37 protein-coding genes (1 of these 37 running past the window's edge) are annotated in these 57,671 nt (G+C 60.6%); 18 read left to right on the forward strand and 19 right to left on the reverse strand.

The window, feature by feature from the left end; genetic code table 11:
* Nucleotides 1-263: 263 nt before the first annotated feature.
* The gene (locus BOP96_RS20170) at nucleotides 264-4,856 is read right to left on the reverse strand and encodes a hypothetical protein (protein ID WP_073453820.1); all 4,593 of its coding nucleotides are present in this window, start codon (nucleotides 4,854-4,856) and stop codon (nucleotides 264-266) included.
* Between the two features lie 181 nt (nucleotides 4,857-5,037).
* Between BOP96_RS20170 and BOP96_RS20175 the strand changes: the two genes are divergently transcribed.
* Together BOP96_RS20175 and BOP96_RS20180 are read left to right on the forward strand one after the other, a co-directional pair.
* Complete coding sequence (locus BOP96_RS20175) at nucleotides 5,038-8,127, forward strand: transglycosylase domain-containing protein (RefSeq protein WP_073453822.1); 3,090 nt, start codon at nucleotides 5,038-5,040, stop codon at nucleotides 8,125-8,127.
* 192 nt (nucleotides 8,128-8,319) lie between these two features.
* Nucleotides 8,320-13,500 (forward strand): dermonecrotic toxin domain-containing protein, encoded by a 5,181-nt coding sequence (locus BOP96_RS20180; RefSeq protein WP_073453823.1) that lies wholly within the window; start codon nucleotides 8,320-8,322, stop codon nucleotides 13,498-13,500.
* Nucleotides 13,501-13,514: 14 nt separating this feature from the next.
* Here the strand turns inward: BOP96_RS20180 and BOP96_RS20185 are convergent, their stop codons facing one another.
* The 5 genes from BOP96_RS20185 to BOP96_RS20205 form a co-directional block, all read right to left on the reverse strand.
* On the reverse strand, nucleotides 13,515-14,000 hold the full coding sequence (locus BOP96_RS20185) for a CS1 type fimbrial major subunit (protein WP_014717097.1): 486 nt from the start codon (nucleotides 13,998-14,000) through the stop codon (nucleotides 13,515-13,517).
* Nucleotides 13,997-14,749: a hypothetical protein gene (locus tag BOP96_RS20190; RefSeq protein ID WP_014717096.1), complete on the reverse strand. Its 753-nt coding sequence runs from the start codon at nucleotides 14,747-14,749 to the stop codon at nucleotides 13,997-13,999. Before BOP96_RS20190 ends, BOP96_RS20185 begins: the two co-directional genes overlap by 4 nt.
* 69 nt (nucleotides 14,750-14,818) lie before the next feature.
* A complete protein-coding gene (locus tag BOP96_RS20195; RefSeq protein ID WP_231125700.1) occupies nucleotides 14,819-16,024 on the reverse strand; it encodes a hypothetical protein in 1,206 nt (401 codons plus the stop codon).
* 60 nt (nucleotides 16,025-16,084) lie between these two features.
* Nucleotides 16,085-18,607, reverse strand: a complete 2,523-nt coding sequence (locus BOP96_RS20200) for a CS1-pili formation C-terminal domain-containing protein (protein WP_058410469.1) — start codon at nucleotides 18,605-18,607, stop codon at nucleotides 16,085-16,087.
* A gap of 122 nt (nucleotides 18,608-18,729) precedes the next feature.
* On the reverse strand, nucleotides 18,730-19,227 hold the full coding sequence (locus tag BOP96_RS20205; RefSeq protein ID WP_172832672.1) for a CS1 type fimbrial major subunit: 498 nt from the start codon (nucleotides 19,225-19,227) through the stop codon (nucleotides 18,730-18,732).
* A gap of 491 nt (nucleotides 19,228-19,718) precedes the next feature.
* Between BOP96_RS20205 and BOP96_RS20210 the strand changes: the two genes are divergently transcribed.
* Together BOP96_RS20210 and BOP96_RS20215 are read left to right on the forward strand one after the other, a co-directional pair.
* A complete protein-coding gene (locus tag BOP96_RS20210) occupies nucleotides 19,719-20,228 on the forward strand; it encodes a PadR family transcriptional regulator (RefSeq protein WP_014717092.1) in 510 nt (169 codons plus the stop codon).
* Entirely contained in the window at nucleotides 20,225-20,992 is a 768-nt protein-coding gene (locus BOP96_RS20215) for a siderophore-interacting protein (RefSeq protein WP_073453825.1), read from the forward strand. Before BOP96_RS20210 ends, BOP96_RS20215 begins: the two co-directional genes overlap by 4 nt.
* A 106-nt stretch (nucleotides 20,993-21,098) precedes the next feature.
* Here the strand turns inward: BOP96_RS20215 and BOP96_RS20220 are convergent, their stop codons facing one another.
* Together BOP96_RS20220 and BOP96_RS20225 are read right to left on the reverse strand one after the other, a co-directional pair.
* Nucleotides 21,099-21,725, reverse strand: a complete 627-nt coding sequence (locus BOP96_RS20220; protein ID WP_014717090.1) for a Pr6Pr family membrane protein — start codon at nucleotides 21,723-21,725, stop codon at nucleotides 21,099-21,101.
* 4 nt (nucleotides 21,726-21,729) lie between these two features.
* Nucleotides 21,730-21,963, reverse strand: a complete 234-nt coding sequence (locus BOP96_RS20225; protein ID WP_003188882.1) for a VF530 family DNA-binding protein — start codon at nucleotides 21,961-21,963, stop codon at nucleotides 21,730-21,732.
* Between the two features lie 170 nt (nucleotides 21,964-22,133).
* On the opposite strand from BOP96_RS20225, the gene BOP96_RS20230 reads away from it, so the two are divergent.
* From BOP96_RS20230 to BOP96_RS20245, 4 genes are all read left to right on the forward strand, one after another.
* Nucleotides 22,134-24,152 carry a TonB-dependent receptor gene (locus BOP96_RS20230; RefSeq protein ID WP_073453826.1) on the forward strand — a complete coding sequence of 673 codons (2,019 nt, stop codon included), beginning with the start codon at nucleotides 22,134-22,136 and terminating at the stop codon, nucleotides 24,150-24,152.
* Nucleotides 24,153-24,633: 481 nt separating this feature from the next.
* Nucleotides 24,634-27,051: a glucose/quinate/shikimate family membrane-bound PQQ-dependent dehydrogenase gene (locus BOP96_RS20235; RefSeq protein ID WP_014717088.1), complete on the forward strand. Its 2,418-nt coding sequence runs from the start codon at nucleotides 24,634-24,636 to the stop codon at nucleotides 27,049-27,051.
* A 167-nt stretch (nucleotides 27,052-27,218) separates the two neighbouring features.
* Nucleotides 27,219-28,064 carry a 2OG-Fe(II) oxygenase gene (locus BOP96_RS20240; protein WP_019817672.1) on the forward strand — a complete coding sequence of 282 codons (846 nt, stop codon included), beginning with the start codon at nucleotides 27,219-27,221 and terminating at the stop codon, nucleotides 28,062-28,064.
* Between the two features lie 34 nt (nucleotides 28,065-28,098).
* A complete protein-coding gene (locus BOP96_RS20245; protein WP_069868287.1) occupies nucleotides 28,099-29,508 on the forward strand; it encodes a pyridoxal phosphate-dependent decarboxylase family protein in 1,410 nt (469 codons plus the stop codon).
* Between the two features lie 125 nt (nucleotides 29,509-29,633).
* On the opposite strand, the gene BOP96_RS20250 is transcribed toward BOP96_RS20245, so the two are convergent.
* Nucleotides 29,634-31,970, reverse strand: a complete 2,337-nt coding sequence (locus BOP96_RS20250) for a putative bifunctional diguanylate cyclase/phosphodiesterase (RefSeq protein WP_038449037.1) — start codon at nucleotides 31,968-31,970, stop codon at nucleotides 29,634-29,636.
* A 350-nt stretch (nucleotides 31,971-32,320) separates the two neighbouring features.
* Here BOP96_RS20250 and BOP96_RS20255 point away from each other — a divergent pair, with 350 nt between their 5' ends.
* The 6 genes from BOP96_RS20255 (at nucleotide 32,321) to cmoB (ending at nucleotide 41,362) form a co-directional block, all read left to right on the forward strand.
* Nucleotides 32,321-35,863 carry a YncE family protein gene (locus tag BOP96_RS20255; protein ID WP_073453828.1) on the forward strand — a complete coding sequence of 1,181 codons (3,543 nt, stop codon included), beginning with the start codon at nucleotides 32,321-32,323 and terminating at the stop codon, nucleotides 35,861-35,863.
* 173 nt (nucleotides 35,864-36,036) lie between these two features.
* Entirely contained in the window at nucleotides 36,037-38,457 is a 2,421-nt protein-coding gene (lon, locus tag BOP96_RS20260; protein ID WP_020301203.1) for an endopeptidase La, read from the forward strand.
* 124 nt (nucleotides 38,458-38,581) lie between these two features.
* Nucleotides 38,582-38,971, forward strand: a complete 390-nt coding sequence (locus BOP96_RS20265) for a protease inhibitor I42 family protein (protein WP_014717082.1) — start codon at nucleotides 38,582-38,584, stop codon at nucleotides 38,969-38,971.
* Between the two features lies 1 nt (nucleotide 38,972).
* Nucleotides 38,973-39,629 carry a lysoplasmalogenase gene (locus tag BOP96_RS20270; RefSeq protein WP_073453830.1) on the forward strand — a complete coding sequence of 219 codons (657 nt, stop codon included), beginning with the start codon at nucleotides 38,973-38,975 and terminating at the stop codon, nucleotides 39,627-39,629.
* 36 nt (nucleotides 39,630-39,665) lie between these two features.
* A complete protein-coding gene (gene cmoA / locus BOP96_RS20275; protein WP_014717080.1) occupies nucleotides 39,666-40,409 on the forward strand; it encodes a carboxy-S-adenosyl-L-methionine synthase CmoA in 744 nt (247 codons plus the stop codon).
* Nucleotides 40,406-41,362, forward strand: coding sequence for a tRNA 5-methoxyuridine(34)/uridine 5-oxyacetic acid(34) synthase CmoB (gene cmoB, locus BOP96_RS20280; RefSeq protein WP_020301206.1), 957 nt, complete (start codon nucleotides 40,406-40,408; stop codon nucleotides 41,360-41,362). The genes cmoA and cmoB overlap by 4 nt, the downstream gene beginning before the upstream one ends.
* Before the next feature lie 140 nt (nucleotides 41,363-41,502).
* On the opposite strand, the gene tadA is transcribed toward cmoB, so the two are convergent.
* The 10 genes from tadA to lptF form a co-directional block, all read right to left on the reverse strand.
* On the reverse strand, nucleotides 41,503-42,000 hold the full coding sequence (gene tadA / locus BOP96_RS20285; protein WP_019817664.1) for a tRNA adenosine(34) deaminase TadA: 498 nt from the start codon (nucleotides 41,998-42,000) through the stop codon (nucleotides 41,503-41,505).
* On the reverse strand, nucleotides 42,000-43,382 hold the full coding sequence (locus BOP96_RS20290) for a multicopper oxidase family protein (protein WP_032872908.1): 1,383 nt from the start codon (nucleotides 43,380-43,382) through the stop codon (nucleotides 42,000-42,002). The genes tadA and BOP96_RS20290 overlap by 1 nt, the downstream gene beginning before the upstream one ends.
* 225 nt (nucleotides 43,383-43,607) lie before the next feature.
* Nucleotides 43,608-44,351 carry a pyridoxine 5'-phosphate synthase gene (gene pdxJ / locus BOP96_RS20295; protein ID WP_014717076.1) on the reverse strand — a complete coding sequence of 248 codons (744 nt, stop codon included), beginning with the start codon at nucleotides 44,349-44,351 and terminating at the stop codon, nucleotides 43,608-43,610.
* 51 nt (nucleotides 44,352-44,402) lie between these two features.
* Complete coding sequence (recO, locus tag BOP96_RS20300) at nucleotides 44,403-45,089, reverse strand: DNA repair protein RecO (protein WP_019817662.1); 687 nt, start codon at nucleotides 45,087-45,089, stop codon at nucleotides 44,403-44,405.
* A 154-nt stretch (nucleotides 45,090-45,243) separates the two neighbouring features.
* Nucleotides 45,244-46,146 carry a GTPase Era gene (gene era / locus BOP96_RS20305; protein ID WP_005785147.1) on the reverse strand — a complete coding sequence of 301 codons (903 nt, stop codon included), beginning with the start codon at nucleotides 46,144-46,146 and terminating at the stop codon, nucleotides 45,244-45,246.
* The gene (gene rnc, locus BOP96_RS20310) at nucleotides 46,139-46,828 is read right to left on the reverse strand and encodes a ribonuclease III (protein ID WP_003188856.1); all 690 of its coding nucleotides are present in this window, start codon (nucleotides 46,826-46,828) and stop codon (nucleotides 46,139-46,141) included. Before rnc ends, era begins: the two co-directional genes overlap by 8 nt.
* A gap of 144 nt (nucleotides 46,829-46,972) precedes the next feature.
* Nucleotides 46,973-47,827 carry a signal peptidase I gene (gene lepB / locus BOP96_RS20315; protein ID WP_003188855.1) on the reverse strand — a complete coding sequence of 285 codons (855 nt, stop codon included), beginning with the start codon at nucleotides 47,825-47,827 and terminating at the stop codon, nucleotides 46,973-46,975.
* 5 nt (nucleotides 47,828-47,832) lie between these two features.
* Entirely contained in the window at nucleotides 47,833-49,632 is a 1,800-nt protein-coding gene (lepA, locus tag BOP96_RS20320; RefSeq protein ID WP_003188853.1) for a translation elongation factor 4, read from the reverse strand.
* A 222-nt stretch (nucleotides 49,633-49,854) separates the two neighbouring features.
* Nucleotides 49,855-50,934, reverse strand: a complete 1,080-nt coding sequence (gene lptG, locus BOP96_RS20325) for an LPS export ABC transporter permease LptG (RefSeq protein ID WP_003188851.1) — start codon at nucleotides 50,932-50,934, stop codon at nucleotides 49,855-49,857.
* Nucleotides 50,927-52,045 (reverse strand): LPS export ABC transporter permease LptF, encoded by a 1,119-nt coding sequence (lptF, locus tag BOP96_RS20330; RefSeq protein ID WP_003188848.1) that lies wholly within the window; start codon nucleotides 52,043-52,045, stop codon nucleotides 50,927-50,929. The genes lptG and lptF overlap by 8 nt, the downstream gene beginning before the upstream one ends.
* Before the next feature lie 284 nt (nucleotides 52,046-52,329).
* Between lptF and BOP96_RS20335 the strand changes: the two genes are divergently transcribed.
* The 4 genes from BOP96_RS20335 to BOP96_RS20350 all read left to right on the forward strand — a co-directional run.
* Complete coding sequence (locus BOP96_RS20335) at nucleotides 52,330-53,820, forward strand: leucyl aminopeptidase (protein WP_014717073.1); 1,491 nt, start codon at nucleotides 52,330-52,332, stop codon at nucleotides 53,818-53,820.
* Nucleotides 53,821-53,894: 74 nt separating this feature from the next.
* Complete coding sequence (locus tag BOP96_RS20340) at nucleotides 53,895-54,323, forward strand: DNA polymerase III subunit chi (RefSeq protein WP_014717072.1); 429 nt, start codon at nucleotides 53,895-53,897, stop codon at nucleotides 54,321-54,323.
* Between the two features lie 7 nt (nucleotides 54,324-54,330).
* Nucleotides 54,331-54,705: a hypothetical protein gene (locus BOP96_RS20345; protein ID WP_003188844.1), complete on the forward strand. Its 375-nt coding sequence runs from the start codon at nucleotides 54,331-54,333 to the stop codon at nucleotides 54,703-54,705.
* Between the two features lie 210 nt (nucleotides 54,706-54,915).
* On the forward strand, nucleotides 54,916-57,671 hold the 5' portion of the coding sequence (locus BOP96_RS20350; protein WP_005785134.1) for a valine--tRNA ligase. Its footprint extends 91 nt past the window's final position; only the first 2,756 of its 2,847 coding nucleotides appear in the window; it begins with the start codon at nucleotides 54,916-54,918; its stop codon lies off the right edge, out of view.

Below are 57,671 nucleotides of genomic sequence, written 5' to 3' on the forward strand. Positions count from 1 at the left end.
GGCGCGCTCTTCAACGCTGAGTTCGGTATAAGACATAGGGGCAGCACCGTACCGGAAAGGTCAGGTGTTGCACTCAGTTTTTGCCGCCGCCCTCTATAAACACACAAATTTGGCGATATGCCCCGTAAAAAAGTCCTTGGGCGGGGGAAGTACCAGGCCTCTAAACCGGCCTTCCCAGGGTAAAACGGCGCAGAGTATTGCATAACCTGTTACCGGTTGGGCTCGCTCATCCGCCGCAGGCGCGAGCGAGCCCACCTTGGCAGTCAGTCAACACTGAAGAACAAACGCCGCGCCAACAGCCTGGAAATGCTCGCCCGTTCGATCTCCAGGGTCTGCTGTACACGGCCGGTCTGGCCGGTGCGAATCCGCGCGAACGCCTGGGCTTCGGCCTGGGCCTGGGCCTGGCGCCCGAGGCGTTCCTGTTCAGGGCTCTTGAGGTGGGCAGCGGTGTAGTGGTCGTCCGGCCCCTGGCGGTTTTCATAGTGAAAATGCGCGTAACACAGGGGCAGCCCAGTGTCCGTATCCAGCACGACATACACTTGGATAAAATCCCGGGCTTTGTCCTTGATGGGCACGCGCGCGTCTTGGCGAACGATGCGAACTTCATTGAGCCCGTGCAGAAAGTCCACGTCTTCGGCGCGACTCAACTTCAGCTTGCTCGCGCGCACCCGCGCCTCCACACCCGCTGCGTCCAACCGCAGCGCGGCGGCACGCAACTGGGTGGCACGCACTCTCGCCGTGTTTTGCTGGGTAGGCTTCAGCCGTGACGGGTTCAAGGTCAGCAGTTTCTTGTCGATATCCGCAGCGACCATTCGCCGGCTGTTGGCCTGAGCCGCCAGTAAGGCTTGCAGAGATGAAGGCTCGCATTGGCTGGCCATGGCCTGCACCTTTAGGATGGCGATATCGACATCTTCCAACAATCGCTGGCCCTTGTTCAGCAGCGCGCCCAATTGTGGGTTGGCCGTGCGCCGGGGCGCAGGCTCAACCGGCTCCCATATGCCGTCTTCAGCCTCGGTGAAGGTGGCAAGCACACTGCCTGTGTCATCCACCAGCTCTGCCGTGCCCGCTGGCGTCTTGATGCGTGCTACATAAACATCCCGGTTACGGGTGCGGATGATCTTTTTGACCCGCGTCCCTGCTGCGCTGGGCGGCCTGGGTTGTCTGGGTTGTCTGCCGCCAGGCAACGGTGCCAGCAGATCAGCCAGTTGCCCATTGGCTTGCTGGTGCAGGTCGGCCAACAGCGCCTGCAGTTTTTCCAGGTTGGGCAAGTCAAAGGTGTCCGGTGCCATGGCTCGCCAGAACTGAATATGGTCGTCGGTCACCGCGTAGACATGACTGAGGCTTTTAAGCAGTTCGATACGCTCCTCAACAGTGGTGGTCAGGTTCTCCAATTCGGCCAGGGAGCGGCTGGCCCAACGGGCACGATTGATCACCCGGTTCAAGCTGTCGAAAAACTCTACTTCCAGGGGCGGCCCTTCAATGTCGATGGTGATGCCCCACAGCGTGGTGACCTGCAACGCCTGCAAATCCAGAATGGAGGGGCGCGAAGGCAGCTGTGCGTCCAGCGCCCGGGCTTTGTCACGGCCCAGGCGCGGTACGCTGTTCAACTGCTCCATATAGGCGCTTTCCAACTTGCGATTGCTGATAGCTGCGTCCTCGGCCGCCACCTGTTCGCGCATGTTTTTTTTCAGGTTGGCATGGGCCTGACGGTTAAGGTCGGAGCCGGCTTCGTCATCGGTTTCGTCTTGCAGCAGATCCAACAAAGGTTTGATCCGCCGATTGATCTGGATCATGCGCTCACGGGTGTCAGCGTCCATCAATCGCAAGGTGAGAATCAGCGACTCGAGTATTTCACACAGATTTTCCTCGTAACGGGGACGGGGCTTGATTGCCCGCAGACGCATGAGCAGTTGCAGTTCCTTCTCGGAAAACTCGACCTTGTTGCGCAGTTCCTGCTGGTAACGCTGCTCAAGCCTGGCAAGCTGTTGGGCGTCGATTTTATCTTTGGACTCAACCACCAGCTTGCGCGCCACCTGCATGGCGGCAGCCGCTTTGGCACGCGAACGTCCAGCCTCACGGTACTGTTCTTCAAGGCGTGGCAGTGAAAGCTCCAGCGCCTGCAACTGAGCCTCCATCGCCGCATCGGCATTGCCGCCGACCAAGCGCAAGCGCCCATCGAAATCCCAATGCCCGTCCCCCAACGGCTTGAGCCACGGCCCTTTCTGGGCACCATCGGCGCTGATCACCCGCCACGCGCCCGACTCGTCCACCACCCGATAAAGATGCCCACGCACCAAGGCTCGCCATTGCGGCGGCGAATAAGCGGTGTCACGCAACAAGCCACGGCGCGGGCCGCTTGACTCGGCGTGGTCCCAGCCGCCTGAGAACGCGCCCAGGCTCAAGGTACGGGCCCGTGCATGTTGCGCGGCGGTCAGGGTATCGCGGGCGTTACTCCAACGGGTCGGCGAGCTGAACGTCGCGGGCGGTGCGCCACGTGTGGACACCCTGGTGGTGGCAGTGGCTCGGGCCAGGGGGGCGAACACCGGATGCTCCAGCTGCAATGGCGGTAAAGGATCATGGGGCGTGGCTTGATGGGCAAGGACAACCATCAGATTGCTTAACACGTCCATGACCGCTTTGTTCCTGACCTGTTCATCCTGGCTGGCCAAGTCCTGAATGTCTTGCTGCAGGCTGTCGATCAGTTGCACCAGCCACCCCCCCAGTTGCAAGGGCCCGCTGGCAAACGGCAGCACGCTGCCAAACAGCAGCCACCCCACCTCTTTAAGCCTGGCCCAGCGCTGCTCGGCATTCGATATCGATTGCCGATCAGCCAGAGCCACCAGGGCCTGGGCCGTGCCCTCAAAGACCACGCTGCAAGCGTCCTCGTCGTTCAATTGTTTGCTGAGCTGGACCGGGGCAGGTTTCTCGTACAGCGTAAATTCATCACCGGGTAAAAAGCGGCGGATATGCGGTTCAAGGAAGCCGCCGTTGGCATACACCGCCTGGCGTGCCGGTGCGAGCCACGTCAGCACGTCATCCTGCAGCGGGCCGTTAGCCTTGATGGCGTCAAACAAAGCCTTGATCGACTCGAACCCTTGCAACATCGGCTTGAGCAAGGGCCGGTACAGCAGATGAACGCCAGCGCTCCCGGTAGCCGGCCCAATGATGAAGTGATTAGTGACCACATCCTGCGCAGCCTCAGGCGAAGCCTTGAATGCCAGCGGCCACAACGTCATCGTCTGGCCTTGCACCTTGCGCTCGGCAAGGCTGGCTTGCAACGCGGCCTGTAGGCGGTCGACACCTTCCTGAGTCAGGCCGTGCTCACCTTTGAGTTTCAGTTCCAGCGCCAGCATCGGCAGTTGCACCCGTAACTGGCGGGTGAACAACCCTGAGCGACGACTGCGTTCCAACGGGTCATCCAGCAGTTTTTTCTTCAATAGATCCGGGTAGGCCTGGCCCACATCGGCTTTTTCCACACAACCTTGAAGCAGGCCATAGGTCAACCACTCGGGGGCTTGGGCACCCTTGAGGGTGATCTCGGTGACGGTGTGCGGGAAGCCGGCCAGGTTTTCCAGGGCCAGCTCGGTCAGGCTCACCGTGACCGGGTCGACTTCACCGGCGACAAAGCCCCCTGGGACTGGAATCGCCGCAGCGATCACGCGGTTGAAGGTCAACTGAACGTCGGCGGGCCGTACTGTTTTGGTGGCGGGTTCGGCTTGCAGGCAAGTGCGCAAGGCCCGGTCGGCAAACACCTGAATTGAATCAATACCGTCCAGAAAATGTTGCCCGCCACTGTGCTCACGGGCCAGCACCAGCGCCTGGACCAGACGTGCGTAGGTGATGCTGTCGTCACGGTTGGCATGGACCAGCCACAACGGCAGGGCCTCACGCAGCTTGCGCTGGCCTGCACTCAGGTGCGCAACAAACCAGCGGTGGGGGTTGGTGATGTACGCAAGCAACGCTTGGTGCTGGCCCGGCGCGAGGGGCAGGTTGCGGTCGATGCGATCGATTTCTCGCAGCTGCAGCGCCAGGTAACTGGCGGCCAACGCATCGAAGGGATCGCTTTCCACGTCCTGGGCAAACCACTGCTCAGTGTCGGCGTCTTCGGGCACACAGGCCGGTAACAGCGCCGCCACATCGTCAATGCTGCCCAATGGATGAACACCGCTGGCCGGGCTGAACAGCAACGTCTGTTGCCCGTGGCTGAGGATCAGCAACGGCAACATCAGCGGCGTCGCGCCGGCCAGGAACACCGCCTGTACACACAACGCCTCACCGTGGGCGCTCCACTCGCGGTCGGGCCGCGTCGGGTGCAGCAGGGTCTTGGGGAACAGCCGGGCAAACCCCTCGTCATTGAAACCAGGTGGTTTGCCGGCATCGTACAGCAACGTCAGCAGATCATCTGACAGGTAGCCCCAACGCGTCATCTCCACCGGCAACGCCTCACGCCACCAGGCTTGCAAGCGCTGTGCATACGCCCCCAACAACCCCGCGCCGCAGCGATTGAGCAGCGGCTCCAGCTCGCTGAGGGTCGGGCCACCGACCACAAACACTTCCCGCACGCGCTGCACCACGACGTGATAGTCCGCCACCAACAGCAAGGGCTTGCTGCTGGCCAAGCGTTGCAGCACCCACTCGGGCAAAGACCGGTAGGCCAGCGCGTCGTCGTCATCGGTCGAGGTGGCGATGTAAATCAAGCCAACCTGCCATTTTCCCGCGCCCAAATGCTCGTCCAGATAAGCCTGAACACTGTCGTTCGCGACTGTGAGCAGGCTCGGCGGCTCGCCGAACAAGGTTTGGATTTGCTCAATGGTGGCTTGGCGCGGCGAGCCTGAAGCGGTGTCGGAAAGGGTCATGGCAGAGCTCTATGATGGTTTAAATCACGAACGCTACCCGCTGCCATCCTGGCGACGCGGTAGTTATCTACTCTCCCGTCTGACGACTCGATCTTTAGCGCCCTACAAACTTCGTAGAGCAGTCAATCAGCGTCTACGCTTCAGACAAGTCCGATCAATCTATAAGAATGGTCAATCGACTATGGGCGCACTGTGGCAAACCGACTCACACCAGGCGCAAGCTGACAGCCCGTCAGCCACGCCGCTGGCAAAAAAACTCAAACCCGCCCAGTCGTGGCGCCGGCTCTACTGGATGATTCTGTTAATGGCCCTGATCGCCCTGGGGTTTGCCGCCACCCGTGAAATGCACACGGCCCACTGGCAAGCCCGCACATTCAGCCAGTGGGCGGCCCAACTGACCTACACGGTGGCCCCCGGCGCCAGCGATGCCATGGTGTACCCCGGCGACGGTCCGTTCGATCGGCGCCTGGGCTACAGCGCCCTGGGTGAGTTCCTGCCGCGCCTGCTCAAGCGCAACTATCTGATCGAATCCCAGGCGCGCTTTTCCGACGCGCTGATGGACTACAGCCGCCATGGCCTGTTCATTCCCTATGCCGAAAAGCTGCAAGCCGGATTGACCATCACCGACTGCCGCGCCGCACCGCTTTATCAATTCAACTATCCGCCTCAGCTGTATAAGCACTTCAACGAGGTGCCAGCGCTGATGGTCCACAGCCTGCTGTTCATTGAAAACCGCCAATTGCTCGACCCTGACCCGCCCCAGGCGAACCCCGCCGTGGACTGGCCGCGCTTTGCCAAGGCTGCCTGGTCGCAAGTCGCCCGTCAGTTGCACCTGCCAGGGCAATCGGCGGGCGGCAGTACCCTGGCGACGCAACTGGAGAAGTACCGCCACTCCCCGGACGGCTTGACCCCGTCGGGCAGCGAAAAGATCCGCCAGATGCTGTCCGCCAGCGTACGCGCCTACCAGCACGGGCCCGACACCCTCACCGCACGGCAAAACGTAGTGCGCGACTACCTCAACAGCGTGCCCCTGTCGGCGGTCCCTGGGCACGGCGAAGTGCATGGCATCGCCGAGGGGTTGCGGGTGTGGTACGGCGCCGAGTTTGCCCAGGTCAACCGGGCCTTGAACGACACCGCACAAACCCCGGCCAGCCTCGCAGCGCGCGGCCTGGCGTTGCGCCAAGTGCTCTCGCTGATCATCGCCCAGCGCCGCCCCTCCTATTACTTGACCAAGGGCCGTGACGACCTGGTGCAACTGACCGACAGCCACTTACGGTTGCTGGCGCAAAATGGTGTGGTGCCGGCCGAGTGGGTGACGGCGGCGCTGGCAAGCAAGGTCAGCTACCGTGATTGGCAGCAGCAGCCAACCCTGCAGAAAGTCGAGACCAACAAAGGTATCAGCGTCGCGCGCAGCCGCCTGGCCGCCCTGCTCGACCGCCCACTGTACGACCTGGACCGCCTGGACCTGTCGGCCACCAGTACTTTGCAGGGCCAGTTGCAAGAGCAAGTCACCGCCTACCTCAAACGCCTTGCCGCCCCTGACTATGCCGCCGAAGTCGGGTTACTCGGCGAGCGCTTGCTCACCCCGGCGAGTACCCCGCAGGTACGCTACAGCTTCACCTTGTTCGAGCGCACCGATGATGGCGCACGGGTACGGGTACAGACCGACAACACGGACCAACCCTTCGACATCAACAACGGCAGCAAACTGGAACTGGGCTCCACCGCCAAGCTGCGGGTGCTCACCACTTACCTGCAAATCGTCGCCGAACTGCATGAGCGCTACGGCGCCGCAACACCTGCGGCACTGAAAAAAATCGAGGTTGCGGAGCAGGACCGCATCAGCCGTTGGGCCGTCGATTACCTGCTACAAAACCCCCGCAAATCCCTGGCCGACATGCTCGACGCTGCGCTTGACCGCACCTATTCGGCAAGCCCGGGCGAGAGCTTTTTCACCGGTGGTGGCCTGCACCGCTTCCATAACTTTCGCAACGAAGACAATGGCCGCAACCCGACCCTGCGCGACGCCCTGCGTGAATCGATCAACCTGCCCTTTATCCGCCTGATGCGCGATCTGGTGCGCTACACCACCTACACCAGTGCCAACAACAGCGCGCATTTGCTCAAGGACGACAACGAGCCGCGCCGTCAGGAATACCTGGCGCAATTCGCCGACCGCGAAGGCACCACGTTCCTGCTCAAGTTCTGGAAGAAATACCAGAAGAAGGACACCCAGGCGCGCCTGGAAACCTTCCTCGACAGCCTGCATCCCACGGCGATCCGCCTGGCCGCGGTCCACCGTTATCTGCTGCCGGAGGCCAGCCGCGACAGCTTCAACAGCTTCGTGCGCGCGCGCCTGGCCGGCACCAAGGGCGAGCAGACGCTGACCGACAAGCGCCTCGATGCACTCTATGACAGCTACGGCCCCGGCGCCTACGACCTGCCCGACCAGGGCTATATTGCCAAGGTGCATCCCCTGGACCTGTGGTTGCTGGGCTACCTGATCAACCACCCGGAGGCGACGTTCAGCGAAGTCGTCAAGGCCAGCCAGTTCGAGCGTCAGGAGGTCTACAGCTGGCTGTTCAAGAGCCGCCACCAGAGCGCACGTGACAGCCGTATCCGCACCATGCTGGAGATCGAAGCGTTCCTGGAGATTCATCAACGCTGGAAGGACGTAGGCTACCCCTTCGACCATCTGGTGCCGTCCCTGGCGACCGCCATCGGCAGCTCCGGCGACCGCCCTGCCGCACTGGCCGAGTTGATGGGCATCATCCTCAACGATGGCGTGCGCATCCCGGTACTGCGCATCGACAGCCTGCACTTTGCCGCCGGTACACCGTACGACACCCGCGTGATCAACGACCCCGACCGGGCGCATCGTGTCATGCCCTCCGAAGTTGCCACGGCCTTGCGCGGCGCGTTATCCCAAGTGGTGGACGCCGGCACTGCAAAACGCGTCGCCGGCAGTTTCAAACAGGCCGACGGCACACCACTGGCCATGGGCGGCAAGACCGGCACCGGCGATAACCGCATCGAAGCGATCGGTTCGGGCGGACGTATCATCAGTTCCAAGGCGATCAACCGCACCGCCACTTTCGTGTTCTACATCGGCGAGCGCCACTTCGGCACACTCACTGCGTTCGTACCGGGCAGCTCGGCGCAGGGCTTCAAGTTCACCTCGGCGTTGCCGGTACAAGTGCTTAAAGGCATGGCCCCGATATTGATGCCTTATCTGCAAGGTGAGAGTCAGAGCACATGCCTGCCTCGATGAGCGCCGCGCCAGAGTGGTAATCCGTTGTTGCTTGCTCCTGGCTTATTGATCCAAAACGCCCATTTCTCGAGCCCTGCGTTTGATTTTTCCAGGGAGGGGCCAAGTAGTGTTTATGTATGCCTGAACGTTTCATGAGGGTGATTAGTGTAGATCGGGTTGACCCCCCACTACTCATCTCAAGGCAACACAACCATGTTCTTCGAACGCCCCTCCCCACACGCTGCGAGCCATGCCCAGAAGGGTATGCACTTTGATGTTATCCAGCGCTCCATTCCAGATTGGCTCAGCGCGACCACGCTGACACGCGCTCGCGCACTGAAAGCCGCAAGCCCTTTTGTCTACACCCGACTCAACTCGCTCGACACGCGCGCAGATACGGTTTCCACAGAGGCCATGGCCGAGCAGTGGACCGCCAGGAATGCCTTGGATGAACACTTCAAATACATCAAGGACGTGTACTCATTCGCAGAGCCTCTGCTCAAAAAGGCCTTGCGTGAATACGGCGACATTGATGTAAAAAACACGTTCATTCGCCTGTATGCCCCCGCCGAAAAAAGCTGGTGGGTCATTGGCGTTCGCAAAGGCGTAACCAGCCGGACCGTAACGTTACTGGACGCCGCTCTGCATAACTTTTCCGCCAGCGAGCAGTTTGCCGACTATGGGTTCTTGTCCAAGCCCGACGCCCGTGGCCAGCAGCCCCTCCTGACGTTCACCTCCAATACCAGCGGCCAGCCCCTGACCGCGCAAGTATTCAAAAATCTGTGCCGCACCCTGGATATAGGCCGCCAATACCAGACACGGTTATTGCGCACCCTTGGCTTCGGCAATCAAGTCCAGGCCGATACGCTACGGCGCAAAGTGATTGCCTGCGACAAGGCCACGCTGAAAAACGCCGCCTGCATCGCCTGGTCGCAGCAGCATATCCAGGAGGACGCCCGACGTCTGCTGTTCGATATTGTCGAGGACAAGCCCGACCCAGCGTTGGACGGCATACCGGTGGAGTACTACAACCTCAGCCTGCTGGATGCCCGGCTCAGCGGTATCGTGCTGATTGCCGCGCCACAGGGCAGCGACAAACACATCGAACGCCTGATTGCCTATGTTCCTGAAGACCCGGAGCATCCGTTGAAGGAGTACCCCTCGCCGATTGAATTCATGAATGAGTTGACGCGCCAACTGCGCGACAGCACCGCCACCCTGGATGCCCACGGCCAAGCGCCTGCAAAGACCACCTACCGTCAGTTTTTCAGTCGATTTGTCGACCATAAACAACGCGGGCATTTTTTTGCCGAGCTGCAAAGCCGCCTGTTCAAGGTGCAGTGGCACGAAAAGAAGCGCACCGATAGTGGCCCCAGTTGGCAAACCATCGCGGTGGACACGCCGCGGTTGCACTTCAGCGTGCAAAACATTTTTGACGACCACGAGAACCGAGCGCCTTCCGGGCATTCGGAGCCTGACACGCTGTGGCACTACCTGTACCGGGTCAACGTCAATAAAATTGTCAACGATACCCGGGACGTGGCGATCAGCACCGCTTACGCCGACTTGATGGCGCGCTGGGCCTGGTGGAATAACCTGGGCAAGATCCTCTCGGATATTTTCAATGCGGCGCTCCTGGTGGTCACCCCCTTCGTGCCGTTCCTGGGGGAGTTGATGCTCGCCTACACCGCCTACCAGGTGGCCAGCGATGTGTTCGAAGGTATTGTTGACTGGGCGCAAGGCAACGGACTGGAAGCCATCGGGCATGTCATGGACGTGGTGGAAACGGTGGTGCAACTAGGCATTTGGGCGGGGGCCGGTACTGTCGGCCAGGCTGTCACCCTTAAGCTGTCGCCCTTCGTCGAGGGCCTGCACCCGGTGACGCTGGATGGCGGTGAAAAGCGCTTGTGGAACCCCGATCTTTCGCCTTACCAGCAGACCATCAGCCTGCCCCAAGGCATCGCCGCTGATACACAGGGTTTGTATCAGCATGCCCAGAAACACTGGCTGGCCCACGCCAACCATCACTACCAGGTAGAACCGGACCCGCAGTTGCCTCATCACCGAATCGTGCACCCCCGCCGGCCACACGCCTATCAACCGAAAGTGCGCTTCAATGGTCACGGCGCCTGGGTACATGAAGGCGAACAACCGCGCAGCTGGGACGATCACACGCTGATGCGCCGCATCAGCCCCGCCACCCAGGCGCTCACCAACGAGCAGCTTGAACAGATCCGTATCATCAGCGGCAGCGAGCCAGACCATTTGCGCCACATGTATGTGCGCAACCAGCCGGCCCCGCCGCTGCTGGCCGACAGCATCGAACGCTTTAGCGCAGACCGTTTCGCCCAGGCGTCTGTCCAGAAAATACGTACGGGCCAGACACTCGCCCCCTATTCCTACTGGTTCGAACAAGCCGTTACCGACCTCCCCGGCTGGCCGCCGAGCAAAGCCCTGGAGGTGTTTCACAACAGCGATCTGAGCGGCGAGTCGCGCAAATACGGCGATACCCACGCCGCGCCCGTCGATACCCTGCGCATCAGCCTGGCTGACGTGATGGCTGCCAGGCTGCCCGAGCGGGTGCTGGGTTTTCTGGACGAACCTCAGGTCAATACGTTGTTGGGTGAAACCTTGCCCCAGGCTCAACAGGCCCAGGCGCTGCGCAATAAACTGGCGAACTACGTAGAGGGCTATGGCGGGCATGTCGCCAAAAGTCATTACCAATTGGGCCAAGCCAGCAGCGACCCACACGTGGCCCTGTTGCGCCAGGACTTTCCCGAGCTGGCGCTGAGCAGTGCGAACGCGTTGCTCAAGCAGGCCTGGCCTGAAGAAACAACGGTGATGAACGACACACAGCGCCTGCCCCTGCGCCTCAAAAGCCTGGCACGGGAGTTGGACTTCGACCATCAGGCCAGCCGCGCTGTCGAAGGGCTTTACCCTCCCCGGCAACCCTCGGCGCACAGCGAACGGTTGGTGCTCAATACCCTGCGCCTGCACAGCGACGTGTTCAGCCATCTGAACATCGACATCCGGGACAACAGCCCCACCGGCCCGTTGCGCTGCAGCGTCGGTGAAACCGACGCGCCGCAGGCCCGCACACTGGTACGCAGCGCAGACGGGACCTACACCGTGTTCGACGCCGATGCCAACCCACTCAACCCAGCCACCACGCTGTACGAGTCCCTGCTCTGGACCCTGGCGCAGGATCCGCAGCGCGCCCCGCCCTACACCGTCGGCGAAGGTGAACAGCTCAGGCAGTGGGTGATCGAACATAACCAGGCACCGGCCGAGCGACGCCTGGCATTGGCTGAGCCGCCCTTACGCATGCGGCCCGCTCCCGAAACCGAGGTGCTGCTGGGCGGAGGCGCATCCTGCAAAATGTCCCGGGTCGACAGTTATGACATGCAACCCAAAACCATTGAAGAACGCATCAAACAGTTACTGCCCGCGATGAGCAACGACAGCGTTCGACGCTTATCAATCACGATGAGCACAGCCGAAGGCGAGCAAACGCTGATGCAGATGGAGTCGCAAAAACAGCAGTTGTTCAATCAGCTCGACGCCTACATAAAGGGTCCGACGCCCAGGGCGGGCACGCTGTTGGAGCCGGAAGTCCGCAAACGCCGGGCGCAAGTCGCGACCCGCCTCTATGATGGCTGGAGCAATGGCCTGACGGTGCATCTGGACGAAAGCTTCGAACACCGCGGCGGTATCGCTCTGGACTTGTTCAATACGCCCATGCCCGACGAACTGCCCACCCTTAACGTGCCACTGAACCACATCAGCGACCTGGACCTGCGTGGTTGTGATTTTTCCGATCACCACGCCGCCTTTCTAGACAATTTCCCGCATCTGCGCGACCTCGATCTGAGTCACAACCAGCTCACCCAGTTACCTGCGACCCTGGGCAAGCTCAAACGTCTTCGACGCTTGCATCTGGAAGCAAATGCCCTGGTTCTGGACGATGCCGCCATTGCAACACTTGGACGGCTCAAGCGTCTCAAACAGCTTGAGATGGCCGGCAACCCACTGGGGCAAACACCGGATATCAGCCAAATGCCGGCCTTGACCTTGCTGAACCTGCGCAATACGCAAATAAAGGACTGGCCCGTCGGGCTCGTCGGTCGCTCACGCGCGCGCGGGTTCCAACTGGACCTGAGCGAGAACCCGATCACCCAGTTACCCCATGTCGCCCCAGGTTCGGATGATGCCGACATCATTGCCCGTACCCGCCTGGACCAGAGCAGGCTCACCTCGGACTTTCAGGACTTGCTCGCTGAATACCGCGAGTCTGTGGGGCTGGACCCGCTGCGCTTCTACGCGCCTAGAGGTGAAAGCGCACCCTGGCTGAGTGACATCAAGCCTGAGGAGCATGAGCAGCACCGGCAGCTGTGGGACGCGATTGAAAAGGAACCCGGCTCTCAAGGTCTGTTTGAGGTGATCAAATCGCTCGAAGAGCCGGACGAGTTCCAGGCCGAGGAAGACCGCCTGGCCTATCAGAACAACCGGCCTGAGCTGAGCCAGAGGGTATGGCGCCTGCTGAGGGCGGTCGAAGCCGACAGCGACCTGCGCGAGCGCGTGTTCAAGGATACTCGCTACCCCGGCTTGTGCCCCGACGCCGGCGCGCTGATATTCCAGAAACTGGGCGTCGAAGTACTCGCCAGCGAAGCCTATCGAACCAGCACCACACCGGCAGAACTCGAGGCCAGGCTGGTGGTGCTGGCCCGCGGAGCCGCGCGCGATGCCTATATGGGCAAAGCCATTGGTGAAGACATCGCCCACCGCCTCAAACCCAAAGATCAGGGCGGGCTGGGGCAACGGCTATGGTCGCAGGTCATCGACGGCGAGCATGGCGAGGTCGACGAGGCCGGCATTCACTTAGCCTATCGCAGCACCCTGGCAGACCGGCTGGACCTGCCGTGGCTATCGACCCATATGACTTACCGCACTCTCGCCGATGTAACCCCCGCGCAGATCGAAAAGGTGGCCGCCGCAGTAGCCAGGTTGGAAGAGGGTGACGGGCTGGTGAACCAGATGCTGTTGGACAAAGGTTGGGAGCGTTACCTCGAGCAGCACAACCCCACCGCCAAATGGAACAATGACACAGCCTTCGACTTGAAGTACCTCCAACTCGATGAATTACAGGCACTGCAAGCGCAATACGCCCAGTCACAGACGCTGCCGGAGATTGATCGGCAAGCCCAGCGGGTAAAACTGCGCGGCCTGGCGCAAGCCCTGGGATTGGACGAAGACAGCGTGTTATCCGGCAACCCTATGAGTTCAACACAGTACGACACAGCACTCAATGAGCTGGGGTACCGGCACAATCAGTGGCTGCGAGATCTGACGCGTGTTGCGCTGAACCGGGCCGGAGCACGTAAAAACCGGGCTTGATGCGGCCCTGGCGTTCAAGGCGCAAGAAAATCAAACATCAGATGCACCGTGCCGTAGTAGGCCCCGCCCTGGTAACCCCCCTGCGGCTCGATCGCCGAAATATCCAGCTCGACGCGCCGGCCCATGCCCGCTTCGTCAGCGCTGAGTACCTGGGTCGAGTCCAGGGTCAGGGGCACCCGGTTGAACAGCACGCGCAAATCGATACGGTCATTGCCGCTCAACAGATAGGGCACGTCTCCCAGGCGTGCCGCAACGCCGCCATTGAGATTCTTGACGTCGAAATGCTTGCGCAGGCGGCCAAGCCGGGAGGTCGTCAAGTCCCAGGCCAGCAACTGATCCTGCCCCATCCAGTCGGGTTCGGAAGGCAATACATAGGCTTCGTGGATCGGGATGGTCACCGACACATCAAAGCTCTGGCGTTCCTGAAACGCCATCGCTTGCCCGCCCAGGGTCAACGGCACCATCAGCGCCGCCAGTCGCGTCAATTGTCTAAATATCATCGGGTGACCTTCATCGGTTTTTTGTCCCGGCCTTCAACCAACTGGAAGCTGAATTGGCGTTCGACTTTCTTCTCGAATACCAGCTGGCGGCCAGGCAGGATGTGGTGCTTGGTGGTGGGTTCACAGTCGGTTTTCTTTGCCACTGAACAGTCCCGGAACTCATCGAGCACGACCGTACTGTTGCCGGCATTGCGCAGGGTGTACTGGCTGGCGGTCTCGCTGATCTGCGTATCGAAGCGGGTATCCTTGGGGCGCACGAAGAACACCGTGCCATAGCCCGCCATGACGTTGACCCCGGCTGCCAGGTCTTTTTTGTATTCGCTGCGCTCTGCGTCGGTGACCGCAAAGTCATCTTCCTTTTCCGGCACGACGGGGATAAAGCGCACACGAAAGTAACGCTCCTTGTCACGCTGGCCCATGTACAACAGACGAGTGCCCTGGCGTCCGCCGGCCGGCACGATCAGGCGCGCCGGGCTAGCCATCAGGCCGTCGCGATTGGTGGTGCTGCCCTTGGCGTCGGTCATCGAGGCGACCGGCACTTCCCGGGAGGTACCGTCGGCGTTATAGATAATCTCCAGCACATTGACCTTGATGAACGCGGTACTGGTGCCGCCGTTGAATACCCGCTTGAGGTAGGAGCTGCGGTCGCCTTCCAGGTAGTCGTACACGACGCCGACGTTGATTGCCGGCCCCGCCTGCGCTGTCAACGACATCAGGAAAAGCCCGGCCCATAGCACTGCATGTTTCATAGTTGATTACGCCTTGTTGATTGAACGCGGCCCGCCACGACAGCGGGCCGATGTGCGGGCAAAACCCGCCTAGACTTCCGAATCCCAGATCACGGTGACTACGCCTGAATAGGTACTCCCGGGATGCTTGAGCATGTCGCCCACGTCTTCTTTGTCGACTTGAAAGTGCAGCGTGCCGGGGCGGTTGTTGACGTAGTGCACGGACTGGATCAACTCGGTGCCTACCCCATCCCTGCGTAACGGCTGCCGGTTTACGGGCTCGTCGCGCTGGTTGTGCAGGCCAAACGGCAAGCTGACCGCGACCTGCAACGGCACCTCATCCCCCGCGCCGTTGCGCAGGCCGCAGGTGTTGCCGATCGCCAGCCCGCATTCAAGGGTCATCTTGAAACGCCCGCTGGAGAAAATGCTGAAGGTCTGGTCACGGGACAATCGCGAGGGCTGCCGCCCGCGGTTGAGCCAGGCTTGCCAGCCGCCTTCGGGGAGCAGTTCGACACGGTTGCCGCCCGGAGGCAGGGTGACTTTGAGGATGTGCTCGACTTGCAGGGTGAAATTGAAGGTGGCGATGTTGTCGCTGGGAATCATCACGTCACCGAAGTCAAAGTCACCGCCAGGCCCCATGCTGTAAGTCAACGACCCGCGATACTCGCCGGCCGTCATGGTCAATGGGTTGGGCGTTCTGAGCTCGTAACCGTATTCCATATAGCTGTATTTGAGCCATGGAATGTCGTACCCCGGCGTGAGGCTGCACGCCCCGGCATTTTCTGGAACACTCCAGAAAAACAGCCCGAAATTGATCCACGCCGCGTGATAGCCCAGCCCCACACACGGCGGGGCGCCGGCCTTCCAATAAAAATCCCACGGTTTGCCCTCATACTGCCAAGCACTGACACCGGGCGGGTAGGCAATATCCCAGCGGGTCCCCACCCCGGCAATACGCATCTGCACGGTGGCGCTTTCGCCTGTGCCCGTGTGAGTCACCTGCACGTCGCGCCACGCTGAAGGCACTTTGAAATAGGCGCCTTGCCGCGGGTCGGTATGCCCGGCCGCAATCGGTGTGGCAGATTCAGCCCGGAACTCCATGTTGCGAATACTGAAGATATTAAGGGCCTCACATCGCGTCGGTATGTGCCAGGCGCATACGCCACTGTGAGCCGTGGTGTTCTTGAACTTGTTACTCATCGGGTTCGTCGGATCAGGCCGAAACACCGCCGTGATGTCCTCAACGAACGCCTGCGCCGTCAAGCTCGTACAGCCGAGTGCGAGTGCCAGGGGCATCGGCCTCAACAGTGTTTTTATTGCAGTGATAAAAGTCATCGAATTCCATCCAAGCCAGCGTCAACTGGCGGTGTCGGCCTTGTGGTTAGCTTCAGCCAGCGTGTCCGGCGTGCAGCGCAGATCACCGATCATCAACACATCGTTTTCATTGGTCGTATGCCTCGGGTCGAGGCGGAACTGGCAGAGCAACTGGTTCTGGTAGCGCACTTGCAGGGTTGGTGAACTGGAACTCATCTCCATGGAGAAAAACCCGTCCACTTCGCTGACGCCACGGCTGGCGTGGTTGATCACGTGATGCCCCTTAAGCGGCGCGCCTCGCCCGTCCAGCAGGCGACCGAGTACGGTGACGGTTTTCATCACGGTGACCTTGCGGTAGTCCACACCGCCCTTGTTCAAGTGGTAACTGGAACGGGTGGGCTGGATATTGGCCGCCGGCGGGTGATTGCCTTCGAAGTCGAAGCTCACGCTGCTGCTCTTGTAGGCCGAGACCGGCACATAGTTGCGTCCTGGCCGCAACACGGCGCTGCCGCCGCCCAGGTCGTCGGCGCGCAGGGCAATTTCATCGAGGTCGGTTTCCACATCGATGATCATGCCTGCCCCATTGCCCTGGTACTGGCTGCTCAGCAACATCTTGCCGGCGCCCGCGACGAACGTGCTGTTGAGGTTCAAGCCACCGCTGAAATCACCGTTGAAGGAGCTGCGCTGCACAAAGCCGTCACCACTGAGCGCATCGGTACTGAAGCTGGCCATACTCGACAAGCCGACGCCGTAGGTGTCGGTTATGGCTGTGGCCGAAACGCTTTGCAGCACGTGGTCGGTGAGGTCCTGGCGAATCGTCAGCGAGGCGTTGTTGTCACGCCCACCATCGCGGGCGGTGCGGGTGCCGACGCTGCCGGAAATCTGCCGGCCGTCTGTGCCCAGGTTCATGCTCAGGGTCACGTCGACGCCACGGTTGCGTTGGTCGTTGGTGCCGCTGCTGCCCGGTCGGTCGAATACCGAGAAACGCCAGTTGGCATCACTGCCGAACAGTTTGTCGTGGCGGCTCCAACCCAAGTCCACGCCTGCCCCTTCCACATTGCCCTGGCTGTGGGAAACCCGCAGGTTCAAGGTGTTCTGTGCGTCGAGGCGGTGGTTGACCGACAGGGCAGAATTGCTCGCCTGGCCGACGAAGGTGTTGCGCCGCAGGCGTGTACCGTCGGGCAGGGTTTCGTAAGTGTCGCGAGTGTCGAGCCAACTGCGGTTATGGCTGAACACCAGGTTGGTCGCACCGAAACTGTAAAGCCCTTGCAGGTCCATGCCAGTGCCATGTTCCTGGGTTTGATACAGGTTGGCGTAGAGGCTGGTATTGCCGGCCACGGTCCAATCCACCGAGCCGCCGTACTGCAGTTGCTCGCGCACCTGGCGAGCAGACAGGCCGAGGATCACGCGCGGATGCACCAGGTAGTTGAGTGACGCACCGGCGGTGATCGCGCCGGAGGCCTGCTCATCCCAGTTGCTGAACAGCTTGGTCTCGCGCCCGGCAAACAGGTTGTAGCGCCACGGGTCGTCGGCGTTGCGCCAGTTGCTGGGCTTGTACACCAGTTCCTGGCTGGTGCTGGTGGTGAGGCCATCTTCCACCAGGCGCACTTCGACCTCATAGATGCCGCCCGGCAGTGGCCGGGTGTCCAGGGTTTGCAGGCCGGCCGTCACCGACTGGGTGTTGATCAACAAGCCATTGCGATAAATCTCTACCGCCGCCTGCCGACTGGCGGTGACGTAGATCGGATACACGCTGGGCTTGGCGTCATTGATCGCCAACGTGTCGGAACTGCCATACATCACACCCAGCGCCGTATCGGGGCTGGCGCCGAAGCTGCGCAGTTGACGGGTGAGGCCATCGGAATTCGGCGTGAAGTGGCCCAGGCGGAAAAACTGCCCTTGCAGTTCACGCTGGGTGTACAGCTCGTGGATCGCATGACGCATTTGCGCCTCATCGCCACTCTGGCGGGCCAACTGCAGGTTGAACACCTGGCTCCAGTTACCCACGCTGGAGCTGGCTTGCAGGCCATAGCGTCCACCCAGGCTGTCTTGCTGGCTGCCATTGAGATTGAGCTGGTTATTGATGATCAACCCCAGGCTGCCGCCTTCCGGTTGGTCATAGAAACGCGGGGTGTCGTCTGCCAATTCGACGTTTTGCGTCAGGATCGACAACTGCGAGCTTTCGAGGTTGTAGTACGCCGAGATCATTTTTTGCGGGCAGGACTGGGTGCAGGCGCCCAGCGCCACGCCTTGTTCCAGCACGGCCTGCCAGGTGTCGCGGGTGGCCGCCGGGACTTTACTGTCACCGGTATCGGTAAATTCCAGAAGGGTCACGCGGTCGTCTTGAGACAACACGATCAAGGCTTCGCCGAGCAGTTGTTGGTCCAGGTCCACACGCACCGCCAGCGGCACATCAAAAAAATGGTCGGCAAACCCTGCGGGCAAGCCTTGGGCCTGAGAAATCAGGCTGCCGGGGGTGGCAGCGCCAGAAGTGGCGGGCGCTGCCAGGGCACTCGTACACACCAACAGCGCAAGCGCTGCCGCGATAGGCGTCATCGGAAACATGAACGGAATACTCGGAATGCCAGGGCCAAAAATGAAAATCAGGTCGGCAGACCGAGGAGGAAAAATCAGCCGACCTGCAAGTCATACAAGGGGTGCCCGTACGTCGCGGGCACTTATGGGTTTCAAGGCGTTGGCAATACCGCGTCGAACACCACCGGCATCACCGCGGTGTAGGAACCACGCTGGGTGGCCGACGGTTTGGCCGCGACGATGCGCATTTCAGCCCCCACGCCAGGGGTGGAGTCGGCTTCATTGACTACTTCCTGGGGGGTGCCGGTCAGCGTGACGCCATTGAGGCTGGTGGTGAGCGGGATGTTCTGCGACACGTCACCATTGAACAACACAGCCGGGCCACCTTCGATGTAAGCGTGTACCGAACCGTTGGTGTTCTTGAGATCGTAGATGGCGCTCAACGGAGCCAACTCGCCGCTGACCAGGTTGTAGCTCATGGTTTCGTCACGGCCCCAGTTCGGGTCACGCGGTTGTGCGTGGAACACGGTGGTCGGGATGTTTGCCTTGAGGTTGACGGTGTGACTGGCTTCACCTGCAGCGATAGCTGTTACCGAGGAAGACAAAGCCAAAACAGCCAGGGGAACAGCAACAGCAAACTTCTTGAACATGATCAGTACCTGCATTTATTAACATTGATTGGTTCGTTGCCAAGTACCACCTCAACAACGAATTACGCCGCTGGTTAGTTGAACCACACAACGCCAAACAATCATTCAATAAAATTAAAAGCAGGTATGCAGGCTTCTTCTCACACGCTCGTAGCCCTTGTAATCAGGGCGCGCGGGAAAAACATGGCACTTTGACCAAACTTTAAAATCCGCTGTAAGAAACAGGCTACACGGCAGTAAAAGCATAACCTGAAAACTACTGTAAGAACTGGACTACACCATACATACACTCGATAAAAAACTCACGACACTTAGCTTGAATTGGAGCGCCAACTCTAATTAAAGTTATAACTCTAAAGACGCTATTCGTCTATTCACATATTCCGATTTCCGGCTGCGTCTCACGCTGCCACGACCGTTGGTCGCCATAGGCTACCAACGACATAAGATATATCTTACGTTATATCTAAACCTGAGCAGAGAAGCCCTACATGAAGCATGATCATCGCGGCGAATTTGAAAAACGGGGTGGCCGTGGCCCCCGGGTGTTCGCCCCAGGCGACCTCAAGCTGCTGCTATTAGCCCTCATCGCTGAACAGCCCTGCCACGGCTACGACCTGATCCGCCGCATCGAAGGCTTGTTCGACGGCGCCTACAGCCCCAGCCCCGGCGTGATCTACCCCACCCTGACCTTTCTTGAAGAGAGCGAGTTGATCAGCGGCGACGCCGATGGCGGAAAAAAGCGCTACACAATCACCGACGCCGGTCGTCTCTTCTTAAGCGAGCAAGCCGTTGCCCTGGACGGCGTGCGCATGCGTATCGATGTCAGCAAGCGCTCGCTGCGCGGGCACGACCGCCCACCCGAGATCCACGAGGCGGTGCACAACCTGCGCCATGCCTTGCACTCACACCACGGGCACTGGAGCCCGGAAGAAATCGTTCGTGTCGCGGCGCTGCTCAACGGCACCGCCCAAGCTATTGCCGACGGGAGAGATCAATGAACACACAAGCCATCCATCGCGTGACCCACGACATCAAACGCCGCCGCCTGCAAGTACTGCGGGTGGTGGATATCACCCCGCGTATGCGCCGTATCACCTTGGGTGGGCCGGAACTGGCAGGTTTCATCAGCCTGGGCAGCGACGATCACATCAAACTGCTGTTCCCGCAGAACGCCGCCGAACAAGCGGCGCTGGAAAGCCCGACGTTCGCCATCAAGGGCGACGGCCCGCAACCCGCCATGCGCGACTACACGCCACGGCGTTACGACCTGGACATCGGCGAGCTGGACATCGACTTCGTGCTGCACGGCGATGGCCCTGCCTCCACCTGGGCCGAGCAGGTACAGGTCGGCCAGCATCTTTATATCGGTGGGCCAAGGGGTTCGATGATCGTGCCGGACATCTTCGACAGCTACCTGCTGATCGGTGAAGAAACCGCCCTGCCCGCCATCGGTCGACGCCTGGAAGAATTACCGGCCGGGCGCAAGGTGCTGGCGGTGATTGAAATCGCCGATGCGGCGGAACAACAGGTGCTCGGCAGCGCAGCCGAAGTCGAGGTGATCTGGGTTCTGCGCGGCCACGATGACCTGCTCGATGTAGTGCGCAACCTGACGCTGCCCAGCGGGGCGTTGTACAGCTTCGTCGCCACCGAAACCAAGCTGTCGCGCCAGGTACGGCGGGTGCTGCTGGATACGCACAAGGTCAACGAGGAATACCTCAAGGCCGTGGGTTACTGGCGTGCTGAGGGCAGCGAAGAAGAATGATTAAGGTGGGAGCGGGCTTGCCTGCGATGCAAGCACCTCGGTTTATCAGGTACACCGAGGTGATGCTATCGCAGGCAAGCCAGCTCCCACATTAATGGTGCTCACTTTAAATCGAGGGGGATTTGAGGCGCTTGTCCAGGCCAATGATCGCCAACGCGATGACGATGAACCCTGCCAAAATCCCTGCGGCATTCACAAACACCTGTGGATAACCGAGGCTGTCCACATCCATGAACGGGTACTGATACTGCCCGAGCATATGCCCCCGCAGCAGCACATAACCGAAGTACACCAATGGGTAGATCACCCAGCCGGCAATGTGTTTGAGCCGCAACGTACCCTTGGGCACACACCGCCACCAATACACCACAAACAACAACGGCATGACGTCGTGCAGCAACTCATCGGCGATAAATTGAAAGCCTTGCGGGCTCCACAGATGCCGCAGCAGCAGGTTGTAGGCCAGGCTTACCACCACGATGCTCGCGGCAATCGCGCTACTGATGCGAGGCGCGAGGAAAAACCGCTTGGCGCCAGAGTCGCGCTTGACCAGCGCGTAGCTGAGCACCACGACCACCAGGGTATTGGTCAGCACGGTGAAGAAGCTGAAGAAACTGATCAGGCCGCCCAGCAAGCTCGCGCCACTGGTCCAGCGCGAATAGAGAATCAGGTATTGCTGGATCGCCAACCCCACCCAACCGGCCAAGGCTGCCGTCGCGACAAAGCGCTTCATGCTTTCAATCCAGGGGGCGCTTGGTACGCATCAGCTTGACGTACAAACCTTCGACCTTTTCCCGCGCCCACGGGGTTTTGCGCAGGAAAGTCAGGCTCGACTTGATGCTCGGGTCACTCTTGAAGCAGCGGATATCAATGCGCTCGGCCAAGCCGCTCCACTCGTAATGCTCCACCAGGGTGGTGAGCACGTGTTGCAGGGTCACACCGTGGAGCGGGTCGTTGCTTGTCGCGGTCATGCCAGGCCTTTTGCAAAAAGAGGAAACACAGCCGCGCACCTTAGCCGACGGGGCGTGCAGGTGGAAGCATCGCATTGAATATAGCCCGCCAGGAAAAGTTCCCCTTCTACACAAAAAAGAGATGTTATATTGTAACTTAAATTATCAGTCATTTTGCCCAGGAATCTCCGATGTCGCTGCCTTCTCTCTGGCGCTTGTCGCCCCTCGCCGCCGCCCTGTTGATTGGCTCCCAGGCCCATGCCCTGGAACTGCCACCCCAAGTGGTCACCGGCAACCCGCTGGGCAGCGAACAGCTGGCCTCGCCCACCACTGTGCTGACAGGCGATGACCTGACCCTGCAACAAAAAGGCAGCCTCGGTGAAACCCTGAACAAGCAGCCGGGTGTGTCGTCTTCGTACTTTGGCCCGGGGGCCAGCCGCCCGATCATTCGCGGCCAGGACGGCGACCGCATTCGTATTCTGCGCAACGGTGTGGGGGCGCTGGATGCCTCGTCGCTGTCCTACGACCACGCGGTACCGCTGGACCCGATCAACGTTGACCGCATCGAAATCGTGCGGGGCCCGGCCGCCCTGCTGTACGGCGGCAGCGCCATCGGCGGGGTGGTCAACACCTTCGACAATCGCATCCCCACCGAGGCCATCGAGGGCATCCATGGCGCTGGCGAGTTGCGCTACGGCGGTGCCGACACCACCCGCAGCAGCGCGGGCAAGTTGGAGGCCGGTAACGGTACCTTCGCTTTGCATCTGGATGCCAATGGGCGCGAGTTCAATGACTTGAAAATCCCAGGCTATGCCCGCAGCCGGCATGCACCGGAGAGCGAGGACGGCCCCGGCAAAAACGGGCGCCTGGGCAACAGCAATGGGCGCCAGGACGGCGGTGCGGTGGGCGGTTCCTACACCTGGGACGATGGTTATGCCGGGCTGTCATACAGCAATTACGACAGTAACTACGGCTCACCCGCCGAGCAGGATGTGCGCATCCGCATGAAACAGGACCACTACGCCTTTGCGTCCGAGATCCGCAACCTGCAAGGGCCGTTTACCTCGGTGAAAATAGACGCCGGTTACACTGACTACGAACACCGGGAAATCGAAGGCGGCGAAACCGGCACCACCTTCAAGAACAAAGGCTATGAAGCCCGCGTTGAAGCCCGACACCAACCGATTGGCCCGTTCGATGGCGTGGTCGGCGCCCAAGTGACGCGCAACGAATTCTCGGCCCTGGGCGAAGAAGCTTTCGTGCCACAGAGCGACACCAACGCCGGCGCGCTGTTTATCCTCGAAGAAATGCAAGCCACTGAACGCCTGAAACTTAGCCTCGGCGCACGCCTGGAACACACCAGCGTCGACCCGAACGCCAAAGGCAACGAGCGTTTTGCCAATGCCGACAAGAGCAATAACTTCACCGCCGGCAGCTTGTCGTCTGGCGCTGTCTACACCCTTACGCCGGTCTGGTCCCTGGCCGCCACCCTGGGCTACACCGAACGCGCACCAACCTTCTACGAGCTGTATGCCAACGGCGCCCACGTCGCCACCGGCACCTATGAGTTGGGCGATGCCAACCTGAAGAAAGAAAAAGCCGTGTCCAGCGACCTGGCGCTGCGCTTTGACAACGGCACCCACAAGGGCAGCTTTGGCGTGTTCTATAGCCGCTTCTCCAATTACATCGGTTTGCTCGGCACTGGCCGTACGCTAAACGACGAAGGTGAAGAGGACGCGGGCGGTATTCCCGAGTACGAATATTCTGGCGTACGAGCACGCTTCGCCGGCTTCGAAGCCCAGGATCACTGGAAGCTCGGCGAAGGCGCCTACGGCAAGTTTGCGCTGGAACTGTCGGGCGACTACACCCGCGCCACCAACCTGGACACCGGCGAAGCCTTGCCGCGCATTGCGCCATTGCGTTTGAACAGCGGCTTGCTGTGGGAACTGGATCGCTGGCAAGCGCGTATCGACGTGGAACATGCCGCGGGCCAAGGGCGTGTGCCGGATAACGAAAGCGGCACCGATGGCTACACCACCCTCGGCGCCAGCGCGGGGTATCGCTTCAATGTGGGTGGCAGCCAGTGGCTGGCCTTCGTCAACGGAGAAAACCTGACCAACCAGACCGTGCGCTATGCCAGCTCGATCCTGCGCGATATCGCGCCGGCGCCAGGTAGAAGCGTGCAGTTCGGCGTTCGCACTACCTTCTAATCATCACCGAAAATCCCCTGTGGGAGCGGGCTTGCTCGCGAAAGCGTTGGGTCAGTCAACATCAATGTTTGCTGGGCCGACGTCTTCGCAGGCAAGCCAGCTCCCACATTTGAACGTCGTTGCGTTGAGCATTGCGTTCGCTTGACTGATCGGGATCGGGGCGACTATCTGTCACTGTTACCAAAACTGAAATGATGCATCTTGCGATTCACCCTTTCTCAAAACGCCCCGCCGCATTATCCTTCGCAACAATCTGAAACGCTTCAGCTCCCGGTCGACTCCTTTTGCCGAATCTCTTTTTGCTCAAAGACAGCGCTGTCTTAATCCGACCTGCGCTCGGGAGTTTATTGCCTGCCTGTGGATAACCCGGTTACCCACAGAAAAAACCAAAAATAACGATGAACCAAGCCCGAGCCGAATCGTCATCTACAGTGAGTGAAGCACGGGGTTACATAATTCCAACGTAACGGAGAAACACACTATGAGCACTGATGGTGCCTCAAGCCCAAGCCGCCTGTTGCCCAGGCTGCTAGGCGTCTTGCTGCTGATCATGGGGCTGGCCTTGCTGGCTGGCGGCGTCAAGCTGAGCATGCTCGGCGGGTCGCTGTACTACCTGCTCGCCGGTATCGGCATCACCCTGACCGGCGTGTTGCTGCTGGCCACCCGCCGCGCCGCGCTGGGCTTGTACGCACTGGTGTTGTTCGCCAGCACCGTGTGGGCCTTGTGGGAAGTCGGCCTGGACTGGTGGCAGTTGGTGCCGCGCCTGGCCCTGCTGTTCGCCTTGGGCATCGTCATGCTGTTGCCGTGGTTTCGTCGTCCGTTGCTGCGTGGCCAAGCGGCCCCGCTGGGTACCGGCGCGCTGAGCGTTGCCGTGGTGCTGGCGGGCGCGACCGCCCTGGCCAGCCAATTCACCAACCCAGGTGAAATGGTCAAGACCGGCCAACTGGACCGCGACGCGGTGCCGGGTATGGCCAGCGCTGCGCCAACCCAGGCCGATGGCGACTGGAACTCCTATGGCCGCTCGGCCTTCGGTGACCGTTACTCGCCACTGGCACAGATCACCCCGGAGAACGCCCATAAGCTGGTGCCGGCGTGGACTTATCGCACGGGCGACATCCCTGGCCCAGGCGATCCCGGTGAAACCACCGCGGAAAATACCCCGCTGAAAGTCAATGGCATGCTCTACGTGTGCACACCGCACAGCCAAGTGATTGCCCTGGACCCGGATACCGGCAAGGAAATCTGGCGTTTTGACCCGAAGATCACCACCCAGGGTGCTGAGAGCTTCAAAGGTTGGGCGCACATGACCTGCCGTGGCGTGTCGTACCACGATGACGCCGCCTACGCTTCCGAGCAGAGCCCGACGGGCACTGCCAGCCCGGCCGCCGCTCCGAATGCCTGCCCGAAACGTATCTTCGTGCCGACCGCCGACACCCGTCTGATCGCCCTGAACGCCGACACCGGCAAGATGTGCGAAGACTTCGGTGACAAAGGTCAGGTCGACCTGCGTGCCAACATCGGTAGCTTCGCCCCAGGCGGTTACTACTCCACGTCGCCACCGGCCGTGACCAAAAACCTGGTCGTGATCGGCGGTCACGTGACCGACAACGTTTCCATCGACGAGCCAAGCGGCGTGATCCGCGCGTTCGACGTGCACACCGGCAAGCTGGTGTGGAACTGGGACAGCGGCAACCCGGACGACACCACCCCGTTGGCCGAGGGCAAGACCTACACCCGCAACTCGCCGAACATGTGGTCCATGTTCGCCGTGGATGAAAAACTCGGCATGCTCTACCTGCCGATGGGCAACCAGATGCCCGACCAGTACGGCGGCGACCGTACCGATGAGTCTGAGAAGTACGCCGCTGGCTTGACCGCTCTGGACATCGACACCGGCCACGTGAAGTGGACCTTCCAGTTCACCCACCACGACCTGTGGGACATGGACGTGGGCGGCCAGCCTTCGCTGATCGACATCAAGACCGCTGCGGGCGTGAAGCAGGCAGTGATGGCGTCGACCAAGCAAGGCAGCATCTACGTGCTGGACCGCGCCACTGGCCAGCCAGTGGTGCCCGTCAATGAAATCCCGGTGCCACAGGGCGCAGTGGCGGGCGACCGCACCTCCCCTACCCAACCCAAGTCCGACCTGAACTTCATGCCGCCGCCGTTGAAAGAACGCGACATGTGGGGCGTGACCCCGTTCGACCAGATGCTGTGCCGGATCGATTTCAAATCCATGCGCTACGACGGCCCGTTCACACCGCCGTCCCTGCAAGGTTCGATCGTATACCCAGGCAACTTCGGCGTGTTCGACTGGGGCGGCATCTCGGTTGACCCGGTGCGCCAGATCGCCTTCGTGAACCCAAGCTACATGGCGTTCAAATCGAAGCTGATCCCAGCTGCCGACATTGCCAAGCAAGGCCCACGCGTCAGCGAAACCGAAGGCGTGCAGCCGAACAAAGGCGCTCCGTATGGTGTGATCCTTGAAGCGCTGCTGTCGCCGATGGGCCTGCCGTGCCAGGCACCGGCCTGGGGCTACGTGGCGGCGGTCGACCTGACCACCCACCAGACCATCTGGATGCACAAGAACGGCACCGTGCGTGATAGCTCGCCGGTTCCAATCCCACTGACCATGGGCGTGCCTAGCCTGGGCGGTACGTTCACCACCGCCGGTGGCGTCGCGTTCCTCAGCGGCACCCTGGACCAGTACCTGCGTGCCTATGACGTGAAAAACGGCAAGCAACTGTGGGAAGGCCGCCTGCCTGCAGGCGCGCAAACCACCCCGATGACCTACACCGGCAAGGACGGCAAGCAATACGTGCTGGTCATGGCGGGCGGTCACGGCTCCCTGGGGACCAAGCAGGGTGACTATGTAATGGCGTTCAAACTGCCGGATTAAGCAACGCTGGCGGTACAAAAAAGCGGCGGCCCGAATGGGCAGCCGCTTTTTTTTGCCTGCTGATAATGCCCCAGCGTTTCCCCTCAACCCTTTAAAACTAATTTAGTGCGCACGCCCTGCGTAATACAAAAGGCGTACGGATAAAACTTTAAAGGGAGCTTCACTGCATGACGGACCATGTCGCTACAAAACCGATGCTTTCCACCCCCACAAAAATCCTGGAGCTTGAACACCTCAATACTGCCAGTTTGAAAAAACTCATCAGTGGCGAAGTGCTTGCCATTCGGGTACCTGAGTTTGCCAACGCAACCACCAGCGCACGGTTGATTCAGGCCATCGACGATACCGCCACCCTGGAACACTACGGCCATGAAACCTACGAAGAGGGGCGCGTCGTTCAGCACTTCTACGGTGTGCATCGCTGGGGCACGCCGTTCAACTCCACGTACGGCAAGGCCGCCGGCGGTGACGCCCAAGAAAAATATTATGCAGACGCGGCCCGTATGCGCGGCCTTATCGACAGCCTCTGTGCGCCGCAAACGCCGCCCATTCAACAGCTGATGGAACAGTTCCAGGCGCTCTGGCCGCAAGGTGCAACAGCCGCTGCGTTCCAGGGCCGCCCAATGTTTTGCGGGATCATCCGCGTCATGTTCCCGGAGACGGCGCACCTCTCGGAAACGGTGCCCCATGTGGATTGCCTGCCCCGCACAGTCGCTGAACTGCAGCATCAATTCAGCGCCAATATCTACCTGCAAACACCGCCTTTGGGGGGCGAGTTGGTCATCTGGGATACCCAAGCCTTTGGCTATGAGGAGGTCAAGCGCTTCGAGGGTGCCCAACTGCCCGAACAGTGTTTACAAAAACCGCTGCGCATCCGCCCACGCCAGAACGAACTGGTGCTCATCAATACCCGCCGCCCCCACGCCATCTGTGGGTTCGATTCGGGAAAACGCGTCAGCATGCAGTCGTTTATTGGCTATAACGCCGGCGAACCGTTTTACTTCTGGTGCTAATACTTTTATTGCTCGTGCACATGGACGTTTATCTATGACCCCCGAAGAATTCCGCCAACATGGCTATGCCATGATCGACCTGATTGCAGACTACCGACAGAACATCGAACAACGCGGCGTGCAGCCCACCACCCAACCTGGCGAGATCAAAGCCGCCCTGCCGGTCAGCCCGCCTGAAACCGCCGAACCGTTCGAACAGATCATGGGCGATGTCGAAAAACTGATCATGCCCGGCTTGCTGCATTGGCAGCATCCCAGTTTCTTCGGGTTCTTCCCTTCCAATGTGGAACTGTCCTCAGTGCTGGGCGATTGCCTGAGCACCGGCCTGGGTGTGATTGGGTTGTCCTGGCAATCCAGCCCGGCCCTCACCGAAATCGAGGAAGTCACCACCGATTGGCTGCGCGACATGCTCGGCCTGGGCAGCACGTGGAGCGGTGTGATCCAGGACTCTGCGTCCACGTCCACGCTGGTGGCGCTTATCAGCGCCCGGGAACGCAGCTCCGATTACGCGCTGATGCACAACGGCCTGCAAAACAGCGGCGCGCCCCTGATCGTCTACACCTCAGCCCATGCCCACAGCTCGGTCAACAAGGCGGCGATCCTGGCCGGATTCGGCCAGAACCATATCCGCACCATCGCCACCGATGCACACAATGCAATGTCGCCCCAGGCACTGGCGCACGCCATCGCACAGGACCTGGCCGCCGGCAACACGCCCTGCGTGGTGATTGCCACCACCGGCACCACGGCCGCCATGGCGATCGACCCTCTGGCGGCCATTGGCGACCTGACCCAACGCCACGGCCTGTGGCTGCATGTAGACTCGGCCATGGCTGGCGCCGCGATGATCCTGCCAGAATGCCGGGCCTTGTGGGATGGCATCGAAAAGGCTGACTCCCTAGTGCTCAACCCGCACAAATGGCTGGGCGCGGCCTTCGATTGCTCGGTGTATTTCGTGCGCGACCCCGAGCATTTGATTCGCATCATGACCACCAACCCGAGTTACCTGCAGTCCAGCGCAGACGGCCAAGTGCGAAACTACCGTGACTGGCGGATCTCTCTGGGCAGCCGTTTCCGCGCTTTGAAGTTGTGGTTCCTGATACGCGAGCAAGGCGTCAGCGGCCTGCAAGCGCGGTTGCGGCGAGACCTGGCCAATGCGCGCTGGCTGGCAGAGCAGATCGAAGCCAGCGAACACTGGACGCTGGTGGCCACGCCCGCCTTGCAAACCTTGTGCATTCGCCATGAGCCGCCGGGTTTGCAAGGCCAGGCACTGGACCATCACACCCGAGCCTGGGCAGAAAAACTCAACCAGTCAGGCGATGCCTACGTCACCCCCGCCCTCCTCGATGAGCGCTGGATGGTGAGGGTGTCCATCGGCGCGCTGGGCACCGAGCATCAGCATGTCCAGAGGTTGTGGGTGCGATTGCAAACCCTGGTCGCTTGAACGCTGCCAAAGTAGCCCCCCTGTGGCGAGGGAGCTTGCTCCCGCTGGGCTGCGCAGCGGCCCCAAAATCCTGGGAGCGCTTCGCACTCCAGCGGGAGCAAGCTCTCTCGCCACAGTCAAACTGTCTAGGTTGGCACCTGCTCACGCCGCATCCACCGCTCGAACGCCAAGGCATTGAGCGGCCGGCTGATCAGGTAGCCTTGGGCCGTGTCGCAGTTCCAGCGTTTGAGCAAGGTGAGGCTGTGCTCGAACTCCACGCCCTCGGCCACCACCTTGAGCCCCAGGCTATGACTCATCTCGATGGTGGAACGCACGATCACGCCGTCGCCGCTGGTGCTGTCGAGGTTGCGCACAAAGGACTGGTCGATCTTCAGCTCTTGCACCGGTAGGCGCTGCAATTGGGCGAGGGACGAGTAGCCGGTGCCGAAATCATCCACCGACAGGCTGATTCCGCAATTGCGCAGCTGCTCCAGCACGCTGAGGGCCTGCTGCGGGTTGTGCATGATGGCGCTCTCGGTGATTTCAAAAATCAAATGCTCGGCGTCCACGTGGTATTGGGCCAATAGCGCAGTGACGCGAATGGCCAAGTCATCATCCGCCAAGTCGTTCACGGAGATATTCACCGACAGTTGGATAACCAGCCCACGCTGCGCCCATTCGGCAATCTGGCGGATGGCTTCCTCGATCACCCACAGCGTTAGCGCGCTCATGCTACCGGTGCGTTCGGCCAGGGGAATGAACTCCCCGGGGGACACTTGCCCCAGCGTCGGGTGTTGCCAACGCAGCAAGGCTTCAGCCTGGCTCACATGGCCGTGCCGCAGATCGAGCTTGGGCTGGTAGCACAGGTACAACTCGCCTTCGATCACGGCGCGGCGCAAGTCGCGAATCAGGGTGATCTGGCGTTGGTGGGCGAGGTCGCGGTCCGGTTGGTAGATCTGCAAATGCCCCGGCAGGTTGGCCGCGTCGTGCCGGGCGATGGCCGCGCGGTTGATCAACTCTTCCACCTGCTGCCCATCAGCAGGGTACGCGGCGATGCCGATGCTCACTTCATGGCGCACTTCGTCATTGCCGATGCGCAGGGGTTGGGTCAACGCCCCATGCAACTGGTCGGCGCGGGCCACGGCTGAGTCGATCTCGGTGTTTTCCAGCAACAACAGAAACTCACTGCCGGCGATGCGTGCTGCGGTGTCGCTGGCCAACAGGCTGCTGGACAAGCAGCGGCTGGCCTCGCACAACATGTGCTCGACACCTTCGGGGCCAAACCCTTCGTTGATAACTCGGTAGTTTTCAATCCCCACGTACAGCAACACCACCGGCCGCCGTGCGCTGATCGCGCTGCCCAGGCGCTCCATGGCCAGGGCGCGGTTGGGCAGGCCGGTGAGCGGGTCATGCAAGGCATTGTGGGCCAGTTGCCGCTCGCGCAGGGCGATGCCGCTTTGCATGGCATTGAACGCACGCGCCAGCAGGCCGAACTCATCGTGGCTGCGCACCCGCACCGGGGTGCGGTAGTCACCGGCCCCGATCCGTTCAGCGGCTTGCACCAGCGCATTGAGGGGGCGTGACACTCGCCGCGCCAGGAATAATGCCACCGCCAGCGAGACCAGCAGCACCGCCAGGGCAATCCCCATGAACTGCCGGTCCAGCGGCGCGAAGGATTCCAGCGCATGGTCCAGCGGGCTTTGCAGCAACACGCGCACTTCATCGCCTTCGCCGCTGTTGGCCAAGGGCAACACTTGGCTGAGCACACGCTGGCCATGGAACAGCTGGATCTTCGCCTCAGGATCGACCTGCGTGCCATGCAAGAGGCTGATGATGCTTGGGCGCCAATTGCCAGGGTGGGTGGTGAACAGCTGACCGAGATGGCCGTCCTGCACACTGAGGAACGACACCTCCAGGTTGCTCATGGAGCGCAGTTCATGGGCGAATTGCGTGTCCATGGGAAAGCCCATGACCACGCGTGCGATCGGCACAGGCCCGAGCACATCTTTTTGCACCAGCAAATAGGGGCGCCCGGCCATGGCGACGATCAACATTTGCTGGCCGCTGCGCCGCGCCTTGCGCAAGGCATCGGCATACGGGAACAGCTGGCCGCGCGTCTGCATCAGCAGGGTACTGACCATGACCCTGTCATCCAGGCCCAGCACCATCACTTCGCTGGAACTGACCCCGGTGCCATGGGTGCCCAGGGCCTCCAGGATCGGCAGCGTCCGGCCGCCGGCCACCGCCTGCTTGAACGGCCCATCGGCGGTGAGCCAGTCCAACCCGTACTGCAAGCGCCGCCCGCGCAGGTCCAGCAGGCGCTCGAACACCTGCCGCCCCGTGTTCAGCTGTACGTCGGCCTGGTTCTCCACCGCCCGAGTGGTGGCAGCGTTCACGGCAAAATAGGTGGCGGCCACGACCACCAGCAACAACAGCGCCAGCACCCCGGCTATGCGGGTCTGAAACGTGTGGCGCCAGTGCATGGCCGCGCCCTCGGGCCGTGCTCGTCGCTCTTGGCCGTGCTTTCCTTGTGTCATACGCGTCCCTGCCGACTGCTAACCGGCGTCAAAAAAACATCCTTTTTAATGGATTATTTTATTTAGGCAGGTTAGCTGGGACTGAGGATAAGTAAACCCAATAAACACAAGGATTTCGTAGTCATATTTTTGACAAAAACAACATAAATATAAGCATAGCCATGCCTCGCCGCTCGTCGGCACTGTCATTTCTCACAGCTAGGCAACCTGCGTCGTAAGCGCCCTGAATAAGGAGCCACTCGACCTAAGGAGGATCCTGGGTCGCGTCTTGCTTACATTTATTGAGGTGTTCAACCGTGACCTACGATCAACTGCCTATCCTACCCCCGCCCCTCGCCTGCCTGCCTGCGGTAGCGCGCAAAAAACGTAGCCAGGACTCCATCGGGCGCTTGCCCGATGCACTTGTTCCCAATGGCTGCACCCAAATACCCTTCTCCGATCTGGAGCTGATCATCCCCAACCTTACTTCCATCCCAAACACTGACGGCGCACTGAACAACGCCGCATTGACGGTCAACGCCCTCGGGGTGATTTGCATCCTCCTTGCGTGGGCCCAACAAGATGAGGGGGATTTCGTCTATCTGGAGCTCAACGGCATACGAGTGGCCCACTACACCCTCACAGAAGATGATGAAAAGCAAAACAAACACGTTAAGTTGGCCATAGAGAGCGTCAGGTTTATCGACCAGGCCCATAACACACTACAAGCTTTCGTCAGACGCCTAAGCGGAACCACTGACAGGACCAAAACGTTCAGTATCTGGGTGGATACCAAAGCCCCCGGGGGGCTGGACCCTCAGGCCAGTACGCCGATTATCAACGAAAACCTGGCACGCGTTACGTTCGAAGATCCAACCATTGAGGCCTTTGGCATCGTGAATCCCGCGGATGCGCAAAAAGGCGTCAGGGTCATCGTTGATAATTACCCGCTGAACCCGTTAGTGGATCAGGTTCACCACCGCAAAGAAGGTGATGTGATCTATATGAGTATTGGCGGTTGGCTTGTTACTCACACGGTGACCCATTTTGAAGCCTCCGGGAACGCCCCCATCATTATGACCATCAATTTCGGCGACTGGCAGAAAGTGACACCGGGGCCGAATATTCTTGAGTGGTATGTAAGGGACAAGGCCGGAAACCAATCCATCGGTTTTTCCATCCCAAGGGTCATACAAAATAGGGTGAGCGGGGGCACCAACCCGCAACTGATAGAGGGTCACGTTACCGAGTCCGAATACGACCCTGTTTCAGACGAGGAATACATCGATAAGGACGCGCACTCCAATGACCTGAACTTCGAGGTACCGTTAAGAAATCATGGGTGGCAGGTCAACGATGAAATACATGTCACCTATTTAGGGCTGACTCATACGGGAAGCCTTAAGCACACTGAATCTTATGAAGTGCTGCAGCCAAACCTGGTTCGCGTATCCATTCCGTTGCCATTGCCCTTTGTAAAACAACTGGCGGAAGGCCGTTTAATGGCTTTCTATGAGCGGATTCGCGCAGGGCAGCCCAATACACCTTCTAACGCTGCCATTTACAGCGTGCGTGGCACGCCGGTCGATAACCGTCGCCCGGCGCCACTGGTACACGGCCTGGTGGGGGGGACGCTGCCTGATACCAACCCAGTGCATATCACCGTACCCGGCGCGGAACTGCCTCTGAGTGACAAAGTTGACCTAATCATTGAAGGCAGAGCAGCCAACGGCAACATCGTGTACGAGCGCTTCACCGAAATCTCCAGCGGTGGCGATATTGACTACTTATTGGACTACCGCACATTTGAGCCATTGGAGGGCTCCACCTTCACCGCCTACTATCTAGTCAACAACGATGCGGCAAACCCCTCGCAATCGGTGACTGTACCGGTCGGTGATATTTCAATCTCACTCCCTCCACCACGATCACCTGAAGCTCCACCGCCTGACCACCAATTTGACGAGCTTATCAACAAAGGCAACCTCAAAGCGTTCGTGGATCCCCACCCGAGCATCTGGTTGAATGATGAGGTACGGATGGTTGCGACAGGCAGTAAGCCGGGGGGCAGCATTACCTCAGCATGGCTGAAGGTGACCAGCGTGTGGTATGGCTCGGCCTTGCCCTTTACCATTGCCCGCGCGATCGTCCTGGCTAACAAAGATGCAAGCATGGCGCTGCACTGGGAGGTCCGCACACTGCCTACGGACATCCCGCTAAAGTCCCTGCCGTTGGTGGTCAAAGTGGGGGCGGCGCTACAGCTCAGCGAATGTCCGACCTTGCTGGAGGCCACCCCGGTGTCGTCTTGCATCATGCGGCTTGACCCGCTGAATGTCTGGACGCCCTCTCCTCGCATCACGACGTTCCGGGTCAAGTACCCCATGCTGGAGAGTGATCTTGTCACTCTGCGTGTAGTCGGAAAACACGGGGTGGGTACACCCGCCATTCCCAGCAAACCCGGCAAGCCAGAAGCTGGCCATGATTACATTTCGTTCTCTTACCTGAGTAACTTTGTTGGCGCTTACGTCGGGGAGTCGTTTGAAGTTTATTTCGAGGTACTGCGCGACAACATCAGGACGGACTCTAGACGACTCACGGTTGAAGTGGATAGGTTCTCTGACCAGACACTTAATCTGCTGAGCGTGCCTGCGGCCGCGGGTGGGGTGATCGATACCAACAAGGCGAACTCGGTACAGATTCGCGCCTTGCCGTTTTTCCGGGCCGGGCTTGCGGTCGGCATTGACCTGTTCAGTACGACCGACTTGCCGCTGCGGCGTGCCATTGATATAACCCCGGCAGAAGCCAGTGCCGGGCGTACTCTGGACTTGATACCGGCCGATTATTTGAGGGAGTTGCCGGATAACAGCCAGGTCAGAATCCGAGGTTGGATATCGTTGGATGGGACCAACTGCCTGGACACAGCCATATACTTTAATGAGGCGACTTACCGCACGCGCAAGGCACCGGGGGAGATTGTGCGAGAGATTGAAGTGGGGAATGGGCCGACGTATATCGTGGCCAGTCGGGACGGTAAAAAGGTTTGTGTGGCGAATGGACGGACGCCGTCGATTTCGGTGATTGATCTAGAGAACAATACGGCCCGGACGGTGAATACGGTTGGGAGTGTTATTCATGGTTTGGCGTTACATCCTTCGAACTCGAACCTGTATTTTTCGGTTGAAGGCTCGCACTATACCCAAACTACTCCCATACTAAACACTAGTAATTTCACTTTTCGCTACCCTTATTGGCTTGGCGGTCCTACCCAAGCAATATGCTTAAACCCAGGGGGATCGCGACTCTTTATGGGGCATTTAGGCGCCACTACCATTTACTATTGGAATACACAAACAGAACGAAACGAAACTTATCTCCACGCACAAAATAGCTCCAGAGCTATAATAACCAACCCACAAGGCACTGCGTTATATTCAGTTACTGAACAAACACATCGATATAATATCACCACTCGCACTCGCACTCACGTGGTCGCTAATAATGGAATCGCAAGTGCCCTCGCCCACTCCCCACTGTTCGCCACCCTCGAACGGCTATTTGTCTGTGTTCCCAACTTAGGAAAAGTTGATATCTACAACACCTACAACGATGGCCTTACCTACGTCAAATCCCTGACCGGGCTGGCAACCCCACGAGGCGTCGCCTTCCACCCAGTCAAACCGCTGGCCTACGTGACGGAGTACGCCAGTAACACCGTCCGCATCATCGACACCACCACCGAGGAACTGGTTGGCAGTATCCCTGGTTTCAACCAACCCACCGGCCTGGCTTGCAGCGAGGATGGCAGGTACTTGTTCGTCTGCAATTTCGGCAACAATACCGTAGCCGTAGTAAGCGTCTAAACACTTGCCAAGATGCCCCGTCTCCCGCGAGACGGGGCATTCACCCCTTGCATGCCCCCCCACTCCGCGCTTCCCCCGTTATTTCATGCAAATTGTTGCTAACGACGCCGCCCCATTGAAACCACCGCAACCCCGCCCCATCTAACCTGCATACTTACTGATGCAGGTGCCCCATGAGCGACCAGCAAGAATTTCCAGATTACGACCTCAACGATTACGCCGACCCCGAAAACGCTGAAGCCCCCTCGTCCAATACTGGCCTGGCCCTGCCTGGGCAAAACCTGCCGGACAAGGTCTACATCATCCCGATCCACAATCGGCCGTTTTTCCCGGCCCAAGTGTTGCCGGTGATCGTCAATGAAGAGCCCTGGGCCGAAACCCTGGAGTTGGTGAGCAAATCCGACCACCACTCCCTTGCGCTGTTTTTCATGGACACGCCGCCCGAAGACCCACGCCACTTCGACACCTCCGCCCTGCCGTTGTACGGCACCCTGGTGAAGGTGCACCACGCCAGCCGCGAGAACGGCAAGCTGCAGTTCGTCGCCCAGGGCCTGACCCGCGTGCGCATCAAGACCTGGCTCAAGCACCACCGCCCACCGTACCTGGTGGAAGTCGAATACCCGCACCAGCCCAGCGAGCCGACCGATGAGGTCAAGGCCTACGGCATGGCGCTGATCAATGCGATCAAGGAACTGCTGCCCCTCAACCCGCTGTACAGCGAAGAGTTGAAGAACTACCTCAACCGCTTCAGCCCCAACGACCCGTCGCCGCTCACCGACTTTGCCGCCGCCCTCACCTCGGCGACAGGTAATGAACTGCAGGAAGTGCTGGACTGCGTGCCCATGCTCAAACGCATGGAAAAAGTGCTGCCGATGCTGCGCAAAGAGGTAGAAGTCGCGCGTCTGCAAAAAGAGCTCTCCGCCGAGGTAAACCGCAAGATCGGCGAGCACCAGCGTGAGTTCTTCCTCAAGGAACAACTCAAGGTCATCCAGCAGGAACTGGGCCTGACCAAGGACGATCGCAGCGCCGATGTCGAACAGTTCGAACAGCGCCTGCAAGGCAAAGTGCTGCCGGCGCAAGCGAAAAAACGCATTGATGAAGAACTGAACAAACTGTCGATCCTGGAAACCGGTTCGCCGGAATACGCCGTCACGCGCAACTACCTGGACTGGGCCACCTCGGTGCCGTGGGGCGTATACGGTGAAGACAAACTCGACCTCAAGCACGCGCGCAAAGTGCTCGACAAGCACCATGCGGGCCTGGATGACATCAAGAGCCGCATCCTCGAATTCCTCGCCGTGGGCGCCTACAAAGGCGAAGTCGCCGGTTCCATCGTGTTGCTGGTGGGCCCGCCCGGCGTGGGCAAGACGAGTGTGGGCAAGTCCATCGCCGAATCCCTGGGGCGGCCGTTCTATCGCTTCAGTGTTGGCGGCATGCGCGACGAGGCCGAGATCAAGGGCCACCGGCGCACCTACATCGGCGCCCTGCCCGGCAAGCTGGTGCAGGCGTTGAAAGACGTGGAAGTGATGAACCCGGTGATCATGCTCGACGAAATCGACAAGATGGGCCAGAGCTTCCAGGGCGACCCGGCGTCGGCGTTGCTGGAAACCCTGGACCCGGAACAGAACGTCGAATTCCTCGACCATTACCTGGACCTGCGCCTGGACCTGTCCAAAGTGCTGTTTGTGTGCACCGCCAACACCCTGGACTCGATCCCGGGCCCGTTGCTGGACCGCATGGAAGTAATTCGCCTGTCGGGCTATATCACCGAAGAAAAAGTCGCCATCGCCAAGCGCCACCTGTGGCCCAAGCAGTTGGAAAAAGCCGGCGTGGCCAAAAACAGCCTGACCATCACCGACGGCGCCCTGCGCGCATTGATCGATGGTTATGCTCGGGAAGCCGGCGTGCGCCAACTGGAGAAGCAACTGGGCAAGCTGGTGCGCAAGGCGGTGGTCAAGCTGCTGGATGAACCGGAGTCGGTGATCAAGATCGGCAACAAGGACCTGGAAAGCTCCCTGGGCATGCCCGTGTTCCGTAATGAGCAAGTGCTGTCCGGCACCGGCGTGATTACCGGCCTGGCCTGGACCAGCATGGGCGGCGCCACCTTGCCGATCGAAGCGACGCGCATCCACACGCTCAATCGCGGCTTCAAGCTCACCGGGCAGTTGGGTGAAGTGATGAAAGAGTCCGCCGAAATCGCCTACAGCTACATCAGTTCCAACCTGAAGTCGTTTGGCGGCGATGCGAAATTCTTCGACGAGGCCTTCGTGCACTTGCACGTGCCGGAAGGCGCCACGCCGAAAGACGGCCCGAGTGCCGGCGTGACCATGGCCAGTGCGTTGCTGTCCCTGGCCCGCAACCAACCGCCGAAAAAAGGCGTGGCGATGACCGGCGAACTGACCTTGACCGGGCATGTACTGCCGATTGGCGGGGTGCGCGAGAAGGTGATCGCGGCGCGGCGCCAGAAGATTCACGAGTTGATCTTGCCGGAGCCCAACCGTGGCAGCTTTGAAGAGCTGCCGGACTATTTGAAGGAAGGGATGACGGTGCACTTTGCCAAGCGGTTTGCGGATGTGGCGAAGGTGCTCTTCTGACGGTTATGTAGTGTCTGAGCTTGCTCGCGAAGAGGCCAGCCAGATCAACGCAAAAACCCACCTTGTCACACCTTGTCTCATCTTCGGTTATGCTCCCCCTTCGTCGTGTATTAACGGAGCCTTCATGACCGCTGCCCGCCTGTTTCTCCCCTTGAGCCTTGCCCTGCTGGCCGCATGCGCCAGTGCCCCCAAGCAAAACGTCAGCGTGGACAACCAGAGCGCCTGCCCGCTCCAGCTTAAAAACGGGCAAAACCTGATCCTCACCCTGCCCAGCAACCCCACCACCGGTTACCGCTGGGCCATCCAGGACTCCGCGGGCGGCGTGTTGCGCGCCTTGAGCCCTGAGGTCTACAGCAGCACCGAGTCCGGCGTGATCGGCGGGGGCGGCCAGTCCACCTGGCGCTTCCAGGCGTTTGCTGCAGGGCAAGGGCGTTTGCGCCTGACATCCCAGCAACCCTGGGAGCCAGAGGCCGAACCTGTCGAAACCTTTGACTGCGCCATTACGGTGAACTGATATGCCCTGGCTGATCCTTGCCTTGATGGGCGCCGGCACCTTTGTCTATGGCCTGGCGACCCATGCGACGCTGCTGTGCCTGCTGGTCAAGCCACTGCCGGTGCTGGCGCTGCTGGGTTGGCTGCATGACGCGCCGCCCACCGAGTATCGACGCTGGATCAGCCTGGGGTTGATTTTTTCCGTGGTGGGCGACGTGTTACTTGCCTGGCCAGGCGACCTGTTTATCTTTGGCCTGGGCGCGTTTCTGTTCGCGCATTTGGCTTATCTCAAAGCTTATTTCAGTGACTGTCGGCGCTTGGCGCTGCTGCCGCTGGTGCTGGCCCTCGGCGTGGGCGCAATCTTGCTGAGTATCCTGATCTCCCACGGCCTCGGTGCGCTGCTGATACCGGTGGTGGTTTACGCACTGGTGATCAGCGCCATGCTCTGGCGTGCGTTGGCACGACTGGGCAGCGAGGTACCCAAACGTTCGGCGTGGCTGGCGGCGGTGGGTGCGGTGTCGTTTGTGGTTTCCGACGCGCTGATCGGCATCAACCGGTTTGTGCTGGCATTCGAGGCAGCGCCGTATTTGCTGATCACCACCTACTGGCTCGGGCAGTGGGGCATCACCGCCTCGGCTTTCCATCAGACAACCCGCGCATCCGAGGAGCAACTTGGCTAAAATGCCGGCCTTTCCCCCATCGTCGCCGGAACAGCCGTGAGCAAAGAACCCGATCGCCTATTCGCCCAGCCCCTGCCCCAGGTGCCGGACTTCGCCTTTAACGAGGATGTGGTGCGGGTGTTCCCGGACATGATCAAGCGCTCGGTGCCGGGCTACCCCACCATCGTCGAAAACCTCGGCGTGCTGGCCGCGCAATTTGCCCAACCGGGTAGCGTGCTGTATGACCTGGGCTCTTCCCTGGGCGCCGTGACCCAAGCCCTGCGTCGCCATGTACGCACCGAGGGTTGCCGGGTGATCGCCGTGGATAACTCCGCCGCGATGGTCGAGCGCTGCCGCGAATACCTCAATGGCCAGGACTCGATGTTCCAGGAGTTGCTGCCGGTGGAGGTGATCGAGGGCGACATCCTCGCCCTGCAATTCAAGCCCGCCTCGGTGGTGGCCCTGAACTTCACCCTGCAATTTATCGCCCCCCAGGAGCGCCTGGCGTTGCTGGGGCGCATTCGCCAGGCGCTGCTGCCGGGCGGGGCGTTGATCCTCTCGGAAAAGCTGCGCTTTAACGATGTTGAAGAGCACGCGCTGCTGACCGACCTGCATATCGCCTTCAAACGCGCCAACGGCTACAGCGAACTGGAAATCGCCCAGAAGCGCAGCGCCATCGAAAACGTCATGAAGCCCGACAGCCTCGAAGAACACCGCGAACGCCTGCTGGCGGCCGGGTTCTCGAAAGTCGTGCCGTGGTTCCAGTGTCTTAACTTTGCCTCGTTGATTGCCTTGCCATGATTGATTTGTCCCCCCTCGCCCGCCATCTGGTCGGCACTCCCCTGGCCGTGTGGGCCCAGGGCCTGCAAGCGCAGCTCGATAGCAAGATGGAAAAAGGCCATGGCGACCTGGAGCGCTGGCAGAGCGCCTTGGATGCACTGCCGAAGATCCAGCCCAACAGCGTAGATTTGCTCAACGGCCTGGTGCTGGACACCGATTGCGACGACGCCACCCGCGAACAGATGCACACGGCGCTGATGGGCCTGAGCCCCTGGCGCAAAGGCCCGTTCCATCTGTTCGGCGTGCATGTGGACACCGAGTGGCGTTCGGACTGGAAGTGGTCGCGGGTCGCGCCGCACCTGAACCTCAAAGGCAAGCGCATCCTCGACGTGGGCTGCGGCAACGGCTACTACATGTGGCGCATGCTCGGCGCCGGGGCCGACAGCGTGATTGGCGTGGACCCCAACTGGCTGTTCTTCTGCCAGTTCCAGGCAGTGCAGCGCTACTTGTCCGAGCCCAAGGCCTGGCACCTGCCGTTCCCGTTCGAAGACTTGCCGGCGAACCTGGAAGGCTTTGACACGGTATTTTCCATGGGCGTGTTCTACCACCGCCGCTCGCCCATCGAACATTTACTGGCGTTGAAGGACACCCTGGTCAAGGGCGGCGAGCTGGTATTGGAAACATTGGTGGTGGAAGGCGACCAACAACAAGTGCTGGTGCCAGAAGACCGTTACGCCCAGATGCGCAACGTGTGGTTCCTGCCGTCGGTGCCGGCGTTGATGCTGTGGCTGCGCCGGGCCGGGTTCAGTGACGTGCGGTGCGTGGATGTGAGCGTGACCACGGTTGAGGAGCAGCGTGGAACGCAGTGGATGAAGTATCAGTCGCTGAGTGATTTCCTGGACCCTGAGGATCACAGCAAGACCATTGAAGGGCTGCCGGCACCGATGCGGGCGGTGATCATCGCGCGCAAATAACACCACGCTCGTCCTGAAAAAATGGAGATCAACTGTGGGAGCTGGCTTGCCTGCGATAGCGGTGGGTCAGTCAATATTGGGCTGACTGACAGATGGCTATCGCAGGCAAGCCAGCTCCCACATTGATATTTCAGTGTTCTTTAGAGTGGTGGCTTGGCCCGGCGAGCCTTGAAGAACTCGCTCAGGACAGCCCCACACTCCTCGGCCAATACCCCGCCCTCAAACAACACCCGATGGTTTAGAAAACCCTGGGTAAAAAACTGCCCCTGGCTTTGCACGATGCCCGCCTTCGGCTCCAACGCGCCATACACCACCCGCGCCACCCGCGAATGCACGATCAGCCCGGCACACATGCTGCACGGTTCCAGCGTCACGTACAGCGTGCTGCCCACCAGCCGATAGTTGCTGATCGCCTGAGCAGCGGCGCGGATCGCGACCATTTCGGCATGGGCGCTGGGGTCGTTGCCACTGATGGGGCAGTTGAAGCCGCGGCCGATGATTTCACCGCCCTGCACCAGCACCGCACCCACCGGCACTTCGCCCAATGCAGCACCTTGGGCGGCGAGCGCCAGGGCTTCGCGCATAAAATCCTGGTCGCGGCTGCGGTCGATAATCGCGGCGGGGCGAATCTGGCGCATCACGCCACCTCGATGGCGGCCATCAGGCCGGTTTCCATGTGGTCGATCACATGGCAATGGAACATCCACACCCCTGGGTTATCCGCCACCAAGGCCACGCGGGCGCGTTCGTTCTTGCCCAGCAGGTAGGTGTCGGTGAAGTACGGGATCACCTTGTGGCGGTTGGACGCAAGCACCTTGAAGCTCATCCCGTGCAAGTGGATCGGGTGCTGGTATTGGGTCATGTTCTTCAATTCGAAAATATAGCTCTTACCCTTCTCCAGCTTGGCAATCGGGCGGTCGGCACAGGTCTTGTCGGTGATGTCCCAGGCCTGGCCGTTGATCTGCCACAGGCTCGGCGGCTTGCCGTTTTCGACATTGACCGACACTGAACCGACCCATTCGAAATTGAAGTTGAGTTTCTCGGCATTGGCCAGGTCTGGCTCGGCAACCGGGTTGGCCGGCAATGCCGGTGGCCACAGGGTAGGCGCGTCGGTATTGGCCACCGAGCGGAAGGTGCCAAGGCGCACCGGGCCGTTGCGCAACGACAGTTCTTCGCCCGCCGGTGGCGCCTTGATCGCCAGGCAAATACGCATGCCCGGGCCCAGCCAATACTCCTTGCCCAACGGGCGCGGCTCGATGGGGTTGCCGTCCAACGCGTAGATCTGCGCTTCGACCCCGGGAATATTGAGGCGATAGGTCACAGTGTTATCGAGGTTGAGCAGGCGCACGCGGGTGATTTGCCCAGCCGGCAGGTCGATGACCGCCTGGGGCACCCCATTGATGGTCGACAGGCGCCCGGCCGTGCCGCCACGCGCCGCTTCACGGGGGATGCTGAACTCGACAAACCCGCCCTCTTCGTCGATGTGCCAGTTCTTCAGGCTCAAGGTGCGTTCGTACTTGAAACCGGTGGGTTCGCGCTCTTCCACGATCAACGGGCCGACCAGGCCACGGCCGAGTTCTTCGCTGCTGCTCACGTGAGGGTGATACCAGTAGCTGCCGGCATCGGGTACGCGGAATTTATAGTCGAAGTATTCGCCAGGCAGCACCGGCAATTGCGAGACGTAGGGCACGCCGTCCATCTCCAGCGGCAGGCGGATGCCGTGCCAGTGGATGGTAGTGGCGACTGGAAGATGGTTGATAAAGCGCACCCGCAGCCATTCGCCCTGGCGAACCCGCAACTCGGTGCCAGGCGCCGAAGGGCCGAACGCCCAGGCTGGGGTTTTGTGCCCCGGCACCAACTCTACGTCCAGGGGCGCGGCGATCAGCTCGTAATCGTGCCCTGCCTCGGACTCAGCGACTTTCCCCAGCCAGTAGCGGTAGCCACCACCGGCACCGACGCCTACTACGGCCAGGCCAGCAAGACCACCCAGGATTTGTCGACGGGAAAAGGATCGGGACACAACAACCTCGCGTATCTGCCGCAGGCCAAGGGCCCGCAAAGGGCTGATACGATACACCTGCGTCGGCTAAACAGTAAGGCTTCGCATTGCCGCATGCCAAAAACGCCGACGACTCATCATGTGGGAGCTGGCTTGCCTGCGATTGCAGTGGGCCAGCTACGAATGCGTCAACTGACACTCCGCTATCGCAGGCAAGCCAGCTCCCACAATGATCTTCATTGTTTATCAGTGCTTGGCAGCGGCCAGAATCAGGGCTTTCATCTCGGCCACGGCGCCTTTGAAACCGACGAAAAGCGCGTGCGCGACCAGCGCATGGCCGATGTTCAGTTCGTTGATGCCCTTGATCGCTGCCACGGCTTCGACATTGTGGTAATGCAAGCCATGGCCGGCATTGACGATCAAGCCTTCGCTGAGCCCGCAGTTCACGCCGTCGATGATGCGTTGCAGTTCGTCGGCCACTTCGGTCGGCGTGGTGGCATCGGCATAACGGCCAGTGTGCAGCTCGATCGCCGGGGCGCCGACGCGGCGGGAGGCTTCGATCTGGCGTTCGTCGGCGTCGATAAACAGCGAGACTTCGCTGCCGATCCGCGACAGGCGCTCCACCGCAGCCTTGATCCGCGCTTCCTGGCCGGCGACGTCGAGGCCGCCTTCGGTGGTCAGCTCCTGGCGAGTTTCCGGTACCAGGCAGATATGCGCCGGGCGAATGCGCTCGGCGAACGCCATCATTTCTTCGGTGACGCCCATTTCGAAGTTCATGCGGGTTTGCAGCACGTCCTTGAGCAGCAGCACATCGCGCTCCTGGATGTGACGGCGGTCTTCGCGCAGGTGCACGGTGATGCCGTCGGCGCCCGCTTCTTCGGCGTCCAGCGCGGCCTTGACCGGGTCAGGGTAACGGGTGCCCCGGGCCTGGCGCAGGGTGGCGACATGGTCGATGTTGACGCCAAGAAGAATGCGATTGCTGGTGGTCACGGAAGCGCTCCTGAAAAGGGAAAGAATCGGTGCACAGCATACACGGGGATGTCAGGGCTTTCGAAACAACTCGCGACTGACCAGCGGCCGCCCGCCCAGGTGCACGGCCAGGGCCTGGCGCATCAGGCGCTTGGCGGCGGACAGCGCACCGGGAGCGTGCCAGTCGGCTTCACTCATGGCCAGCAGTTCGGTGCCCTGAAACAGGCCGGGCTGCAGCAGGTACACGCGCTCAAGCCCCGCATCGACTTGCAGGCGATACATGCCATCGGCGGCGATGGGCTCTCCGTGCAAGTCGTTGGCCAGTTCGAAGCCGTAGCCAAGGTCGTCGAGCAAACGCCATTCGAAAGCGCGCAGCAGCGGTTCCAGCGGACGGCCTTCAGCGAGGGCCAGCAAGGTGGCAGCGTAGTGATCAAAGACTGCCGGGTGCGGGTCTTCGGCGGGCAGCAGGCGGATCAGCAGCTCATTGAGGTAAAGGCCGCTGAATAACGCATCGCCATTGAGCCAGGCAGAGGTGCCAACGCTTTCCAGGCGGCCGACGTTTTTCAGCTCGCCCTTGCCGCGAAACTCCACGTCCAGCGCCACGAACGGCCGCGCCAAGGTGCCCGCCTTGCCCCGCGCGCTGCGCAATACCGCGCGCAGGCGGCCTTGGGGCGTGAGGAAGTCCACCAGCGCACTGGTTTCGCGGTAGGCGCGGCTGTGCAGGACATAGGCAAGTTGGCTGGGGGGGGAGGCGGACATGAGGCTCTCTCGCAGAACGTGAAACAGCACCGATCCAATGTGGGAGCGGGCTTGCCCGCGATGGCGGCGTCACAGTCAACATCTCTGCCGAATGTTACATCCTCATCGCGGGCAAGCCCGCTCCCACAAAGTTTTGCAGTGTGTTCGAGGCCCGTTACAGGTCGCCGTAGCCCAGGGAGCGCAACGCACGCTCATCATCGGACCAGCCACCCTTCACCTTCACCCACAGGTTGAGCATGATCTTGGAGTCGAACAGCAACTCCATATCCTTGCGCGCTTCGGTGCCGATGCGCTTGATGCGCTCGCCCTTGTCGCCAATGATGATTTTCTTCTGGCCGTCACGTTCGACGAGGATCAACGCATGGATATGCAAGGTCTTGCCCTGCTGCTTGAATTCTTCGATTTCGACGGTGATCTGGTACGGCAGCTCGGCGCCCATCTGGCGCATGATTTTCTCGCGGACCAGTTCGGCGGCAAGGAAGCGGCTGCTGCGGTCGGTGATCTGGTCTTCCGGGAAGAAGTGCTCGTTTTCTGGCAGGTAACCGGCGATCACGCGCTCCAGGGCTTCGAGGTTGTGGCCGTGCTGGGCCGAGATCGGCATGATCTGGGCGTTCGGCAGTTGCTCCTGCAACCAGGTCAGGTGCGGCATCAGCTCGGCTTTGTCTTCGATACGGTCGGTCTTGTTCAGCGCGACGATCAACGGGCCGGTCACGTATTGCACACGCTCGAGGACCATCTGGTCTTCGTCGGTCCACTTGGTGCGGTCAACCACGAAGATCACCACGTCGACGTCTTTCAACGCGGCCGAGGCGGTCTTGTTCATGTAGCGGTTCAGGGCTTTCTCGCCGCCTTTGTGCATGCCAGGGGTATCGACATACACCGCTTGCACGTTGCCTTCGGTCTTGATGCCCAGCATGTTGTGGCGGGTGGTCTGGGGCTTGCGCGAGGTGATCGCGAGCTTCTGGCCGAGGATGTGGTTGAGCAGCGTGGACTTGCCCACGTTCGGGCGGCCGACGATGGCAACATAGCCACAGCGTGTTGCGGTTGAATCAGTCATGGCCATTCTCCACGCCCAGGGCAATCAGTGCTGCAGCGGCCGCTACCTGTTCGGCAATACGACGGCTCACACCCTGACCTCGGCTTTTTTCGTTCAATAAAGTGATTTCACATTCCACGAAGAACACCCGGCAATGGGGCTCGCCCTGGATATCCACCACTTCGTAGCGTGGCAGTTCGCAACCGCGGGACTGCAGGTACTCTTGCAGGCGGGTCTTGGGATCCTTGTTGGTGTCTACCAGCGTCAGGCTTTCGATTTCCGAGGCCAGCCAGGCGACAACGCGTTCCTTGGCCGTCTCCATCCCGGCATCGAGGTAGATCGCACCGATCAAGGCTTCCAGGGCATCAGCCAGGATTGACTCGCGACGGAAACCGCCGCTTTTCAACTCACCGGAACCCAGCCGCAGGTACTCGCCCAGGCCAAAGCCTCGGGCCAGCACGGCCAGGGTCTCGCCTTTCACAAGGCGTGCGCGCAGGCGCGACAGCTGGCCTTCTCGCGCTTGGGGGAAGCGCTCGAACAGCGCCTCGCCGGCGGCGAAATTGAGGATAGCGTCACCGAGGAATTCCAGGCGCTCGTTATTGCGCCCTGCAAAGCTGCGGTGTGTGAGGGCAAGGACCATCAATTCCTGGTCCTTGAAGGTGTAGCCGAGCTGACGCTCGAGACGACTTAGAGAAACGGTCACGGTTTATCCATATCTAGTTGATGGCACCGGCGGCCATCGACGATTGACGCAGTGTTCAAATTCAAATCCTGATGGGTACCGGGCATCGGAAAATGTCCAAGCCCCAGAAAAGCATTCGGCGCTGTGTTCACAGCGCCGCTTGTATTACTTGATCAGCCCGACCCGCGAGAAGTTCGGCAGGTGGCTGAGCTTGGGTTCCGGCCAACTCATCCAGACCGCGAAGGCTTTGCCGACAATGTTCTCGTCGGGCACCATGCCCAGCAGGTCCTTGGGAATGTTGGGGTCATCCCAGTAGCGGCTGTCGTTGGAGTTGTCGCGGTTGTCGCCCATCATGAAGTAATGCCCGGCAGGCACTTTCCACTGGCCATCCGGCATCGCGCGGTAGCGGCTCATTTCCTTGCGGATTTGGTGCTCCACCGCGCCGAGTTTTTCCTGGTACAGCTCGGCGCTGCCCAGGGTATTCGGCTCGGCGCCCAGCAGCTTCTCGGCCACCGACTCACCGTTGATGAACAGGCGCTTGTCGCTGGTGTAGCGCACCACGTCGCCCGGCAGGCCGACCACACGTTTGATGTAGTTGACGTTCGGGTCGCTTGGGTAGCGGAACACCATCACATCGCCGCGCTGCGGGTCACCCACGGGGATGACTTTTTTGTCGATCACCGGTAGGCGAATGCCGTAGGAAAACTTGTTCACCAGGATGAAGTCGCCCACATCCAGGGTCGGTTTCATCGACCCCGAAGGGATCTGGAACGGCTCTACCAGAAACGAGCGCAACACCAGCACGATGAACAACACCGGGAAGAACGACTTGCCGTACTCAACCAGCAAGGGCTCTTTGTTCAGCTTCTCGACCACCACCGCATCGGGCTGGCTGACGCTGCCCTGATAGGAAGCAATGGCCGCCCGACGACGCGGGGCGAAGAACACCAGATCGAGCAACGCCAGGAGACCACAGACGGCAACGGCAATGACCAGCAACAGCGGGAAATTTAGTGACATAGGACCTAACTATCCAACCTGAGCACCGCAAGGAAGGCTTCTTGTGGAACTTCCACGTTGCCTACTTGCTTCATGCGTTTTTTACCGGCCTTTTGCTTCTCAAGCAGTTTGCGCTTACGGCTTACGTCACCGCCGTAGCATTTGGCCAGTACGTTCTTTCTGAGAGCCTTGACGGAGGTCCGTGCAATGATCTGCCCGCCGATGGCGGCCTGGATCGCGACGTCGAACATCTGGCGCGGAATCAGTTCTTTCATCTTCTCGGTCAGTTGGCGACCTTTGTAATGCGCGTTGTCCTTGTGCACGATCAGTGCCAGGGCATCTACCTTGTCGCCGTTGATCAGCACATCCAGTTTCACCAGATTAGCCGATTGGTAACGATCGAAATGGTAGTCCAGCGAAGCATAGCCGCGACTGGTGGACTTGAGACGGTCGAAGAAGTCCAGGACCACTTCGTTCATCGGCATATCGTAGGTCACTTGTACCTGAGTACCGAGGAACAGCATGTCGCGCTGCACGCCACGCTTTTCGATACACAGTGTAATGACGTTGCCCAAGTGTTCCTGCGGTACCAGGATATTGGCCCGCACGATCGGCTCGCGCATGTCTTCGATGGCCGACAGGTCCGGAAGCTTGGAGGGGTTGTCGACGTAAATCGTTTCACCGGTTTTGAGCAGCAACTCAAAAATAACGGTTGGCGCGGTGGTGATCAGGTCCAGGTCGTATTCGCGCTCAAGGCGCTCCTGGATGATCTCCATGTGCAGCATGCCCAGGAACCCGCAACGGAAGCCGAAGCCCAGGGCGTCGGAGCTTTCCGGGGTGTACTGCAACGACGAGTCGTTGAGGGTCAGTTTTTGCAGGGCTTCGCGGAAATCTTCGAAGTCATCGGAGCTGACCGGGAACAGGCCGGCGTAGACCTGTGGCTGGATGCGCTTGAAGCCGGGCAGCACGTCGACGTCTGGCGTGGAGCTCAAGGTCAGGGTGTCACCTACTGGCGCACCATGAATGTCCTTGATGCCGGCGATAATGAAACCTACTTCACCGGCTTTCAGATCAACGGTAGCGGTGTGCTTGGGGTTGAATACACCGACGCTGTCCACCAGGTGGATCTTGCCGGTGGACTTGACCAGGATCTTGTCGCCCTTCTTCACACGGCCATGGCGCACGCGCACCAGGGACACAACGCCCAGGTAGTTGTCGAACCAGGAGTCGATGATCAACGCTTGCAGCGGATCTTCGTAGTTGCCGGTCGGCGCGGGAATGGTGTGCACCAGGCGTTCGAGCACTTCGTCGACACCCAGGCCGGTCTTGGCGCTGCAGGTGACGGCGTCGGTGGCATCGATGCCGATGATCTTCTCGATCTCTTCCTTGACGCGCTCAGGCTCGGCCTGGGGCAGGTCGATCTTGTTGAGCACGGGCATGACTTCCAGGCCCTGCTCGATCGCGGTGTAGCAGTTGGCAACCGACTGCGCCTCGACGCCCTGGCCGGCATCGACCACCAGCAACGCACCTTCACAGGCCGCCAGCGAACGGCTGACTTCGTAGGTGAAGTCAACGTGGCCAGGGGTGTCAATGAAGTTCAGTTGGTAAGTGATGCCGTCTTTGGCCTTGTAGTACAGCGTGACGCTGTGGGCCTTGATGGTGATCCCGCGCTCGCGTTCGAGGTCCATGGAGTCCAGTACCTGGGCTTCCATTTCACGCTCGGCAAGGCCGCCGCACATCTGGATAAATCGATCGGCCAGCGTCGACTTGCCATGGTCAATGTGGGCGATGATGGAGAAATTGCGGATATGACTCAAATCACTCACGGATCAACACTCAAAAAGGCTGCAGGCAGATTGCCCGCTGAAAAATAGCCGGGAATTGTACCTGATGCTCAGGCCAGACGTCATCTTTGCTGACCAATACAAAAAAGCCCCACTTTAATGGGGCTTAAAACTGTAGGAGCGAGCTTGCTCGCGAAAATCGCCAACGATAACGCGCTTATTCTGGATAAACGCGGCGTTTCGCAGACTTTCGCGAGCGCGGCTTCAACCCGCCCGGCGCAGCAGCCAGAACCCAGCCACGGCACAGATGGCCGTAGGCACCAGCACCGCAAACAGCGGCGAGAAGCCGAATACCAGGCTCGACGGCCCAAGCAAATCCTGGGCGATGCGGAAGGTGAAGCCCACCAGCACGCCGGTAAATACCCGTTGGCCCAGGGTCACGGAGCGTAATGGCCCGAAAATGAAGGAAATCGCCATCAACACCAAGGCGGCGGTAACCACCGGCTGCAAGACTTTTACCCAGAACGCCAGCCAGTAGCGGCCATTGTTCAAACCCTGTTCCTTGAGGTAGTGGATATAGCTCCACAAACCGGAGATCGGCAGGGCTTCCGGCACCATGACCACGGTATTGAGCAATTCCGGCTTGAGGGCGATATCCCACTGTTCGGTCGGCACGTTGACCACTTCGGTGCTGGACTGGGTGCCCTGGCCCACGTTACGGAAGTGCGTGGTGGTGACGTCGCTCAGTTGCCATTGCTCGCCACTGTACTGCGCGCGCTTGGCGAAGCTGGACGACAGCATGTGCCGTTCTTTGTCGAAGGTGTAGCGGGTCACCCCGATCAACAGGCCACCCGGCTGCACGGCATTGATGTGGATGAACTCGTCACCTTGGCGGTGCCACAGGCCATGCTTGGCGCTTTGCGCATCGCCCGAACCCTGGGCCAGGGCGCGATTGGCCTGGGCGGTGGCTTCGGCCGGTGGCGCGACGTACTCACCGATCAGCACGCTGCACGCCATCAGCAGCAGCATCGGCTTCATCACCGCCCAGACGATACGGCCGATAGACACCCCGGCGGCGCGCATGATGGTCAGCTCGCTGTTGCTGGCCAGGGTACCCAGGCCGATCAGGCAACCAATCAGCGCGGCCATTGGCATCATGTCGTAGAGACGACGCGGCGCGGTCAGTGCGACGTAGCTCAGCACGTCCGTGACTGTGTAAGTGTCAGTAACGTTGCCCACTTCATCAATGAAGGCGAACAACAAGGCCAGGCCGAGGATGATGCCCAGTACCGCAAGGATGGCGATCAGTACGCTAATGCCGATGTAGCGATCAAGCTTAGCCACGGGCCAACTCCTTCAGGCCACGACGGCTCTTCATTTTCAAACGGATAGGTTCCCAGTAGAGCAGCCCCAGGCCGATCATCAGGAAAACCCCGTGCACCCACCACAGGCCCAGCGCTGGCGGCAACTTGCCCTTTTCCAGGGAACCACGGGCAGAAATCAGGATGGTCAGGTAGGCCATATACAGCAGGATCGCCGGCAGCAACTTGAGGAAACGCCCTTGGCGCGGGTTGACGCGCGACAGCGGCACGGCCATCAAGGTCACGATAAACACCAGCAGCGGCAGGGACAGGCGCCATTGCAACTCGGCGATGGAGCGCAACTCCGGGCTGCCGAACAGCGATGAGGTGGGCAGTGCGTCGCGGTCGGTGACCTCGTCACTGATCTCGGCCTTGGGCAGCATGACGCCGTAGGTGTCGTACTTGATCGCCCGATAATCCGCCAGGCCAGGGCTGCCGTCGTAGCGGTAGCCGTTTTCCAAGATCAGGTAGCGGTTGCCATCGGGGCGGATTTCCTGGCGACCGCTGTCGGCCACCAGGATGGTAATGCCACGGTCTTTCTGGTTCTGGCCGAGGTTCTTCTGGGAAATGAACACGCCGCCGAGGTTGGAACGGTCGTCGGTCATGGTTTCAGTGTAGGTCACCCGCGAGCCGTCGCTGAGCGCCTGGAAGCGACCGGGCTCGAGGGTGTCGAACTCCGTCATCGCATCCTGCTTGTTCAGCAGCAACTGGAATTGCATGGCCCCCTGGGGCGCCAGGCTCATGCTCAACCAGGCCACCACCAGGGCAACACCGGCGGCAGGCACCATGGTCATGGCCAGCAGGCGCTGCTGGCTCATGCCGGTGGCCGACAGCACGGTCATCTCGCTTTCCAGGTACAGCCGGCCATAGGCCAGCAATATGCCGAGAAACAGGCCAAGCGGCAGGATCAACTGCAGCATGCCGGGCATCCGGTAGCCCATGATCAGGAACAGTGAGCCCGGATCCAGGGCGCCGGCGGCGGCTTGGGCCAGGAACTTGACGAAACGACCACTCATGATGATGACCAGCAACACCGCACTCACGGCACTCAGGGTCAACAGGACTTCGCGGGACAGATAACGGAAGACAATCAAACCAGACACTCCAGGGTTGTCAGGCTAAGGCGGCCAAACAAGCAAGCATACCGAGTCGACCCGTTTACCACGGGCCGGCTAAAAAGATGGCGCATTATCCTGTGATTGACCGCGCCTGTCACGGAGCTTACTCATGCGCACGCACAAAGCGTGCGCCAAGGGTTGTCAGGCTCCGCTGGCGAGGTTCAAACTGCGGCCTTTGTCGCTGGCGGTTTACAACGCTGCCGAGCTTTAAAGCCGGAGTACAAGCTCCCGGCTCACAGACCTTGATAAGGGACCCGAAAATGGAATTGGTTGTAAAAAGCGTTAGCCCCGAAACGTTGAAAACCGCCACCCTCGTGGTCGCTGTCGGCGAAGGCCGCACACTCGGCGTCGCCGCCAAGCAACTGGACGAACTGAGCGGCGGCGCTATCAGCGCAGTGCTCAAGCGCGGTGACCTGGCCGGCAAGGTCGGCCAGAGCCTGCTGCTGCAGAGCCTGCCCAACCTTAAAGCCGAGCGCGTTTTGCTGGTGGGCGTGGGCAAGGATGCCGAACTGGGCGACCGTCCGTTTCGCAAGATCGTCAGCGGTCTCCTCACCACCCTCAAGGGCCTGGGCGGCAGCGATGCGGTGCTGGCACTCGATGAAATCGTGGTCAAGGGCCGCGACAGCTACGGCAAGACCCGACTGCTGGCTGAGTCGCTGGTGGACGGCGGCTATATTTTCGACCAGTTCAAGAGCCAGAAAGCCGAACCCCGCGCCCTGAAGAAAATCACCCTGCTGACCATCAAGGCTGCCCAGGCTGAAGTCCAGCGCGCCGTCACCCACGCCCAGGCCATCGCCAACGGCATGTCGTTCACTCGCGACCTGGGCAACCTGCCGCCGAACATCTGCCACCCGACGTTCCTGGGCGAACAGGCCAAGGCATTGGGCAAAGAGTTCAAGGGCCTGAAGGTTGAAGTGCTGGACGAGAAGAAGATCAAGGACCTGGGCATGGGCTCGTTCTATGCCGTGGGCCAGGGCAGCGACCAGCCGCCACGCCTGATCGTGATGCAATACAACGGCGGCAAGAAGTCCGAGAAGCCTTACGCCCTGGTAGGTAAAGGCATCACCTTCGATACCGGCGGCATCAGCCTCAAGCCGGGCGCCGGCATGGACGAGATGAAGTACGACATGGGCGGCGCCGCCAGCGTGTTCGGCACCCTGCGTGCCGTGCTGGAACTCAAGCTGCCGATCAACCTGGTGTGCATCCTGGCCTGCGCCGAGAACATGCCGAGCGGCGGCGCGGCTCGCCCGGGCGATATCGTCACCACCATGAGCGGCCAGACCGTAGAGATCCTCAACACCGACGCCGAAGGCCGTCTGGTGCTGTGCGACGCCCTGACCTACGCCGAGCGCTTCAAGCCCCAGGCCGTGATCGACATCGCTACCTTGACCGGTGCCTGCGTAGTTGCCCTGGGCGCCCACACTTCGGGCCTGCTGGGCAACAACGACGAACTGATCGAGCAACTGCTCAGCGCCGGCAAGGCCGCCGACGACCGCGCCTGGCAACTGCCGCTGTTCGATGAGTACCAGGAACAGCTCGACAGCCCGTTCGCCGATATCGCCAACATCGGTGGCCCGAAAGCCGGCACCATCACGGCGGCCTGCTTCCTGTCGCGCTTTGCCAAGAACTTCAACTGGGCTCACCTGGACATCGCCGGCACGGCCTGGACCAGCGGCGGCAAGGACAAGGGCGCCACTGGCCGTCCGGTGCCCCTGTTGACCCAATACCTGCTGGATCGCGCCAAGGCTTAAGCGGCCCCTGCGCCCCTCTGTAGGAGCGAGCTTGCTCCTACAGAGGGGCCATCAGGCCAACCCCAGGATTTTCAATGCCCCAAGTCGACTTCTATATATTGCCCAGCGCCGATCCCCTCGCGCGCCTGGACTTTGCCTGCAAACTCACCGAAAAAGCCTGGCGTATGGGCCATCGCATCTACCTGCACTGCAGCGATGCCGCCCAACGTGACGAACTTGATGCCCGTCTGTGGCGCTTCAAGGGCGAAAGCTTCGTGCCCCACGGCCACGCCGAATCCGAACCTGAAAGCCTGGTTGTGCTGGGCTTGGGAGACAACTGCGGCGATCACCATGACTTGCTGGTCAACCTCGACCTGAAAGTACCGGCCTTTGCCCAAGCGTTCGCCCGTGTGGCGGAAGTGGTGGTGGAAGACCCGGCTATTCGTCAGGCCGCGCGGGAGAGTTTCCGTTTCTACCGCGAACAGGGCTATCCTCTGCAAGATCACCGGCTACAACGACTTTGAGTACATGATGGACACTCCAAACCCGCTGAAAAAAGACGACCACCTGCTGGATGACCTGGAGTCGATCCGTCAGTTGCTGGGTGATGACAACTTGCAACCGCCGCTGCTGACCGAGACGGCCGATGGCGAGGTACAGATCCCGCTGCTGTTCGACATGGTCGGCGGCAAGCCTGCCGCGCCGGCACCTGTGGTTGCTGAACCCGCCCCAGCCGCCGAAAAAGCCCCCGATGCCCTGCTGCTGCACCTGGACAACGAACTGCGCGCCGCCGCGCAATTGATCATGCAGGATGTGATCGACGACTTTGCGCCGCATATCGAAGCCGAGATCAAGCGTCGGATGGATGCGCGGATGGAGCGGTTGCTCAGCCAATACCAGAACTGAAAGTCCCCCCCATCCTTGTGGGAGCTGGCTTGCCTGCGATGGCGGCGCATCAGTCGCCGAAGATGCTGACTGAAACACCGCCATCGCAGGCAAGCCAGCTCCCACATTAATTCTGCATCGGTCTTAACCGTCTTCGCCTCGCCCTCGCCCCTATCCCCCGTTATACTTGCCGGCTTTCCTGAATAAATGCCAACTAGGGTCCCGCCGCGCATGGATAAGACCTACCAGCCCCACGCTATCGAAACTTCCTGGTACAACACCTGGGAGTCCGAGAACTATTTCGCCCCACAAGGTGCGGGCGACTCGTACACCATCATGATTCCGCCACCGAACGTCACTGGCAGCCTGCACATGGGCCATGGCTTCAACAATGCGATCATGGATGCGTTGATCCGCTTCCGCCGCATGCAGGGTCGCGACACCCTGTGGCAACCGGGCACCGACCACGCCGGCATCGCCACCCAGATGCTGGTGGAACGCCAACTGGAAGCCACCGGCCAGAACCGTCACGACCTGGGTCGCGAGAAATTCCTGGAGAAAGTCTGGGAATGGAAAGACCAGTCCGGCGGCAATATCAGCCGTCAGATCCGTCGCCTGGGTTCGTCCGTAGACTGGAGCCGCGAGCGCTTCACCATGGACGACGGCCTGTCCGAAGCCGTAAAGGAAGCCTTCGTGCGCCTGCACGAAGACGGCCTGATCTACCGCGGCAAGCGCCTGGTCAACTGGGACACCAAGTTGCACACGGCGATTTCCGACCTTGAAGTGGAAAACCACGACGAGAAAGGCTTCCTGTGGAACCTCAAGTACCCGCTGGCCGACGGCGCCAAGACCGCTGAAGGCAATGATTACCTGATCGTCGCCACTACCCGTCCGGAAACCATGCTCGGCGATGCCGCCGTCGCTGTTAACCCGAACGACGAGCGCTACCAGGCGCTGATCGGCAAGTTTGTCGAACTGCCGCTGGTTGGCCGCCGCATCCCGATCATCGCGGATGACTATTGCGACCCTGAGTTCGGCACCGGCTGCGTGAAAATCACCCCGGCCCACGATTTCAACGACTACGAAGTCGGCAAGCGCCACAACCTGCCGCTGCTGAACATCTTCGACAAAAATGCCGCCGTATTGCCGGCCTGCCAGGTGTTCAACCTGGACGGCTCGCTGAACGACAGCATCGACGGCAAGATCCCCGCCGAATACGCAGGTCTGGACCGTTTTGAAGCGCGCAAGCAGATCGTAGCTGCCTTCGACGCCGCCGGTTTGCTGGTCAGCGTCGACGACCACGGCCTGAAAGTGCCGAAGGGCGACCGCTCCGGCACCGTGATCGAGCCGTGGCTGACCGACCAGTGGTACGTGTCCACCAAGCCGCTGGCAGAACCTGCGATTGCCGCCGTGGAAGATGGCCGCATCCAGTTCGTGCCCAAACAGTACGAAAACATGTACTTCTCGTGGATGCGCGACATCCAGGACTGGTGCATCAGCCGTCAGCTGTGGTGGGGCCACCGTATTCCGGCCTGGTATGACGAATCGGGCAAGGTTTATGTAGGCCGCGACGAAGCCGAAGTGCGTGCCAAGCACAACCTCGGCGCCGACATCGCGCTGCAACAGGACAACGACGTACTGGACACCTGGTTCAGTTCGGGCCTGTGGACCTTCTCTACCCTGGGCTGGCCGCAGCAGACCGAGTTCCTGAAGAAATTCCACTCCACCGACGTGCTGGTCACCGGCTTCGACATCATTTTCTTCTGGGTTGCCCGGATGATCATGCTCACCATGCACCTGGTGAAGAACGAAGACGGCACCCCGCAGGTACCGTTCAAGACCGTGTACGTACACGGCCTGGTACGCGACGGCCAGGGCCAGAAGATGTCCAAGTCCAAGGGTAACGTCCTGGACCCGCTGGACATCATCGACGGCATCGACCTGGAAACCCTGGTGCAGAAACGCACCTCGGGCCTGATGCAGCCGAAACTGGCGAAAAAGATCGAGAAGCAGACCCGCGACGAATTCGCCGACGGCATCGCCAGCTACGGCACCGACGCTCTGCGCTTCACCTTCTGCTCGCTGGCCTCCACCGGTCGCGACATCAAGTTCGACATGGGCCGCGTCGAAGGCTATCGCAACTTCTGCAACAAGATCTGGAACGCGGCGCGCTACGTGCTGGACAAAGGCGAAGACTGCGGCCAGAACGGCGAAGCCTATGAGCTGAGCCTGGCGGATCGCTGGATCATCTCGCAGCTGCAGCGCACCGAAGCCGAAGTGACCCGCCAGCTCGACCAGTTCCGTTTCGACCTGGCCGCACAGGCCCTGTACGAGTTCATCTGGAACCAGTATTGCGACTGGTACCTGGAACTGTCCAAGCCGGTACTGTGGGACGAGAACGCCCCGGTCGAACGCCAGCGCGGCACCCGTCGCACCCTGGTGCGCGTGCTCGAAGTGGCGCTGCGCCTGGCGCATCCGTTCATGCCGTTCATCACCGAAGAAATCTGGCAGCGCCTGGCGCCGCTGGCCGGTATCGAAGGCAAGACCATCATGCTGCAACCTTGGCCGGTGGCCAACGAAGCGCGCATCGATGAGGCCGCCGAAAGCGATATCGAATGGCTCAAGACCCTGATGCTCGGCACACGCAACATCCGCGCCGAGATGAACATCGGGCCGGGCAAGCCGCTGGCCGTGTTCGTCAAGAACGCCAGTGCCGAAGACCAGCGTCGCCTCAGCGAGAACGATGCGCTGCTCAAGAAACTGGCCAAGCTGGAGTCGATCACCGTATTGGCTGCCGATGCCGAAGCACCGTTGTCTGCCACCGCGTTGGTCGGTGATATGGAAGTGCTGGTGCCGATGGCCGGCCTGATCGACAAGGGCGCGGAACTTGCCCGCCTCGACAAGGAAATTGCGCGCCTGCAAGGCGAAGTGCAGCGAGTGGGCGGCAAGCTGTCCAACGCGGCGTTCGTCGACAAAGCGCCAGCTGA

The sequence above is a fragment of the Pseudomonas sp. FSL W5-0203 genome (assembly GCF_001896155.1).
Taxonomy (GTDB): domain Bacteria; phylum Pseudomonadota; class Gammaproteobacteria; order Pseudomonadales; family Pseudomonadaceae; genus Aquipseudomonas; species Aquipseudomonas paracarnis.

Coding starts and splice junctions, on each gene's coding strand:
- BOP96_RS20170 (WP_073453820.1), bottom strand. CDS start 4,856: ATGACCCTTTCCGACACCGCTTCAGGCTCGCCGCGCCAAGCCACCATT.
- BOP96_RS20205 (WP_172832672.1), bottom strand. CDS start 19,227: ATGTTCAAGAAGTTTGCTGTTGCTGTTCCCCTGGCTGTTTTGGCTTTG.
- BOP96_RS20270 (WP_073453830.1), top strand. CDS start 38,973: ATGCCCTGGCTGATCCTTGCCTTGATGGGCGCCGGCACCTTTGTCTAT.
- BOP96_RS20335 (WP_014717073.1), top strand. CDS start 52,330: ATGGAATTGGTTGTAAAAAGCGTTAGCCCCGAAACGTTGAAAACCGCC.
- recO (WP_019817662.1), bottom strand. CDS start 45,089: ATGTCCGCCTCCCCCCCCAGCCAACTTGCCTATGTCCTGCACAGCCGC.
- BOP96_RS20190 (WP_014717096.1), bottom strand. CDS start 14,749: ATGAAACATGCAGTGCTATGGGCCGGGCTTTTCCTGATGTCGTTGACA.
- BOP96_RS20215 (WP_073453825.1), top strand. CDS start 20,225: ATGAACACACAAGCCATCCATCGCGTGACCCACGACATCAAACGCCGC.
- cmoB (WP_020301206.1), top strand. CDS start 40,406: ATGATTGATTTGTCCCCCCTCGCCCGCCATCTGGTCGGCACTCCCCTG.
- BOP96_RS20175 (WP_073453822.1), top strand. CDS start 5,038: ATGGGCGCACTGTGGCAAACCGACTCACACCAGGCGCAAGCTGACAGC.
- BOP96_RS20220 (WP_014717090.1), bottom strand. CDS start 21,725: ATGAAGCGCTTTGTCGCGACGGCAGCCTTGGCCGGTTGGGTGGGGTTG.
- BOP96_RS20340 (WP_014717072.1), top strand. CDS start 53,895: ATGCCCCAAGTCGACTTCTATATATTGCCCAGCGCCGATCCCCTCGCG.
- BOP96_RS20235 (WP_014717088.1), top strand. CDS start 24,634: ATGAGCACTGATGGTGCCTCAAGCCCAAGCCGCCTGTTGCCCAGGCTG.
- BOP96_RS20250 (WP_038449037.1), bottom strand. CDS start 31,970: ATGCACTGGCGCCACACGTTTCAGACCCGCATAGCCGGGGTGCTGGCG.
- BOP96_RS20200 (WP_058410469.1), bottom strand. CDS start 18,607: ATGTTTCCGATGACGCCTATCGCGGCAGCGCTTGCGCTGTTGGTGTGT.
- BOP96_RS20210 (WP_014717092.1), top strand. CDS start 19,719: ATGAAGCATGATCATCGCGGCGAATTTGAAAAACGGGGTGGCCGTGGC.
- BOP96_RS20185 (WP_014717097.1), bottom strand. CDS start 14,000: ATGATATTTAGACAATTGACGCGACTGGCGGCGCTGATGGTGCCGTTG.
- BOP96_RS20180 (WP_073453823.1), top strand. CDS start 8,320: ATGTTCTTCGAACGCCCCTCCCCACACGCTGCGAGCCATGCCCAGAAG.
- BOP96_RS20230 (WP_073453826.1), top strand. CDS start 22,134: ATGTCGCTGCCTTCTCTCTGGCGCTTGTCGCCCCTCGCCGCCGCCCTG.
- BOP96_RS20345 (WP_003188844.1), top strand. CDS start 54,331: ATGGACACTCCAAACCCGCTGAAAAAAGACGACCACCTGCTGGATGAC.
- era (WP_005785147.1), bottom strand. CDS start 46,146: ATGACTGATTCAACCGCAACACGCTGTGGCTATGTTGCCATCGTCGGC.
- BOP96_RS20245 (WP_069868287.1), top strand. CDS start 28,099: ATGACCCCCGAAGAATTCCGCCAACATGGCTATGCCATGATCGACCTG.
- BOP96_RS20195 (WP_231125700.1), bottom strand. CDS start 16,024: ATGCCCCTGGCACTCGCACTCGGCTGTACGAGCTTGACGGCGCAGGCG.
- tadA (WP_019817664.1), bottom strand. CDS start 42,000: ATGCGCCAGATTCGCCCCGCCGCGATTATCGACCGCAGCCGCGACCAG.
- lepB (WP_003188855.1), bottom strand. CDS start 47,827: ATGTCACTAAATTTCCCGCTGTTGCTGGTCATTGCCGTTGCCGTCTGT.
- lon (WP_020301203.1), top strand. CDS start 36,037: ATGAGCGACCAGCAAGAATTTCCAGATTACGACCTCAACGATTACGCC.
- BOP96_RS20265 (WP_014717082.1), top strand. CDS start 38,582: ATGACCGCTGCCCGCCTGTTTCTCCCCTTGAGCCTTGCCCTGCTGGCC.
- BOP96_RS20225 (WP_003188882.1), bottom strand. CDS start 21,963: ATGACCGCGACAAGCAACGACCCGCTCCACGGTGTGACCCTGCAACAC.
- BOP96_RS20240 (WP_019817672.1), top strand. CDS start 27,219: ATGACGGACCATGTCGCTACAAAACCGATGCTTTCCACCCCCACAAAA.